The 54,145-nt window shown below is 65.0% G+C and carries 58 protein-coding genes and 1 tRNA gene (1 of these 59 cut by a window edge); 24 read left to right on the forward strand and 35 right to left on the reverse strand.

Features of this window, described 5'->3' with window-relative positions; all coding sequences use genetic code 11:
- Window positions 1-163: 163 nt before the first annotated feature.
- From EKH81_RS13250 to EKH81_RS13270, 5 genes are all read right to left on the reverse strand, one after another.
- Window positions 164-245, reverse strand: a tRNA-Ser gene (locus EKH81_RS13250).
- 27 nt (window positions 246-272) lie between these two features.
- Window positions 273-467: a DUF7981 family protein gene (locus EKH81_RS13255; RefSeq protein WP_238392186.1), complete on the reverse strand. Its 195-nt coding sequence runs from the start codon at window positions 465-467 to the stop codon at window positions 273-275.
- A gap of 13 nt (window positions 468-480) precedes the next feature.
- Window positions 481-861 carry a Rid family detoxifying hydrolase gene (locus EKH81_RS13260; RefSeq protein WP_132058923.1) on the reverse strand — a complete coding sequence of 127 codons (381 nt, stop codon included), beginning with the start codon at window positions 859-861 and terminating at the stop codon, window positions 481-483.
- 59 nt (window positions 862-920) lie between these two features.
- Window positions 921-2,132 carry a threonine ammonia-lyase gene (gene ilvA, locus EKH81_RS13265; RefSeq protein ID WP_132058924.1) on the reverse strand — a complete coding sequence of 404 codons (1,212 nt, stop codon included), beginning with the start codon at window positions 2,130-2,132 and terminating at the stop codon, window positions 921-923.
- A gap of 245 nt (window positions 2,133-2,377) precedes the next feature.
- A complete protein-coding gene (locus tag EKH81_RS13270; RefSeq protein ID WP_132058925.1) occupies window positions 2,378-2,803 on the reverse strand; it encodes a gamma-glutamylcyclotransferase family protein in 426 nt (141 codons plus the stop codon).
- A 202-nt stretch (window positions 2,804-3,005) separates the two neighbouring features.
- Between EKH81_RS13270 and EKH81_RS13275 the strand changes: the two genes are divergently transcribed.
- Window positions 3,006-4,316, forward strand: a complete 1,311-nt coding sequence (locus EKH81_RS13275; RefSeq protein WP_132059179.1) for an MATE family efflux transporter — start codon at window positions 3,006-3,008, stop codon at window positions 4,314-4,316.
- 465 nt (window positions 4,317-4,781) lie between these two features.
- Here EKH81_RS13275 and citZ read toward each other — a convergent pair whose 3' ends face one another.
- On the reverse strand, window positions 4,782-5,918 hold the full coding sequence (citZ, locus tag EKH81_RS13280; RefSeq protein WP_132058926.1) for a citrate synthase: 1,137 nt from the start codon (window positions 5,916-5,918) through the stop codon (window positions 4,782-4,784).
- Between the two features lie 110 nt (window positions 5,919-6,028).
- On the opposite strand from citZ, the gene EKH81_RS13285 reads away from it, so the two are divergent.
- Window positions 6,029-7,297, forward strand: a complete 1,269-nt coding sequence (locus tag EKH81_RS13285; RefSeq protein WP_132058927.1) for a potassium channel family protein — start codon at window positions 6,029-6,031, stop codon at window positions 7,295-7,297.
- A 31-nt stretch (window positions 7,298-7,328) separates the two neighbouring features.
- On the opposite strand, the gene EKH81_RS13290 is transcribed toward EKH81_RS13285, so the two are convergent.
- A complete protein-coding gene (locus tag EKH81_RS13290; RefSeq protein WP_132058928.1) occupies window positions 7,329-7,589 on the reverse strand; it encodes a DUF7536 family protein in 261 nt (86 codons plus the stop codon).
- Between the two features lie 306 nt (window positions 7,590-7,895).
- Window positions 7,896-9,182 (reverse strand): MFS transporter, encoded by a 1,287-nt coding sequence (locus tag EKH81_RS13295; protein WP_132058929.1) that lies wholly within the window; start codon window positions 9,180-9,182, stop codon window positions 7,896-7,898.
- Window positions 9,183-9,293: 111 nt separating this feature from the next.
- Between EKH81_RS13295 and EKH81_RS13300 the strand changes: the two genes are divergently transcribed.
- Genes EKH81_RS13300 through EKH81_RS13310 form a run of 3 tightly spaced genes read left to right on the forward strand, consistent with a single transcriptional unit; the run spans window position 9,294 to window position 11,893 of the window.
- A complete protein-coding gene (locus EKH81_RS13300; RefSeq protein WP_132058930.1) occupies window positions 9,294-10,250 on the forward strand; it encodes a succinylglutamate desuccinylase/aspartoacylase family protein in 957 nt (318 codons plus the stop codon).
- A gap of 3 nt (window positions 10,251-10,253) precedes the next feature.
- A complete protein-coding gene (locus tag EKH81_RS13305) occupies window positions 10,254-11,366 on the forward strand; it encodes a pyridoxal-phosphate dependent enzyme (protein ID WP_132058931.1) in 1,113 nt (370 codons plus the stop codon).
- Entirely contained in the window at window positions 11,363-11,893 is a 531-nt protein-coding gene (locus EKH81_RS13310) for an NUDIX domain-containing protein (RefSeq protein ID WP_132058932.1), read from the forward strand. Before EKH81_RS13305 ends, EKH81_RS13310 begins: the two co-directional genes overlap by 4 nt.
- Before the next feature lie 19 nt (window positions 11,894-11,912).
- Here EKH81_RS13310 and EKH81_RS13315 read toward each other — a convergent pair whose 3' ends face one another.
- Together EKH81_RS13315 and EKH81_RS13320 are read right to left on the reverse strand one after the other, a co-directional pair.
- Window positions 11,913-13,337 carry an amidohydrolase family protein gene (locus tag EKH81_RS13315; RefSeq protein ID WP_132058933.1) on the reverse strand — a complete coding sequence of 475 codons (1,425 nt, stop codon included), beginning with the start codon at window positions 13,335-13,337 and terminating at the stop codon, window positions 11,913-11,915.
- A gap of 80 nt (window positions 13,338-13,417) precedes the next feature.
- Window positions 13,418-14,821, reverse strand: coding sequence for a TiaS agmantine-binding domain-containing protein (locus tag EKH81_RS13320; protein ID WP_238392187.1), 1,404 nt, complete (start codon window positions 14,819-14,821; stop codon window positions 13,418-13,420).
- Window positions 14,822-14,969: 148 nt separating this feature from the next.
- Between EKH81_RS13320 and EKH81_RS13325 the strand changes: the two genes are divergently transcribed.
- Window positions 14,970-15,929 (forward strand): transcriptional regulator, encoded by a 960-nt coding sequence (locus EKH81_RS13325; protein ID WP_132058934.1) that lies wholly within the window; start codon window positions 14,970-14,972, stop codon window positions 15,927-15,929.
- A 21-nt stretch (window positions 15,930-15,950) separates the two neighbouring features.
- Here EKH81_RS13325 and EKH81_RS13330 read toward each other — a convergent pair whose 3' ends face one another.
- The 7 genes from EKH81_RS13330 to pyrE all read right to left on the reverse strand — a co-directional run bounded on the left by EKH81_RS13330 (window position 15,951) and on the right by pyrE (window position 22,393).
- Window positions 15,951-16,700 carry a formate/nitrite transporter family protein gene (locus tag EKH81_RS13330; RefSeq protein ID WP_394352043.1) on the reverse strand — a complete coding sequence of 250 codons (750 nt, stop codon included), beginning with the start codon at window positions 16,698-16,700 and terminating at the stop codon, window positions 15,951-15,953.
- A gap of 226 nt (window positions 16,701-16,926) precedes the next feature.
- Window positions 16,927-17,184, reverse strand: coding sequence for a glutathione S-transferase N-terminal domain-containing protein (locus EKH81_RS13335; RefSeq protein WP_132058935.1), 258 nt, complete (start codon window positions 17,182-17,184; stop codon window positions 16,927-16,929).
- Window positions 17,185-17,582: 398 nt separating this feature from the next.
- Entirely contained in the window at window positions 17,583-18,992 is a 1,410-nt protein-coding gene (locus EKH81_RS13340) for an arylsulfotransferase family protein (RefSeq protein WP_132058936.1), read from the reverse strand.
- 36 nt (window positions 18,993-19,028) lie between these two features.
- Complete coding sequence (locus EKH81_RS13345) at window positions 19,029-19,322, reverse strand: hypothetical protein (protein ID WP_132058937.1); 294 nt, start codon at window positions 19,320-19,322, stop codon at window positions 19,029-19,031.
- 67 nt (window positions 19,323-19,389) lie between these two features.
- Window positions 19,390-20,871, reverse strand: a complete 1,482-nt coding sequence (locus EKH81_RS13350; protein ID WP_132058938.1) for an NCS2 family permease — start codon at window positions 20,869-20,871, stop codon at window positions 19,390-19,392.
- 151 nt (window positions 20,872-21,022) lie between these two features.
- Window positions 21,023-21,739 carry a phosphoribosyltransferase family protein gene (locus EKH81_RS13355; RefSeq protein ID WP_132058939.1) on the reverse strand — a complete coding sequence of 239 codons (717 nt, stop codon included), beginning with the start codon at window positions 21,737-21,739 and terminating at the stop codon, window positions 21,023-21,025.
- Between the two features lie 132 nt (window positions 21,740-21,871).
- Window positions 21,872-22,393, reverse strand: a complete 522-nt coding sequence (gene pyrE / locus EKH81_RS13360) for an orotate phosphoribosyltransferase (RefSeq protein WP_132058940.1) — start codon at window positions 22,391-22,393, stop codon at window positions 21,872-21,874.
- Window positions 22,394-22,542: 149 nt separating this feature from the next.
- Between pyrE and EKH81_RS13365 the strand changes: the two genes are divergently transcribed.
- A complete protein-coding gene (locus tag EKH81_RS13365; protein ID WP_132058941.1) occupies window positions 22,543-22,746 on the forward strand; it encodes a DUF7472 family protein in 204 nt (67 codons plus the stop codon).
- Between the two features lie 73 nt (window positions 22,747-22,819).
- On the forward strand, window positions 22,820-23,275 hold the full coding sequence (locus tag EKH81_RS13370) for a universal stress protein (RefSeq protein WP_132058942.1): 456 nt from the start codon (window positions 22,820-22,822) through the stop codon (window positions 23,273-23,275).
- A 146-nt stretch (window positions 23,276-23,421) separates the two neighbouring features.
- Here EKH81_RS13370 and EKH81_RS13375 read toward each other — a convergent pair whose 3' ends face one another.
- The 3 genes from EKH81_RS13375 to EKH81_RS13385 are packed head-to-tail and all read right to left on the reverse strand — an operon-like array spanning window position 23,422 to window position 24,827.
- Window positions 23,422-23,913: a hypothetical protein gene (locus tag EKH81_RS13375; RefSeq protein WP_132058943.1), complete on the reverse strand. Its 492-nt coding sequence runs from the start codon at window positions 23,911-23,913 to the stop codon at window positions 23,422-23,424.
- A gap of 24 nt (window positions 23,914-23,937) precedes the next feature.
- Window positions 23,938-24,462, reverse strand: coding sequence for a GNAT family N-acetyltransferase (locus EKH81_RS13380; RefSeq protein WP_132058944.1), 525 nt, complete (start codon window positions 24,460-24,462; stop codon window positions 23,938-23,940).
- Window positions 24,459-24,827, reverse strand: coding sequence for a universal stress protein (locus tag EKH81_RS13385; RefSeq protein WP_132058945.1), 369 nt, complete (start codon window positions 24,825-24,827; stop codon window positions 24,459-24,461). The genes EKH81_RS13380 and EKH81_RS13385 overlap by 4 nt, the downstream gene beginning before the upstream one ends.
- Before the next feature lie 105 nt (window positions 24,828-24,932).
- Here EKH81_RS13385 and EKH81_RS13390 point away from each other — a divergent pair, with 105 nt between their 5' ends.
- Together EKH81_RS13390 and EKH81_RS13395 are read left to right on the forward strand one after the other, a co-directional pair.
- The gene (locus EKH81_RS13390) at window positions 24,933-25,778 is read left to right on the forward strand and encodes a DUF5806 family protein (RefSeq protein WP_132058946.1); all 846 of its coding nucleotides are present in this window, start codon (window positions 24,933-24,935) and stop codon (window positions 25,776-25,778) included.
- A gap of 56 nt (window positions 25,779-25,834) precedes the next feature.
- Complete coding sequence (locus EKH81_RS13395) at window positions 25,835-26,251, forward strand: DUF5807 family protein (protein ID WP_132058947.1); 417 nt, start codon at window positions 25,835-25,837, stop codon at window positions 26,249-26,251.
- A 23-nt stretch (window positions 26,252-26,274) separates the two neighbouring features.
- Here EKH81_RS13395 and EKH81_RS19610 read toward each other — a convergent pair whose 3' ends face one another.
- Both EKH81_RS19610 and EKH81_RS13405 read right to left on the reverse strand, forming a co-directional pair.
- Window positions 26,275-26,556, reverse strand: a complete 282-nt coding sequence (locus tag EKH81_RS19610; RefSeq protein ID WP_238392188.1) for a hypothetical protein — start codon at window positions 26,554-26,556, stop codon at window positions 26,275-26,277.
- A gap of 303 nt (window positions 26,557-26,859) precedes the next feature.
- The gene (locus EKH81_RS13405; RefSeq protein WP_132058949.1) at window positions 26,860-27,597 is read right to left on the reverse strand and encodes a hypothetical protein; all 738 of its coding nucleotides are present in this window, start codon (window positions 27,595-27,597) and stop codon (window positions 26,860-26,862) included.
- A 118-nt stretch (window positions 27,598-27,715) separates the two neighbouring features.
- On the opposite strand from EKH81_RS13405, the gene EKH81_RS13410 reads away from it, so the two are divergent.
- Complete coding sequence (locus EKH81_RS13410) at window positions 27,716-28,663, forward strand: carbohydrate kinase family protein (RefSeq protein ID WP_132058950.1); 948 nt, start codon at window positions 27,716-27,718, stop codon at window positions 28,661-28,663.
- 14 nt (window positions 28,664-28,677) lie between these two features.
- Here the strand turns inward: EKH81_RS13410 and EKH81_RS13415 are convergent, their stop codons facing one another.
- The 4 genes from EKH81_RS13415 to EKH81_RS13430 all read right to left on the reverse strand — a co-directional run bounded on the left by EKH81_RS13415 (window position 28,678) and on the right by EKH81_RS13430 (window position 32,371).
- Entirely contained in the window at window positions 28,678-29,493 is an 816-nt protein-coding gene (locus tag EKH81_RS13415; RefSeq protein WP_132058951.1) for a BtpA/SgcQ family protein, read from the reverse strand.
- Window positions 29,490-30,599: a DHH family phosphoesterase gene (locus EKH81_RS13420; protein WP_132058952.1), complete on the reverse strand. Its 1,110-nt coding sequence runs from the start codon at window positions 30,597-30,599 to the stop codon at window positions 29,490-29,492. Before EKH81_RS13420 ends, EKH81_RS13415 begins: the two co-directional genes overlap by 4 nt.
- A 116-nt stretch (window positions 30,600-30,715) precedes the next feature.
- Window positions 30,716-31,144: a universal stress protein gene (locus tag EKH81_RS13425; RefSeq protein ID WP_132058953.1), complete on the reverse strand. Its 429-nt coding sequence runs from the start codon at window positions 31,142-31,144 to the stop codon at window positions 30,716-30,718.
- A gap of 141 nt (window positions 31,145-31,285) precedes the next feature.
- Window positions 31,286-32,371: a DNA primase large subunit PriL gene (locus tag EKH81_RS13430; protein WP_132058954.1), complete on the reverse strand. Its 1,086-nt coding sequence runs from the start codon at window positions 32,369-32,371 to the stop codon at window positions 31,286-31,288.
- Between the two features lie 122 nt (window positions 32,372-32,493).
- Between EKH81_RS13430 and EKH81_RS13435 the strand changes: the two genes are divergently transcribed.
- Window positions 32,494-32,826 carry a nuclear transport factor 2 family protein gene (locus EKH81_RS13435; RefSeq protein ID WP_132058955.1) on the forward strand — a complete coding sequence of 111 codons (333 nt, stop codon included), beginning with the start codon at window positions 32,494-32,496 and terminating at the stop codon, window positions 32,824-32,826.
- Here EKH81_RS13435 and serS read toward each other — a convergent pair.
- The gene (gene serS, locus EKH81_RS13440) at window positions 32,823-34,181 is read right to left on the reverse strand and encodes a serine--tRNA ligase (protein WP_132058956.1); all 1,359 of its coding nucleotides are present in this window, start codon (window positions 34,179-34,181) and stop codon (window positions 32,823-32,825) included. The two genes, EKH81_RS13435 and serS, sit on opposite strands and share 4 nt — an antisense overlap.
- Window positions 34,182-34,352: 171 nt before the next feature.
- Between serS and EKH81_RS13445 the strand changes: the two genes are divergently transcribed.
- Entirely contained in the window at window positions 34,353-34,547 is a 195-nt protein-coding gene (locus tag EKH81_RS13445) for a UPF0175 family protein (protein WP_132058957.1), read from the forward strand.
- A gap of 99 nt (window positions 34,548-34,646) precedes the next feature.
- Entirely contained in the window at window positions 34,647-35,444 is a 798-nt protein-coding gene (gene truA / locus EKH81_RS13450) for a tRNA pseudouridine(38-40) synthase TruA (protein WP_132058958.1), read from the forward strand.
- Window positions 35,445-35,484: 40 nt separating this feature from the next.
- On the opposite strand, the gene EKH81_RS13455 is transcribed toward truA, so the two are convergent.
- The 4 genes from EKH81_RS13455 to EKH81_RS13470 all read right to left on the reverse strand — a co-directional run bounded on the left by EKH81_RS13455 (window position 35,485) and on the right by EKH81_RS13470 (window position 39,989).
- Window positions 35,485-36,861, reverse strand: coding sequence for a M28 family metallopeptidase (locus EKH81_RS13455; protein ID WP_132058959.1), 1,377 nt, complete (start codon window positions 36,859-36,861; stop codon window positions 35,485-35,487).
- A 55-nt stretch (window positions 36,862-36,916) separates the two neighbouring features.
- A complete protein-coding gene (locus EKH81_RS13460) occupies window positions 36,917-38,311 on the reverse strand; it encodes a PAS domain S-box protein (protein WP_162224628.1) in 1,395 nt (464 codons plus the stop codon).
- Window positions 38,312-38,666: 355 nt separating this feature from the next.
- Window positions 38,667-39,251 (reverse strand): response regulator, encoded by a 585-nt coding sequence (locus EKH81_RS13465; protein WP_238392189.1) that lies wholly within the window; start codon window positions 39,249-39,251, stop codon window positions 38,667-38,669.
- 96 nt (window positions 39,252-39,347) lie between these two features.
- Entirely contained in the window at window positions 39,348-39,989 is a 642-nt protein-coding gene (locus EKH81_RS13470; RefSeq protein WP_238392194.1) for a helix-turn-helix domain-containing protein, read from the reverse strand.
- Window positions 39,990-40,346: 357 nt separating this feature from the next.
- Here EKH81_RS13470 and EKH81_RS13475 point away from each other — a divergent pair, with 357 nt between their 5' ends.
- The 5 genes from EKH81_RS13475 (at window position 40,347) to sufU (ending at window position 45,001) form a co-directional block, all read left to right on the forward strand.
- Entirely contained in the window at window positions 40,347-41,852 is a 1,506-nt protein-coding gene (locus EKH81_RS13475; RefSeq protein ID WP_132058962.1) for a globin-coupled sensor protein, read from the forward strand.
- A 213-nt stretch (window positions 41,853-42,065) separates the two neighbouring features.
- Window positions 42,066-43,313, forward strand: a complete 1,248-nt coding sequence (locus EKH81_RS13480) for an aminotransferase class V-fold PLP-dependent enzyme (protein WP_132058963.1) — start codon at window positions 42,066-42,068, stop codon at window positions 43,311-43,313.
- Window positions 43,314-43,381: 68 nt separating this feature from the next.
- Window positions 43,382-44,011, forward strand: coding sequence for an HD domain-containing protein (locus tag EKH81_RS13485; RefSeq protein WP_132058964.1), 630 nt, complete (start codon window positions 43,382-43,384; stop codon window positions 44,009-44,011).
- A 63-nt stretch (window positions 44,012-44,074) separates the two neighbouring features.
- Entirely contained in the window at window positions 44,075-44,521 is a 447-nt protein-coding gene (locus tag EKH81_RS13490; protein WP_132058965.1) for a hypothetical protein, read from the forward strand.
- A gap of 60 nt (window positions 44,522-44,581) precedes the next feature.
- On the forward strand, window positions 44,582-45,001 hold the full coding sequence (gene sufU / locus EKH81_RS13495) for a Fe-S cluster assembly sulfur transfer protein SufU (protein WP_132058966.1): 420 nt from the start codon (window positions 44,582-44,584) through the stop codon (window positions 44,999-45,001).
- 17 nt (window positions 45,002-45,018) lie between these two features.
- Here sufU and EKH81_RS13500 read toward each other — a convergent pair whose 3' ends face one another.
- The 4 genes from EKH81_RS13500 to htpX all read right to left on the reverse strand — a co-directional run bounded on the left by EKH81_RS13500 (window position 45,019) and on the right by htpX (window position 49,190).
- A complete protein-coding gene (locus tag EKH81_RS13500) occupies window positions 45,019-46,011 on the reverse strand; it encodes an AI-2E family transporter (RefSeq protein ID WP_132058967.1) in 993 nt (330 codons plus the stop codon).
- A 147-nt stretch (window positions 46,012-46,158) separates the two neighbouring features.
- Entirely contained in the window at window positions 46,159-47,190 is a 1,032-nt protein-coding gene (gene radA, locus EKH81_RS13505; protein WP_132058968.1) for a DNA repair and recombination protein RadA, read from the reverse strand.
- 174 nt (window positions 47,191-47,364) lie between these two features.
- Window positions 47,365-47,970: a PspA-associated protein PspAB gene (gene pspAB / locus EKH81_RS13510; RefSeq protein ID WP_132058969.1), complete on the reverse strand. Its 606-nt coding sequence runs from the start codon at window positions 47,968-47,970 to the stop codon at window positions 47,365-47,367.
- Window positions 47,971-48,314: 344 nt separating this feature from the next.
- Window positions 48,315-49,190 carry a zinc metalloprotease HtpX gene (gene htpX / locus EKH81_RS13515; RefSeq protein WP_132058970.1) on the reverse strand — a complete coding sequence of 292 codons (876 nt, stop codon included), beginning with the start codon at window positions 49,188-49,190 and terminating at the stop codon, window positions 48,315-48,317.
- A 125-nt stretch (window positions 49,191-49,315) separates the two neighbouring features.
- Between htpX and EKH81_RS13520 the strand changes: the two genes are divergently transcribed.
- The 5 genes from EKH81_RS13520 to EKH81_RS13540 all read left to right on the forward strand — a co-directional run.
- The gene (locus EKH81_RS13520; RefSeq protein WP_132058971.1) at window positions 49,316-50,068 is read left to right on the forward strand and encodes a CPBP family intramembrane glutamic endopeptidase; all 753 of its coding nucleotides are present in this window, start codon (window positions 49,316-49,318) and stop codon (window positions 50,066-50,068) included.
- 90 nt (window positions 50,069-50,158) lie between these two features.
- Window positions 50,159-51,481, forward strand: a complete 1,323-nt coding sequence (locus EKH81_RS13525; protein WP_132058972.1) for an aminotransferase family protein — start codon at window positions 50,159-50,161, stop codon at window positions 51,479-51,481.
- Between the two features lie 102 nt (window positions 51,482-51,583).
- On the forward strand, window positions 51,584-52,270 hold the full coding sequence (locus EKH81_RS13530) for a hypothetical protein (protein WP_132058973.1): 687 nt from the start codon (window positions 51,584-51,586) through the stop codon (window positions 52,268-52,270).
- A gap of 159 nt (window positions 52,271-52,429) precedes the next feature.
- The gene (locus tag EKH81_RS13535) at window positions 52,430-53,581 is read left to right on the forward strand and encodes a 60S ribosomal export protein NMD3 (protein ID WP_132058974.1); all 1,152 of its coding nucleotides are present in this window, start codon (window positions 52,430-52,432) and stop codon (window positions 53,579-53,581) included.
- Window positions 53,578-54,145 carry the 5' portion of a class I SAM-dependent methyltransferase gene (locus tag EKH81_RS13540; RefSeq protein WP_132058975.1) on the forward strand. Its footprint extends 446 nt past the window's final position, so the window shows 568 of its 1,014 coding nt (coding positions 1-568); its start codon is at window positions 53,578-53,580; its stop codon lies beyond the right edge, outside the window. The genes EKH81_RS13535 and EKH81_RS13540 overlap by 4 nt, the downstream gene beginning before the upstream one ends.

A 54,145-nucleotide genomic window follows, 5' to 3' on the forward strand; every position in this document is an offset into this window, starting at 1 on the left:
GGCGGGGGGGGGGGGGGGGGGGGGGGGGGGGGGGCGCCCCGCCCCCCCCCCCGGCCGTTCCGGGCGTGCGACTGACAGGGCTTCAAATCCAGTCCGACAGGCCTCTCCGACCGCAGTTTGTTCGCGCCGCTACGCAGCGCTCACAGTATTGCGGTCGGAGAAACGCCGGGACAGGGATTTGAACCCTGAACCCCGTAAGGGGACACGCTTTCCAGGCGTGCGCTTTGCCATTCGGCCATCCCGGCCCGCGCGAAGATAGTCGCGTCCGGCGTTTAAGTCCTTCCCTTCGACTCGAACAGCACGGAATCACCGACGTACGACAGGCCGGTCGCACCGACGGCGACCCCGACGGCGACCCCGGCCTTGACTCCGAGGTCGTACCGGTAGCCCGTCCAGAGTTCGTACCCCTGCAGGAGGACCAGAAACGCGAGGACGCCGATGACGCCCCACAGAACGCTGGCCTTCACTCGCGGTCGCACGTCACTCGCTGGAGGCGATGGCCTCGATTTCGACGCCGATGCCCTTCGGGAGGTTGCCGACCTCGAACGCGCTTCGGGCGGGCGGATTGTCCTGGAAGTACTCCTTGTAGGCGTCGTTCATCTCGTCGAAGTCGTCGATGTCGCCCATGAACACGGTGACCTTCAGCACGTCCTGCATCGTCAGGCCCTCCTCTTCGAGGATTGCCTTGATGTTTTCGAGGCTCTGGCGGGTCTGGACCGCGATGGGTTCGTCGTCGAGCAGGTCGCCGTCCGGGGTCAGCGGAATCTGACCCGCGGTGAAGACGAGGTCGCCGTTCGTCGTGCCCTGACTGTACGCCCCGACCGCGGAAGGGGCGTCCTGCGTGCTGATAATTCGCTTCATACCACGTTGCTTCGCGCCCTGTCACTTAAACCTACGCGAGTACCGCCGTCGCTCTCGCGCTACGCCAGCACGTCCACGTCGAACCCCTCCTCGCGGAGCGCCGCCAGCAACGACTCGACGTGGTCGAGGCCGCGAGTCTCGATGTCCAACTCCACTTCGGCGGCGTTCATCGCGATGTCCTTCGAGGTGCGGTCGTGCTGGATGGCGTAGATGTTCGCGCGCTGGTCGGAGAGGACCGTGAGCAGGTCGTCGAGCGCGCCGGGTCGGTCCTTGAGGACGGTCCGAATCTTGACGTACCGCCCGGTCTCGACCAGTCCCCGCATCACGACCGTCGTGAGGGTGTTCATGTCGATGTTGCCGCCCGACAGCACCGGGACGATGACTTCGCCCTCGTCGTACTCGATGGCTCCCGACAGCAGGGCGGCGAGCGACACCCCGGCCGCGCCCTCCACGAGCGTCTTCGCGCGTTCGAGCAGGTGCGTGACCGCAATCGCAATCTCGGAGTCCGAGACCGTGACCACCTCGTCCACGCGCTCCTCGATGACTTCGAACGTCTGCTCGCCGACGCTCCGGGTCGCGATGCCGTCCGCGATGGTGTCCACCCGGTCGAGGGTGTGAACCGAGCCTTTCTGCAGCGAGGTGGCGACGCTGGAGGCTCCTTCGGCCTGCACGCCGACGATTCGTGCGTCGGGCTTCTGCTCCTTGATTGCGGTCGCGACGCCCGAAATCAGGCCGCCGCCGCCGATGGGGACGATGACGGTGTCGAGTTCGGGCAGGTCTTCGAGGATTTCGAGGCCGATGGTGCCCTGACCGGCCATCACCATCTCGTCGTCGAAGGCGTGGACGTAGGTTCGGCCCTCCTCGGCCTCGATTTCGTGGGCCTTCCTCGACGCCTCGTCGTAGTCCTCGCCGTGGAGGACCACGGTCGCGCCGTAGCTACGGGTCGCCTGCACCTTCGAGATGGGGGCGTTCTCGGGCATCACGATTTTCGAATCGACGCCGCTTCGGGTAGCCGCCAGCGCGACTCCTTGGGCGTGGTTGCCCGCGCTGGCGGTCACGACTCCGGCGGCGCGTTCGTCTTCAGAGAGCGTCTCGATGCGGTTGGTCGCGCCCCGAATCTTGAACGACCCGGTGCGCTGGAACGTTTCGAGTTTGAGGTGGACCTCCGCGCCCGTCATGTCCGAGAAGGTGTGAGAGTAGTCGAGCGGCGTGCGCCGCGAGGTCTCGGACACCCGGACTCGGGCGTCGAGAACGTCCGCGAGTTCGAGCATACGAGACCTACGTCCTCACGCGTCTTTAACACTTTATAACAGTTCGGAGCGACCGATAGCCCTGCCGCTCTCAGTTGTGAGTACCAAAGGGGGGAATGTGGAACGTAGGCGCGAAGCGTGTGACGCGCAATTGGAGTATGTCACGCATGGGACTTAAATCCTCGGTGGGCGGAGCGAAAGTGAAATCGCACGACTGCGGCGGGAAAGGCCTCGCGTCAGACGGGCGGCACACACCGTGTCTGACGCTACCGTGATACGTCACCTCTCGGGTCGCACGTCCGAACGGTCACCCCGCGCTCCCGGACGACTCGCCGAACTCGCTCGGCGAACGACCCCGTTCCCGGCCACTCCGCGTCGGCACCGAGCGAGTCGGGGTCGCCGACGTACACCTCGACCTCGTCCGCGTTTTCGGCCCGGACTTTCGCGTCCTCGCGCGGCACCGAAACCCGGACGTACAGTCCCGAATCCACGCCCTCGTAGGCGTCGAGCGCCGCCACGTCGGGCGTGCGAAGGATGCGTCCCGAGACCGACCCGCCGGGCGCGAGCGTCGGGTACTCGCCTTCGATGCGGTGGAGACCGTCGAGAATCGCGTCGTCGCCGAACTCGAACTCCGAGACGATTCGGGCGACCTGTGCGGGGTCGGTCAGCGTGCCGTAGACGAACGCGTCCATCGAGCGTCTTCTGCTCGCTCAGTCACTTCGTTCCTTCGCTCGTGAGTCTCCTCTCGGCTTCCGTCGCTCGGAAACGAGCAATCCCGTCGGATTTCCGTACACTCAAACCGCTTTGGCCCCTCGAACGAACCGAATGGCCGACGGACTCCGCGCTCGCCTGTTCGCCATCTGGCGGCGCGTCCTCTCGCTTTCGTGGCCCGTGATGGCCGAGCAGGTCCTCCGGACGATGATGCGGACCACCGACATCATCGTGACCGGCCTGTTCTCGCCCGCCGCGGTCGCGGCCATCGGTCTCGCGGACCTCTACGCTCGGCTTCCGCTCCGAATCGGTCTCGGTCTCGGCGGCGGCGCAATCGCGCTGTCGAGTCAGGATACGGGGAGCGACGCCACCGCCAACCGCGACGAGGCTATCACGCAGGCCATCGTCATCGGCGCGCTCTCGGGGATTCCGTTCATTCTGTTCGGCTTCTTCCTCGGCGAGACCGCGATTTCGATTCTCGGTGCGCCCGCCGAAGTCGCTCGAATGGGCGGCACCTACCTCGCGGTCATCTTCGCCACCGCGCCCGCGCGCCATGTCGCGCTCGTGGGCGCGCGGTCGTTGCAAGGGACGGGCGACACCCGAACGCCGATGTACATCAACGTCGTCTCGAACCTGCTCAACATCGGCGGGACGGTCGCGCTCGGTCTCGGAGTCGGTCCGTTTCCGCGCCTCCACATCGTCGGCGTCGGCATCGCCACCGCGTTCGGGAATCTGTTTACCGCGGTCGCGCTCCTCGCGGCCATCTACGGCGGATGGACGAAGGCGTCGTTCGCCCGCCCGAAGGACACTATCATCGCGCGCCAACTCCTCACCGTGAGCGCGCCCCGAATCGCCGAGGGTCTGGCCGCCACGATAGCGGAGTTTCCCTTCAACTCCATCCTCCTCGCGTTCGGCACCGACGTGAACGCCGCCTACCAAATCGGACGCCGGATGTACCAACAGGTCACGGGGCCGCTCTCGCGCGGGTACAGCGTGGCCTCCAGCGTGGTCGTCGGGCAGGCGCTCGGGTCGGGCGACCCTGACCGCGCCCGGTTCGAAGGCTGGGCGACCGGCGCGCTCGCGGTCATCACGGTCGGCGGGGTCGGCCTCGCCCTCTTTTTCGGTGCGGACTGGTTCGTCGGCTTCTTCACCGACGACTCGGCGACCCTCGACTACGCCGCCGACTTCGCGCGAGTGTACGGTCTCTCCGCGCCGTTCCTCGCGCTGTTCGTCGTCCTCTCGGGCGCGCTTCAGGGCGGGAGCGACACCCGAACCCCGTTCGTCGCCCGGACCACGGGGATGTTCGGCTTTCTCGTCGGCTTCTCGTGGCTCGTCGGGGTCCACCTCGGCTACGGCGTGCCGGGCGTCTACGCCGGCATCTTCTGCTACTACGTCTGGGCGCTGTTGGTGGTCGGCGCCGGATTCCGGTGGGGCGGATGGGCGGACCGGGCCGCGAAGATGATGGAAGAGCGCGGGAGCGTCGAGGAGGCGTAAAACCACTCACTGATTCCGGTCTCTCTGGAGTACCGGGGTCGCTTTCCCTTCACATGAATCGCGTCAGGATTCGGATGGCGTACCAACTCGCTCGTGCGAGATTGAGAACGACTTCCGAAGCCTTCGTGAGCCATGTGGGTACTCGCTTTGGAACTCTCTTCTTCATTCGGACCGCCGAGGTCATCAGTTGGTGTAGTGGGACAACCCCGGCAGTAAGTAGTCAATATCGACTACAGATAAAATTTCGCAAATTCAGACCGGTTCTGACCGTCTCGACTCCCGACAGAACCAAGGATTTATCAGAGTAGGCGATATAGTCGCATCTGTAGTTGGTGTAGTGGGGCACTGGCTCCCCAAAAGCCAGCGGAACTCTCTTCCGAAGTGACGAATATTACCCACGAGACTACCAGTGGCCGGTCTATCGAAACTGCTGGGAAGAACTGAGGCTGGAAAATCGTCGCGATTCTACCGCTCGCCAATCGGCACGAACTCCTGATTCTTCGGACCGATGTACTTCGCACGGGGCCGAATCAGCCGATTGTCGTCGTACTGCTCCAAGACGTGGCCGACCCATCCGCCGGACCGACTCATCGCGAAGATGGGGGTGTAGAGGTCGATGGGGATGCCCATCTGGTAGTACGTCGAGGCCGAGTAGAAGTCCACGTTGGGCGCGAGGCCCTTCTCCGACTTGACGTACTCCTCGATGGCGACCGACATCTCGTACCACTTCGTGTCGCCCGCGGCCTCGCCGAGTTCCTCGCTCTTCGCCCCGAGAATCTTCGCACGGGGGTCCTTGACGTTGTAGACTCGGTGGCCGAATCCGGCGACTCGACGGCCCTCGTCGAGGGCGGTCTCGACCCACTCGGTCGGCTCCATGTCGCTGTCGTCTATCTCCTTGAGCATCCGCATCACGTTGGCGTTCGCGCCGCCGTGGAGCGACCCGGCGAGCGTGCCGACGGCGCTCGTGACCGCGCTGTAGATGTCCGAGAGCGTCGAGGACGTGACCATCGAGGAGAACGTCGATGCGTTCAGGCCGTGGTCGGCGTGGAGCACCAGCGCCATGTCGAACGTCTCGGCCAGCACGTCGTCGGGTTCCTCGTCGTTGAGCATATAGAGGAAGTTCTCGGCGTGGGTGAGGTCCTCGCGGGGTTCGACCGGGTCGTTGCCGTTCCGGATGCGCTTGAACGCCGCCACCGCCGTCGGCATCTTCGCGGTGATGCGTCGTCCCTTCCGGAGATTTGCCTCGCGGTCGGTGGGGTCTGCGTCGGCGTCGGGGTCGCTGGCCGACAGCATCGAGGTGGCGGTTCGGACCGCCGCCATCGGCTCCTCGTCGGCCTCCGCGAGTCGGCGCACGGTCGCGAGCGTCGCGTCGTCGAGGTCGCGCTCGCTCGACATCGCGTCGGCGAACGTCGCGAGTTCGTCCTCGTCGGGGAGATTGCCGTGCCAGAGCAGGTACAGCACCTCCTCGTAACTCGCGTCTCTGGCGAGGTCCTCGATGTCGTACCCTCGATAGACCAGTCGCCCTTCGTCGCCGTCGATGTAGCTCAGACCCGACTCAGCGACGACGACGCCCTCTAACCCTTTCTTGACCTCGTCTGACATACTCTAATCCTTCTCGGTATGTCGGGAAAAGGATTATCTTTCGTTTCTATTTTCTAACGTCCCGCTCGCCGCCGCGAACGTTTTTATCGAATCGCGTACAACGTCAGGACATGGACCCGACGGGGGGCGACGTCGAGTACGAACCGGTCAGCGTCAAGGCGGTGTTGGCCGAGATGAAAGACACCGCGGAACTGCTCATCGACCTCTCGTTCTCGGCGGTCCTCCACGGGAGCGACGACGTGGCCCGCGAGGTGCTCGACCTCGAAGCCCGGATGGACGTGCTTCAGCTTCAGGCCCGGATGAGCCTCCTGATGGCGGCCCGAAGCCCCGAGGACGCCGAACAGCTCGCTCCCGTCCTCGGCGTGGTGGGCGCGGCCGAGAAGATTAGCGACGCCGCTGGCGACATCGCGAAGGTGATTCTGGAGGACATCGGCCTCCCCGACGCCATGCGGGCGGCGCTCCCCGAAGCGGTCGAGACGCTTGTCCGTGCGGAACTCGCGGCCGACTCCCCGCTCGCGGGCCGGACGCTGGCCGACCTGAATCTGGAGACCGACACCGGTGTCCGGGTCATCGCTATCCGCCGCGGGAGCGACTGGATTACGAACCCCGACCGCGACACGCGCCTCGAAGCGGGCGACACGACGCTCCTGCGCGGCGTCGAGGAGGGCGTCGCCGACGTGTACGAGCGCGCGACCGGCCACGCCTACGAACCGCCCGACCCGGTCGAACCAGATATCGAGGACCTCGAACGCGCCGTTGACTCCATCGTGCTGATGAAGAACATGAGCGAACTCGGCGTCGATTTGGCGTACGGGAGCGTCCTCTTCGACAGCGAGGACGTGGCCGAGGAGGTGGTCGAACTCGAAGCCGAGGTGGACGCGCTCCAGTCGCGATTCGAGGCGTGGACGCTCCGGGCGGCGGCCCGGGTCGAGGACCCCGTCTCGCTCCGCGGACTGGTCCACCTCGCGAACGCCACCGAGGTCATCAGCGACGCCGCGGTCGAAATCAGCGAGGGCGTCCTCCGCGGTCTCGGCACTCACCCCGTGGTCGAACAGGCAGTCAGGGAGAGCGACGAGGTCATCGTCCGCCGAACCGTCGTGCCCGGAAGCGAGTTCGACGGCGTGACCCTCGGCGACCGGCAAGTCAAAACCGAGACCGGAATGCGAGTCATCGCGGTCCGGCGGCCGGAAGATGGTGAGCGGAGCGAGCGCGAGTCCCGCCGGACGGGGTCCGACGGCGAGTGGATTATCCAACCCGGCCCGACCACGGAACTCCGGGGCGGCGACGTGTTCCTCGCGAAGGGAACCCGGTCCGGGGCGAAGCGACTCGCCGAACTCACGGGTGGCGATTCGGACGGGTGGGACGACTCGGACGAATGACTTCCCGACCGGAGACTCGACTCTCGGGAACTCAGTCGAGTTCCTGGGCGAGTCGGTACGCCGAAAACAGGGTCAGCACGGTCGTCGCCAGCGCACCGAGCGCGGTGGCGAGGACGAACGCCAGCCCCAGATAGTAGGGTATCGGTCGGTTCGCGCCCGGCAGGAACACGAAGAACGCCAGCACGCCCGCGGTAACGAGCAGGGCGAACGCGAAGCCGACGATTGCGTTCCGGCGGACGTTCAGCGCCGCGACGAAGTTCGCCCGCGGGCGCTCGGGGACGCTTTCGGACACGTCCGGAGGTTCGGAGCGGCGGATAAAAGGCGCGTCGGTTCGGCGCATCCGTGAGGTCGAGTGTCGGAAGTGTTGTTCGGTGTATCGCGCGAATGCTACCGAATTGGACAGGTGGCTAGCTACTCCTTGAGCCAATGAGGACCGCACCGCACCTCGGACCTCCCCAGCCTCCTGCGTTACTCACTCCGCTTCGCTCCGTTGCGTTACTCGTCCCTCGCGCGCGTTGCTCGCGCGCGCCGAATCGAAAAGTGTGAGACGGCAGACGCACGACGAGACGGCAGACGCACGTCGGCCTGTCAAACGGTCTTAGGCGTAGGCGTCCAAATCCTCGCCGAACGCGAGGAAGTAGCCCGTGCCAACCACGCCTACCACGGTCGCGAGTCCGAACGCGACCTCGGGCGCGAAGCCGTAAATCCACCCGCCGATGGCGGCGCTCGGGATGGTCACGGCGTTCCGGACGAGGTAGTACGACCCCACGACGCGGCCCCCGGCGTCCTTCTCGGCGGGACCGACGATGAGCGCCTTGTGGGCCGGAAGTCCAGCGAATCTGAGACCCGAGAACGCGAACAGCAGGCCGACCACGAGGGAGTTCGCGGGCGCGGCGATGAGCAGGACGGGGAAGACGGCGTACACAGCGAACCCGAGCGCGACCACGGGCTTGAGTCCGACGCGTCGGGCGAGCTTCGAGATGGGAATCATCACCAGCAGGGCGACCGCCATCTCGACCGCGAGCAGGACGCCGAACAGGGCTTCGGGACCGAGGTAGCCGACGACCGGTAGGGTGGCGTCCACCGCGAGGAAGTCGGTGACGACGATGACGAAGAAGACGTACACCATCCCGTTCGCGAATCGGACGAGCGTGTCGCCCACCAGCAGGGGCCGGAGGGGGTCGGGCATCCCCCGCAAGTCGGCGAGAATCTGGGCGACGCCCTCGAACGACTTGCCGAACGAGTCCTCGCTGGCGTCGTAGAGGACGTGCTGGACGACGGTCGCCAGCAGGCCGAACCCGGCCGCGACCGCCAGCACGTACCGGAACCCGAGTTCGAACTGGTAGGCCGCGATGAGACCCGCAGCGAGGAGCGGTCCGAGCAGGAACGCGGTCCGGCGGAACGTCTCGGTGCTGGCGAACCCGGTTGCGAGTTCGTCGGGCGGAACGCTCTGTTTCACGATGGCGAACGTCGCGCCGAGACCGAACGACTTCCACGCCTGGGCCAAGAACAGGCCGACGAAAATCCAGACCCACACCGGCAGTCCGGGAACGTCGAGGACGGGCGCGAGAACCCACAGCACGAAGCCGAGCGTCGAGGTCAGACCGAACGCGGTCAGCGCGGTTCGGGAGCCGACTCGGTCCGAAATCGCGCCGCCGGGATAGGGGTAGACCGCGCTGATGAGGTTCCCGACGCTCCCGTACAGACCGATAACGACGCTCGACGCACCGAGAAAGCTCAGATACTGGGGCATGTACCGCCCGGTCATCTGGAAGCCGAGGCTGAACGCGAACATCGCCACCGAGAGGACCAGCACGTCGCGTTCGAGCGCGAGAAACTGCCTGAACGCCGCCAGGGGGTCGGCTCGGTCTCGCCCGGTCGCCATGTGAGAGGGATTGGAGGGTACCGACAAAACTCTCGGGGATGCTCGCGTTTCACCTCGATTTCTACCCCGAGACCGAACCGCTAAAGGGGGTGTAGACGTCCATTATGCGCAATGAAGACGCTCGGAACGGCGAGTGCGGGTCCCGGCGAGTTCGACACGGGACGGTTGCAGGTGGGCGAGACCCGAGACGGGAGCGAGTTCGGTCTCCCGGTCGGGGTCCTGAACGGCGCGGACGACGGGCCGACGCTGTACGTCCAGGCGGTCAGCGACGGCGACGAACTCAACGGTCTCGGGGTCGTCCAGCGCGCGATTCCCCAGATTTCCCCGTCCGAACTCTCGGGGACGATTCTGGTGGTCGGCATCGTGAACTACCACGCGTTTCAGGTGGCCGAGCACCGCAACCCCATCGACGACACGAAGATGAATCGGACGTACCCCGGCGACGAGTCGGGCACGTCGAGCGAGCGCATCGCGGCCGCGACGTTCGAGGCGGCCTCGCGCGCCGACTACATCCTCGACCTCCATCAGGGCTCGACGAGCAAAATGCTGAACGAAGTCCGGGTCCGGTGTGGCCGCCGTCACCGACTCCACGACGAGTGTCTCGAACTCGCGAAGGTGTTCGACTGCGGTCACGTCCTCGACCAGAAGGGACCCGACGGCCAACTCGCCCGCGCGGGACCCGACGAGGGCATCCCGACCATCGACCCCGAACTCGGTGGCGCAATCGGCTGGGACGAGGAGAGCATCGAGTACGGCGTTCGGGGCGTGTTCAACGTCCTGCGCCACTACGGCTTCCTCGACGGCGAGGTAAATCCCGACTCGCAGACTCGCGCGACCGGCTTCGACCGCTACGGCTCGCCCGTGGGCGGACTCGCGGACTTCCGGAAAGACCTCGGCGACAGCGTCGAACCCGGCGACGTGTTGTTCGAAGTCACCGACCCGTTCGGCCAACTCAAGGCCGAAGTGACCGCCGACGACCCGGGTGTCTTCTGGCGGTCGCGCAGGCTCCCGCAGGTGGCGACCGGCGAGTACGTCTGCTCGGTCGGGACGGGCGTGGACGAGTACTGACCGATGCCCACCGACCTCACCTGCCCGGACTGCGGGGCGACCTACCGCGCCGCACCCGACGAACCGTGGCGGTGTGACTGCGGCCACCCGCTCGAATTCGCGACCCGGCCCCTGCCCGACCGTCCCGTCCCCGACTTCTCCGAACTCGACACCCGTCGGGGACTCTGGGCGTTCGAGGAGTTTCTGCCAATTAGCCCCGAAGTCACGCTCGGCGAGGGGTTCACGCCGCTTCAGGACGCCCCCGGGTGGGCGGACGGCGAAGGCGGCGTCCAGTTCAAATTGGAGTACGTCTTCCCCTCAGGGAGTTTCAAAGACCGGGGCGCGACCGCCACGCTCTCGCGGGCCGCCGAGTTGGGCGTCGGGAAAGTCGTTGAGGATTCGTCGGGCAACGCGGGCGCGGCCATCGCCCAGTATGCCGCCCGCGCCGGAATCGACGCCGACATCTACGTCCCGACGTCGGTCAAGAAGTCGAAACTCGCTGCCATCGAGCGCGTCGGCGCGAACCCCGTCCGAGTCGAAGGGACGCGCCAGGACGTGACCGACGCCTGCATCGAAGCCGTCGAGGCCGACGACCGGGACAGCTGGTACGCCAGCCACGCGTGGAACCCCGCCTTCTTCGCGGGCACCGCGACGTTCGCATTCGAGGTCGCGGCCCAGCGCGACTGGGCGGTCCCCGACGCCGTGGTTACTCCCTTGGGTCACGGCACCCTCTTTTTGGGTGCCTACCGGGGCTTTCGCGCGCTGAACGAGGCCGGGTGGACCGACCGGATGCCCCGCCTCCTCGGCGTGCAGGCCGCCGGGTACGCGCCGATTGCTGACGAACTGCACGGCGAGGGAGACGCCGGGCAAAACGACGTGGCCGACGGCATCCAGATTCTCGACCCCACTCGGAAGGACCAGATTCTGTCGGCCATCGACGCGACCGACGGCGACGCCATCGCGCTCGATGCCGACTCCGCGACGGAGGCGCTCGACCGCCTCCATCGCGGCGGTTTCTACGTCGAACCGACCTCCGCGGTCGCGCCCGCCGCGCTCGCGGAGTTCCGCGAGCGCGGCGTTCTCGACTCGGACGACGACGTGGTGGTTCCGCTCACAGGGAGTGGTCTCAAGTCGTGACGACCCGTTCAGCCGACTTCTGTCCGTACTGCGGAACCGAACTCGCACACCGGAAAATCGACGGACGTGACCGTCAGTACTGCGAGTCCTGCGAGCGCGTCGTCTGGCGCAACCCCGTACCGACCGCGGGGGTCGCAGTCGTCTCCGATGCGGGCGTCCTCCTGACTCGGCGCGCAATCGAACCCGGCGTCGGCGACTGGGCGGTCCCCGGCGGCCATCTCGAACTCGACGAGTCGCCCGCGGCGGCCGCGGTCCGGGAGCTCCGCGAGGAGACCGGCGTCCGCGTCGCTCCCGAGGATGTCACACTGCTCGATACGTTCGCTGCCGACGGCGCCGGCGGCAAGCGAATCGTCTCGGTCGGCTTCGCAGTTCGACGCGAGGACACGACCGGCGACCCGGAACCGCGGTCGGAGGTGTCCGAAGTCAGGTGGTTCACGCCCGAGTCGTTCGCCGAGACCGACGCCGCGTTTCTGCCGCCCCACCGCGAGCGATTCGAGCGTGCGTGGAAATGGTTCGGCCGGGAGTGACCCCGGGCGCGTCCCTCGCTCAGAGCCACCCCTCGTCGGCGCGTGCGACTAACTCCGAGTCGGCCGCGCGCCAGTCGTCCTCGGCGTCCGCGAAGATGCGAGTCGCGCGCTCTTTCGCGTCGGCGACCACGGCCTCGGGGTCGGCGTCCACGAACTCGCCGTCGCGGAGAATCGGCTCTCCGGCGACGAACACGTCCCGGACCTCTCTGCCCGTCGTGGAGTGGACCAGATTCGGAACCGCGGTGTGGAACGGTCGCGAGACGGTCGGCGCGACCCCGAGCGACTCCAAATCGACGGTCACGATGTCGGCTTTCGTCCCCTCTTCCAGCGTGCCGACCTCGTCGGCGATGCCGAGCGCCTTCGCGCCCTCGACGGTCGCCAGACGCAGGGCCTGCCACGCCGGAATCGCTGTCGGGTCGCCGAGTTCGACCTTCGAGAGGAGGCTCGCGGTTCGAACTTCGCGGAGCAGATTGTGGTGGCCCGGTCCCGGTGCTTGGTCGGTGCCGACGCCTGCGACCCCGCCCCGGTCGGTGAAGTCGGCGACCGGCGGCACCTCGCCGTCTATCATCCCGATGGAACTCGGGCAGGCGACCATCCGCGCTCCGACTTCCACGAGTCGGTCGCGCTCCTCGGAGGTCGTGCCGTGGCAGTGGACCGCCACGAGAAAGTCGTCGAGCGCGCCGAGTTCGTCGAGGACCGAGACCGTCGTCTCGTCGTCGCCGTATCGTTCCTCGATTTGGAGTCGCTCGCGCTCGCCCTGCGCGACGTGGACGTGGACGTCGCGCCCGTGTTCGCGCGCTCGCGAGCAGATTTCGGTGAGCAGGTCGGGCGACACCATGTCGAGCGCCTGCGGGCCGTACGCCGGATGAACGAGCGAGTCGTCGCCCCACTGCTCGAACAGGCTCTCGGCGCGGTCGAGCGCGGCCTCGCCCTGCTCACGGTCGAAGGGGTAGCGGTCGCGCGGTCCGAGGTCCGAACGGTCGTCGGGCACCTCGTTGATGGTCTCGATTGCGGCGACCCGAACCCCGAGTGGTCGGTACACCTCCTCGACTAGCCGACCGACCTCGCCCGCGTACTCACCCATCGTGGTGACGCCGCCACGGACCGCTTCGAGCACGCCGAGTCGCGCTCCCGCGATTTCGTCCTCGGGAGTCATGTGGTTCGCCAGCGGTCCGAGCGCGCGGTTCATCCACTCGATTTCGGGCACGTCCTGCGCGCCGCCCCGGAGGAGGGTGTGGCGGGTGTGAGCGTGGGCGTTCACGAGGCCGGGCAACGTGGCGGTTCCGGAGCCGTCGATGACGGTGTCGGCGCTCTCCTCGACTTCCGAGGCGGGGCCGACGTACGCGATTTCGTCGCCGGAGATACCGATTGCGCCGTCTTCGACGATGCCGAGCGCGTCGTCTCGGAAGGTAAGGAGTGTGGTGTTGCGAATGAGGGTGTCCATGCCGGACGCTCGTGGACGCGGTGCTTAGCTTTCGGGGTGGCGGAAAGCGCGGGAGACGGCAGTAATTGGAAACCCCGAACTCACTTCTCCGGATGAACCGGCGCGTCGAACCCGCCCCGAATCAGCGGCTTGGCGATGTGTCGGCGGGCCTCCGGCGGCACCTCGTACCACCCGATTTCGAGGTCGCGGGCGACCTCGCGCTCGACCTTCCCCGGCGCGGTCGTCTTGCAGTCTCGGCATCGGTAGCCCTGTCCGGCCCCGGCGCTCTTCATCGACCGGCCGCAGTCCGGGCAGTTGGGGGTGACGAACTCCGTCCGGTTCAGGTCGCGGACCGCGAACTTTTCGAGTTTCAGGGTTCCCTGCGCGACTTCACCGCAAGCGGTGATTCGGTCGCCGGGTCGGAGGCTTCGCACCCGGTCGCGGAATCGCTTGGTGGGTTCGAACGCGGCGCACGGAAGTTCGGCGTTCGAGTCCGAATCGCCGTCCTCGCTTTCGAGGTCGAAGAAGACGTGGCCCCCTCGTCGCGTCTCGGGTGCGGTCGCGACCGCGCCCGAGACGCGGTAGCTCTTGCCGTCTTCGACTTCCCGGAGGTCGCCGTCCCGGAGGTGGGCGTCGGTGCCCTGATTCGTCACGAACGTTGCCCGGCGCTCGACCGACTCGCTCTCGATGGCGTCGGCGACCTCCCGAACCGTCTCGGGGTCGTCGCCCCGGATGCCGTGGAGGATAGGTCCCGGCGTGTGGGGTACGCAGACCAGTTCGCCCGTCTCGCGGTCCACGGTGTCCCACGCGACCGGGTAGGCGTCGTTCGCGGCCGCGAAGACGGATTCGGCGTCCACCTCGCGCGGAGTCCCCCACCGGTCGCGCTCGCGGTAGGAGATGCACTCGTAAGTCCACTCGCCGTCCCGTCCGCCGAATCCCGCCCACGCGCCGATGGCGGCGAGCGCCCCGATTTTCCCGCGCCCGACCTTCCATCCGGCGTGGCGGTAGCCCGCGGATTCGATTCGCTCCTCGGCGTCCTCGACGGTGAGGTGCTCCCGGACGGCGTTTCGGGCGAAGTCGGCGACTTCCTCGGGCACGACCTCGGGGTCGCCCGGCGCGACGACGACCCCCGGATTCGTCCGGGGGTCGTCGGTCTCCGCGGTCTCGGCGACCGCCTCGCGCGCGATTTCGAACGCCGTCTCGGGGTCGGCATCGGTGTGAATCGCGAGCGCGGCGTTGCCCCGCGTCTTGTACTCGACCGCGGGATTGAGTCTCACGAGGAGCAGTCGCTCGACGCTCGGCGTCCGGTCGGCGACCGGACGCCGAGCGCGACCAGTCGTGTCGCGACTGCCCGAGTCCTGACTGCCCGAGTTGCGACTACTCGAGTTGTGACCCTCCGAGTCGCGGCCCGAATCGCCGAGCGTCTCGGCGATTCGGGCCGCGAGGTAGGTCGTACACATCCCTCGCTCGCGCGAATCGGTGTCGTCCACGCCGATGACTGTCACTGTCGGCGTTTGGCGCGTGTCGGACTAACGACTTTCGGACCCGGTGGCACTTCCCATATGAACGTATCGCCGTTCCAACAGCCAATCGCAAGCAGTAGCCGGTACCGTCTGCACAACGCATATATAGGGGAATCACTTACATGCGGATATGTCCCGGTCTGCACTGGTCGGGAACGTGACCGCGATGCTCGAGGATGCCGGATTCTCCGTGAGCGACCGGTGTGCGATTCGACCCAAGAGCTTCGACGTGGCGGCGCGCCGCGGTCGAGACCTGCTGTTACTGAAAGTCCTCGCGAACGTGGACGCGTTCGACGCCGCGACGGGTGTGGAGATGCGGCGTCTCGGCGCGTATCTCGACGCCACGCCGTTAGTCGTTGGACTCCGGACCCGCGACGAGGACCTCGAACCCGGCGTCGTCTACTTCCGACACGGGGTTCCGGTGTTCAGTCCCGACACCGCGATGGAACTGTTCGTGGAAGGCATGGCTCCGCTCGTCTACGCCGCGCCGGGCGGTCTCTACGTCAACATCGACGGCGACGTGCTCCGCGACGAGCGCGAGGAGCGCGGGTGGAGCCTCGGCCAACTCGCGTCGGAACTCGGCGTCTCGCGGCGCACCGTCTCGAAGTACGAGGACGGCATGAACGCGAGCGTCGAGGTCGCGCTCGAACTCGAAGAGATGTTCGAGGACGACCTCACCAGTCCGGTCGAGGTCCTCGACGGGGCCGAGGAGGTCCGGGAGGGCGAACCCACGCCCGAGGACCCCGAACCCGAGAGCGACGACGAGCGCATCGTGACGGTGCTGACCCGCGCTGGCTTCGAAGTCCACCCCACGCTCCGCGCGCCGTTCAAGACGGTCAGCGAGGACGAGGGCGACCACGAGAACGTCCTGACCGGCCACTCGGCGTTCACCAAGACCGCCGAGAAGCGCGCCCGAATCATGAGTTCCATCGGGGAAGTCACCCACACCCGGTCGGTCTACTTCGTGGACGAGGCCAAGCGCGAGAACGTGGACGGCACGGGCTTGGTCGAGCGCGACGAACTGGAGCGAATCGACGACCCCGACGAACTGCGGGATTTGATTCGCGAGCGCGCTGAGGGTCCGGCGTAATCCGTCTTTTCTACCGCTTCATCACCCGCCGCCGCGAGTGACGTGGCCGTACTTCAGCAGGCCGACGAACACGGCCCCGCCGACCGCATTTCCGACCGTCGCCAGCGAGAGGAACGTCGCGTAGTCGGCCAGCGACACCGTCGGCGAGACGAACACGCCGAACAGCACCTCGACGTTGCCCGCGATAGAGTGTGGGAGGTGGAGGATGCCGATAGACGCCGTGACGAGCCAGATGATGAGCAGTCGGCTCACCGTCTCCTGTGCCGCGGTGATGAGCCACGCCAGCAGGCCCATCAGCCACCCCGCGAGGATTCCGGCCGCGAACAGCCACATGGGTTCGTGGTCCACCAGTTTCTGCGCGATGGTCCCGAACGCTTCGGGGTCGGCGACTCCGAGGTTCGGGAACAGCGTGACCACGAAGAAGGTGAACGCCGCGCCGCCGACGATATTCCCGGCGAAGACGAGACTCCAGAGGCGGCCGAGTTCGCGAAGCGACGCCTGCCCGTCGAGCACCGGCATCACCGCGAGCGTCGTGTGCTCGGTGAACAGTTCCGACCGGCCGACGATGACGAAGATGAAGCCGACGGAGTAGACGCTCGCAAGCAGAATTTCCGTGCCGATGTCGCCGTAGCCGCCCTCCGAGAGCGTGAGCACCACCGCCATCAAGAGCGGTCCGAAGCCGATGTCGAGACCGGCCGAGAACCCCGAGAGCGCCAATCCAGACCACTCGCGGCGTATCTCGTGGAGACCGCTGTCTATCAGCGATTTCAGAACGTCGGGTGTCGGGGTCTGCTCGGCCCGACTCGCGTTCTGTCCTTCGGGTTCTGCTCCCTCGGTGTCGCCCACACTACTGCCTCCGTGGGTTCGTGTCGCACCGCGTGCTCGTCGTCGATTCGACAGCGCGGTCGTAGAACTGTCTCATACCGTATGATGTCGGCACGGTTACGTAGGTTTTGCTGTGCGGTAGGGCGTCGTTTTCTGCGGATGTGCTCGGCGACTACGCCGCCCCGTCGCCGTACGTCTTCTCCAGATACGCCACGATGTCGTCGCTCTCGGGCATGCCTTCGACGCCGTTGTCTTCGTCCACCAGCACCGGCACGCCGGCTTGGCCGCTGACGGCCTTGACCTCGTCGCGCGCTGCGCGCGACGAGGGGACCTTGTGGGATTCGTAGTCGAGGCCGAGTTCTTCGAGTTTGGTCACCACTTTCGCGCAGTACGGACAGCCGTCGAGTTCGTACAGTTCGAGGTTCGCCATGTCCATTCGTTGGGGTGTCGGACCTAAGAGCGTGCTGGTCGCGGTAGCGCGTGACGCGACCACCCGAGTTCGCGTTTCGGTGTCGTTCGTCGCGGGGTCGTTTCGGCGTCGTTCGTCGCGGGGTCGTTTCGGTGTCGGTCGTCGTTGACGATGATTCCGACGGCGAGAAGCTATTCACTTCTATTATTCTGTTGAAAGCGTTACCATCGCCGATTAGGACCTCGGCGGCGAGAAGCTAGCTACTCCCGTCACCTAGAAGACCGCACCTCGTTCCTCCCCAGCCTCCTCGTTTGCTCCCTTCGGTCGCTCACTCGTCCCTCGCACGAGAATCGCGGCCACAGGCCGCGATTCCGCGCGCCGAGGATGAACGTCAGACCGTCCGAAATCCGCTTCTCCGGTCACTTCGTTCTCCGCCGGTCGTTCCACTCCCTTGCTCTCCCGACCATCGCCGAAATCCCGCCTCGAATCCGGCGGCGGTGATACACCGTCTCGCCGAGTCCCCACGCGAGAGCCACGACGACCCCGCCAATCGCGCCGAGGAACTCCCACCCGGTCATCCACACCGGGCGAATCCACGGGGTGACGTGCGCCCACGTCCGGGCGAACGAGGTCGCCTGTTCTTCGAGCATCGTCCCCTCGAACGTCTCGACGACCCAGAACGAGACGCCCTCGCCGTCTTGGACCGACAGACTGCTTCCGGTCAGGTCGTAGTCGCCGGTCTCGCCTATGTCGCTCGCGGTCGGGCCGCCGGGTTCGTCGCCGAGGTGCATCCGCTCGACGTCGTAGGGTGCCCACGGCGCGCGGAACTCCCAGACGACTTCGCCCTCGGGCGTGGTCTCGAACACGCGTTGGTTCATCGTGTCCACGACGAGCGTGTTGCCGTTCGGGAGGCGGTCGGCGTCTCGGGGCCAACTCAGGCCCTCGGTGCCGAGGTTCCACGTCCGGTTCCACTCGCCGTCTCGGTTTTCGTACTCCACGATGCGGTCGTTCTCGCTGTCGGCCACGAGAATCGTGGGGTCGCCGTCCTCGCTTTCGAGGTACATCGGATTGTGCTGTTCGTAGAGGGTGTCGTGGTCGCCGTCCTCGCCGAGTTTCATGTCGATTTCGTCGGTCGAGCGATTCACCACGATGACTTGGTCGAAGTTCCGGGGCGACACCAGATACTCGCCGTCGCTGATTTTGTCGATGTCGTTGACGTGAGTCCAGTCGTTCGATGGGCCGCCCACGTCCTCGGGGTAGTGGTCGTCGAAGCGCCACTCCCACTCGATTTCGCCGGTCGTCATGTTGTGGACGAAGATGCGGTCCTCCTTGCCGTCCTCGCGCATGTTGGCGACCAGCAGTTCGTCGCCGTTGATGAGGTCCACGTCGTGGGTGTCGTGGATGTCGAGCCGTTCGGTCCAGACCCGCTCTTGGGTCTCGGGGTCGAGTTCGTACACCAACGTCTCGCCCTGGGCGGTCGCGGTCACGAGCAGGTGGCCGTTGTCGAGGGGGTCCACGTCGTAGAACCACGTCGCGTCGAAGCCCGAGCCGTTGTGGACCCACTCGATTTCCCCCTGCGGTCCCACGGCGACGAGGCGCGCGGGCTTGTTCTCGTTCGCCATGCCCTGAAAGTGGAAGCCCTGAATCGAGATAATCGTCGTGCCGTTCGCGGGTTCGTCCACCGACGCGCGGAGATTTCCGGGGTTCTCGTCGGTGAGGAGGTACGTCGCGCCGGAGATGACGGCGGGCGCGAGGAGCGCGAGTGCGAGGAGCGCGACTCCGCCGCGAATCAGCCACCGCCGCGAGAGAGAGGGCGCGGAGACGTTCATGTTATCCGTCACGACGCCGCCGGGGTTAAAGCTACGTCAGACGGGGAGGCGGTCGGCGAACGATTCGGCCTCCTCGCCCTCGACGCCGTATCCGGTCACGCGCCGCCCGTTTCGGGTGAACGACGCGTACTCGGGCGACATCACGCCGATGACCTTCTCGACGGGGATGGAGACGTAGTCGTACTCGTCGGTCGCCACCTGATTGAACCCGACCACCCAGTCCCAGTCCTCGATGACGAACGCGGCGTCGACCTGAGTCGCCTCCTCGTCGGCGTAGTATATCTTCGCAATCGGGTCCGAATCGGTCGGGTAGCTCTCGTGTTCGTCCATTGTCGAACATATCAACGACGGGTGACGTAATAGCTGTTTCCGTAGCGAGAGAGCGTCTCGCAGGGACTCAGACGCTCCCCGCGAGGACGCCGCCCGTCCGGACGAAGAAGTAGAGCACGAACGCGGCGGCGAGCACCCAGTGACCGAGCCGGGTGTCGTCGAGTTCGCCCGCGGCGGCCTTCACGATGGGGTACGAGACGATGCCCGCCGCGATGCCGTACGCGATGGAGAACGTGAACGGCATCACGAAGATGGTGAGCGCGGCCGGGATGGCGTAGGTGAGGTCGTCCCACGCGATTTCGGCGACGTTCGCGAGCATGATGATGCCCACGACCACGAGGACGAGGTGGGAGGCGTAGGTCGGAACCGCGACCGCGAGCGGGACGACAGCGAGCGATGCGAGAAAGAGAAGCGCGACCACGAGCGCGGTCATGCCGGTCCGACCGCCCTCCTCGACGCCCGTCGCGGACTCGATGTACGTCGTCACGGTCGAGGTGCCGAGCATGCCGCCGACGGTGGTGCCGACCGCGTCGGCCATCAGGGGCTTCTCTATCTCGGGGAGGTTGCCGTCCTCGTCGAGGAAGCCCGCGGCCTGCGAGACGCCCGTGAGCGTCCCCGCGGTGTCGAAGAAGTCCACGAAGAAGAACGTGAACACGACGAGCGCGAACGAGAACGCCTCGATGTTCTGCAGTCCGGAGACGAACGCGCCAGCCAGCGGCGCGATGTTGTAGCTCGCGGCGTCGTAGGTGATGGGCGCGTTGGGCGCGAGCGCAACGTCGAGGAGATTGACACCCATCTCTTCGAGCGCCGGGGAGTCGGCGGGATACCCCGCGTAGCCGAGCGCGGACGCGGCGTAGCCCATGATGGACGTGATGATGATGCCCGCGACGATGGACCCGCGGACGCCCCGAGCGTAGAGCGCGAGCGTCACGAACAGTCCGACAACCGAGACGATTGCGACCGGGTCCGAAGCGAACACGGGGCTGAAGGTGACGAACGTCGCGCCGTCGCCAGCGACGACCCGCATCTCTTCCAAGCCGATGATTGCGAGAAAGAGACCGATACCAGCGCCGACCGCGAGCTTCACCGGTTCGGGAAAGAGCCTGATGATGTACTTGCGCGCGCCGACCGCGGTCAGCGCGATGAAGACGATTCCCTCGACGACGACCGCCGCGAGCGCGACCTGCCAGTCGATGCCGAGACCGAGGACCACGGTGAACGCGAAGAAGGCGTTGAGTCCGAGGCCCGGCGCTTGCGCGAACGGTCGCTTCGCGTACAGCGCCATCACGAGGGTCGCGGTCGCGGCCGCGATGATGGTCACGACCGCGAGCATCTGGAAGGTTCGGTTCGGGCCGATGCCCTCGGGCTGAATCGCGGCCGAGAGGATGGTCGGGTTCACCACGACGATGTAGCTCATCGTCAGGAACGTGGTTATCCCCGCCAGAATCTCGGTCCGCATGTCGGTGCCGTGCTCCTCGAAATCGAAGTACTCCGCGAGCGCGCCTGACCCGCTCGCCGAGCCGTCAGCGGTAGCGTCCTTGGCTCCCATGATTCACGAGTGAGCGTATTCGCGAAACGATACTTAAGGGTTCCCATAGAAAACACGCAAATATGCACAATCTTGCTATAAAAGCGCCGAAAAAGTGGGTCTCGAACGACAGTTAAACGCACAGACGTGGGTAGGTCCGTGTTGACCTGCGTCACTCCTCGAACGTCGTGAGCGCGCCGACCGGGGCGTCGGTTCGCCCCTTCGCGCGCTCCAGACCCTCCTCGCCCGCGGCGATGAGCGTGAACACGCCGCCGACACGCGCACCGGCGCGCTCGGCGATGTCCAACAGGAGTTCTTGAGTCTCGCCCGACCGAATCAGGTCGTCCACGACCAGTACGGTCTCGCCCGAACCGATGGCCGAGGCCGGTAGGTAGTACGTGAGTTCGATGCCGGAGGCGAGTCGCTGGCGCGACTCGATGAACTCCTCGACCGCGGTCTCCTTCGACTTCTTGGCGTACGCGATTCGGGCGTCGAAGTACTCGGCCATCGCCGCGCCGAGGGTGATGCCGTCTGTCGCCGCGGTCAACACCACGTCGGGGCGGTCGAAACCGAACGTCTCGGCCGCCACGGGCGCGACGAGGTCGAGAAACGACTGGTCGAACACGACCGCCGAGTTGTCGACGTACCCCTCACCGTCCACCTGAATCCGGGCTTCGAGTTCGGCGGCGAGTTCGTCGCGGCCCACGCCGCCGACGATTTCCTCGGCCCGGTCGACGCTCGGCAGGACGTGACCGTTGACGTAGCGGTTCAAATCGCCCGCGGGAAGCCCGGTGACCTCGGCGAGTTCGTCGTAGGTTCGGGTCTCTTTCAGCATTCGGAGGACGGCGACCGCCTGTAGTTGGAGAGTCGCCTTCTCGGCGCGGTTCATATCCGCGCACAATCATTCCACGAACTTGAATACCTCGAAAGCGGTTCGGCGAGAGATAGCGCAGGAGTGTGCAACCGTCCAACCCTCTCGTTCGCGAACGCACGTCCTCGCAGAAGCACGTCCTCGCGGACGCTACTCGGCGTCGAGGAGTTCCGACGCGGTCAGCAGCGATTCGAGTTTCACGTCGTACTCCGCGAGGTTCTCGGCCGCGCCCTCCTCGCGGTCCACGACGACCAGCACTCGCTCGACCGTCGCGCCCGCCTCGCGCAGGGCTTCGACCGCGTCGGCCGCGCTCTGGCCGGTGGTGGCGATGTCTTCGAGGACGACGACCTCTTCGCCCTCGTCGAGTCTCCCCTCGACCAAGTTCGCCGTGCCGTACTCCTTCTTCTGCTTGCGGACGATGACGTAGGGATTTCCGGTCTCGACGCTCGTGACCGCGACGAGCGGAACCGCGCCGAGCGCGACGCCCGCGAGTTTCGTGTCGCCGACTCGCTCGGCGAACGCCTCGGCGACGAGTTCGAGACACCGGGCGTCGGTCTCGAACAGGTACTTGTCCACGTAGTAGTCGCTGGTGCCGCCGTGAGAGAGTTCGAACTCGCCGTACTTGACTGCATCCGCGTCTTCGAGCGCCGCGATGAGTTCGTCGTTCGCCATTGTCGGAAGACGGGGCGGCGACCGTCATAAACCGTGTCCTTTGGGTCACGCGGCGCTCGATTTCGCCGACGGTTCGGGCCGTATCGCGGTCAGCGTCGCCGACGGGTCCTTTCGAAGCCCTTTTGGAGGTACCCCCGGAAGCCATCCCCATGAACGTAGAGCGGGAGACGATACGCGATATCGCCGTCTCCGTGGGCGCGGTCGGGCTGTTCGTCGCGGCGCTGGCGTGGGTCGGTCTGACCTACGGTGGCAACGGTCTCACGGAGACCGGCGCGATAGCGGTCGTCGCCGCAATCGTCCTCTTCGTATTCCTGATGACCGGCATCGGCGTCTGGATGGCACACCAGCAGTAGGCGTTCGCGCAGCGGTTCGGCGACTCGTGTTCCGAAGGGAGGATTTTTGCCGGGCGGTCTCACACGTACTCACATGACCGACCAGCCGCTCGCAGTGGACACCGTTCTCGTCCCCGTCGATGGAAGCGACGAGTCGGTCGAGGCCGTCGAGTACGCCGCCGCGGTCGCGGAGAAGTACGACGCCTCGGCCCACGCGATGTACGTCTTCGGCGAGGACATCGTCCGGGGCATCGAAACAGGTGCGGTCGCCGAAGACGACGTGCTCTCGGAGACCGAGGCGTTCATGGAGACCGTTCAGGCCATCGCCGACGAGTACGACGTGGACCTCTCGACCTCGAACGCCTACGGCTTCTCGACCACGCGCAAGACCCAACACCCCGGAAGCGCGATTCTCGACACCGCTGAAGACCTCGACGCCGACTTCATCGTGGTCCCGCGCGAACCCCTCAGCGGCGAACCCGGCGAGGTGCTGGAGAAGGCCGCCGAGTACGTGTTGCTATACGCGAGCCAGCCCGTGCTTTCGGTATAGGGTCGCTACTCGTCTTCGTTGTCGTCGTATCTCCGTCGCCGAATGAGCCACTTCGTAAGCCACGCTGGGCCTTTGTGACTTCGCTGGCCCTTCTCTGCCGGAGTCGTTGGACCGTCTGTCATTGAACGAGAGTTCGTCGCTTTCGATTATAAAAGTACGGAGAGACCAGTAAACACTATCCCGACGACCAGCAGTATCTGCGTTGTTAGAAGCAGATGGCCGTTTAATCGCACCTGCTTGGTGTTCTCGGAGACCCATACGCCAAAGCAATACAGTAAGTCCTGTTTCCATTGTCTCTCGTCGAAGTCCCCATCAGTTAGCTGTTCGATATACTCTTTATTTGGGCCTAAGTAAAGGTCCGATTCGCTGTACGTGAACGTCCCGGCGGTGAGTGACCCAACGAGTGCCAGACCGCCCAACACCGCAAGTACGGGATCGAAAAGTCCCGAGTCGATTTTCCACGCTGAAACGAGTATTCCGGCCAACACGACCGTAATCCGAACCGTTTGGACCGCTTTGGTGTCTACGTCCGAAATCGTCTCTGCTGCGCTTCTAATACTGCTCGCGCCTCCTCGTACGTCACTGCTCGGCGTTCGTGTTCGTCGTGTAGTGCCATCCGGCCCGAGTTCCTTCGGCATCCGATTTAAAAACCAGGTCCGAACTCAGAGCCGCAGCGCCATCTCCTTCTCGAAGCTCTCGGCACCGTACGTCTCGAAGCCGACCGACTCGTAGAGACCCACCGCGGCGTGGTTCCACCGCTCGACCGTAAGCCACACCTTCCCGACGCCGTTCGCGCGGCCGTGCCCGAGCAAGGCGCGGATGAGCCGCGACCCGATTCCGGCGCGCTGGTAGTCCTGATGCACGAAGATGGCGAGCTCGTGGTCGTCGTTACCGCCCGGAACGAGGGTGGCGTGGCCGACCGCCCGGTCGCCGTGCCACGCCACGACGTTCAGTCCCTCGAACAGGGTTTCGAGCCAGTCGCGGACGCGCTCCTCGGTAGCTGGCGGGATTCCCTGCGCGCGGTCCGCCGGGTCGAAATCGACGTACATCTCCACGACTTCTTCGAATTCGTCCTCGTCGTAGGGGCGAATCTCGATGTCGCGGCCCTCCCTATCGGCGAACGAGACCGGCGGCTCGGGGAACGACCCCGCCGTGCCGTCGGGGTACTCGCTGTCGTCCGGACTCATCGTACCAGGGTCACGGTGACGGGGGAGTTCAGCAGGACGAACTCCGCGATGTGGCCGAGCTGAATCTTCCCCATCGGGCTTCGCTGGCCGCCGCCGAGGACGACTTGGTCGTACCCGTCGCTCTCGGCGAGGTCCACGAGTTCGGGACCGGGGTCGCCCGAGACGTGTCGGACCTCGGCGTCGAACCCGGCGTCCGCGAGCGTGTCGCGGACGCGGGTCTCGATGTTGGACGGTTCGCGGTCGCTCTCGGGATTTTCGAGGATAGCGACGGTGAGTTCGTCGCCCGCCGCCTTCGCGCGCGAGACGGTGCGTTCGAGCGCGCGAATCGAGTCGTCGCTTCCGCCGATGCCGAGCAGGACGTTCATATTCGACCCAACCGCCCCATCCGTAAAAACAGTTGTGCGGTCCGAACGCCGTGGGAACCCCCGACAGACGACACGCTTTTCCACCTGCCCCCGTAACCCCGACGCATGCCGAACGACCCGTCGCGTCCGCCGGAAAACGAACGACAGGACGCCGAACAGGCGGTCGGCGAGTCGCGAGGCGACTCGCCGACCGCGGAGCCAGCGGTTTCCGAACGCGAGTCTGCGCGAGACGACTCCGACGACGAACCGACCGCGGACGACGCCGACGCCGCCTCGGCGTCCGAGGCGGCGTCGGCGACCGAGGATGTTTCGGGCGACGAGGAAAGCGATGACGCCGAGGAAGCGTCCGATACCGAGGACGCGCCCGACGTCGAGGAGTCGTCTTCCGAAGATGCCGACGAAACACCCCCCGAAAACACCGTCCCGTCAGACGTCCGCAAGTACGAGCGATTCAAGAAGATGGACGGCGCGGAGTACGACCGGGTCAACGAGTTCCTGCGCGAGCGGACGTACATCACCGCCCGCGAGTGGGCCATCGCCCGACTCTGTGCGGACTTCCGGACCGAGACCGGGGTCGAGATGACGAAAATCGGCGAGAATCTGCCCGAGTTGGTGCCGTTCATGACCGACACCTACACCCCGCAGGCGGTCAATCAGGCCCGGTCGTCGTTCGAGGACAAGGTCCGGCAGGCCGGAGCCACCTTCCTCTACGGCGCGATGTCGGGCTTTTTCACCGCCGAGGAACTCGACGACACGATGTACGAGGTGACCGAGGTGGCGAAGTTCCTGCTCGAAGTCGAGGGCGTCGATTTGTCGGTCGAGGAGGAACTCGAAGCCGAGGACCGGATTTCGAGCGTGATGCGCGAGGTCCAGTCGGCGAGCGAACAGCTCCGCCACGACGAACTCGAATGTCCGCACTGCGGCCACGAGATGGAGTCGGCCGACGACTGACCGCACGACCGAAACGATAGCACGGCGTTTTTCCCGACTCGCTTCCTACCCGGAGTATGCACAAGCGCGAGCAGTTCCTCGCGGGCGACCGACCCGACGACGTGGCGCTCTACCTCGCGGACTCGTTCGTCGAGGGCGACGGTCTCGCCAAACACGGCGAGGACACCGACCGCGGCGTCGTGCTGGTGGTCGAGGGCGAACAGGGCCGGAGCGTGTTCCAGACCGCGACCGGGATGGACGCGATGGGGTTCGCGAAGCGAGCGATGGGCACCGACGGCGATATCGACCGCGACCTCGCGGGCGGCACGTGTCCCGACTGTGACGGCGACCCCGAATTCATCTTCGCGTTCGCCGAGGCCGAAAACGAGGAGGTCGGCGGTCTGTACGCTGAAGGCGACGTGATTCATGCCTACGCCTACTGCGATTGCGGGACGGCGTACGCCGACAAGTGGGTCGCTGACGGAACGAACTGAGAGCACCTCCGAGAAGCTCGTCGTCAGTAGAGCATTTTCTCGTCCGCCGAGAGGGACAGCCCCGAGTCCCGTATCGTCCCGTTCTGACTGTAGTACCAACCGGCTGTTCGAAAGACGAACCACGCGGTTATTCCGCCAATCGAAAGTAGCGAATGCACGCTTCCGACCCGACGGTCGACGACCGGGAAAAGCACGGCGATGCCGATAGGGAGGAGCGTCGGACCGAACAGGACGGTCGACAGTTCGGCCAGAGCGACGACTGCCAGTAACTGTGCGGTCACTGCCACGACCGTCGACACGAGCATAAGCCCGAGTAGCCGGACCTGCGCGCGGTCGGATAGCTCTTCGATGTCGAGTCGACTCTCGTCGGACGTATTGATTCGCTTCGCGGAGACGAACAGGACCAGGACCGTCGTGGATATCACTAGATATCCGACGCCATCGGGAAAGAGAACCGAAGACAACACTACCGCTGGCAGCGCGAACAGGACGCCGAGTAGCGCGTTCGTGCGAACGGCACGAACGAAACGGACTACGACGCTCTTCATTCTCCGCGACCTCCGACTGTCATATTACAGTTCAACTGGCTTGTATCTGTGGGCATACTGTTAAAGTTGCGTATTTTGTCGACCTTGCCGGTACTTTTGGGAAGTCACCGCGTCTAAATAGAACTCTGTAATTGCGTAACTAATCCAGTCATCCTCTAACTCCTTTCTGATTGTGGCGAACACCAGTCCGATGACAGCCGTAACGGCGAACGCGAGAAATATAGCCGTCGTACTCCGGAAATCCGCTAGTTGCAGGTTCACCATCTCCAAGGACGCGGCTGTCAGGTAATCGAACTCGAACGAGACGAAAAGCGTCACGAACCAGATGATGAGCAACCCTGTCCCGACCCACACCCCACGTGCGAGGAGATACAGAGCCTGCATGCGAAGTGCACGAGTACGTCCGGAGTATTCGAGATACGCAAGTAACAGCTTGAATAGGCGCGAGTAGTCGTCGAACTCGGCGGACAGCCCGAACGTGTCGTGGCACAGGACCACAAAGTACTCGTCGAACTCGGTACAGTCGAATCTAGATTCGGAACGACGGTGAACGATATCCTGGACGAGCAGGGAGAAGCCGTGGTCGCCGTCGGCCCAACCGCCGATAGCCTGCAATATTTGCCCCACGACGAGCGAAAGAAAGAGGAACAACGTGACTGCAATCGCAGCGTTCGCTCCCTCGCCGACGAACTGCTGGAGTTTAAACGGGAACGAAAGTCCGATCAGAAACACGACTCCGGGAACGATATTCGCGAAGACGTCGTAGATATTGAACGAACCGAGCCGCTTCCTATTCACGTGGAATTACTTCCGCGTTATAGTATTAGTAATTTACGCGCTGGAAGAGAACCCGCACGCAATCACAGCAGTCTTACTCCCCGTGACCGACAGTGACTTATATGAGTGAGGAACGCGGATGACCGACTTCGACGCGGTCGCGGTCGGAAGCGCGGTCGTGGACCGTATCTACGCGCTCACGAACCTCCCCGAACCCGACGGCGGCGCGTTCGTCCGCGAGGAATCCACCGCAATCGGCGGGGTCGCCGCGAACGTCGCGGCGGGCCTCTCGGAGTTGGGCCGCGAGACGGGCGTCGTCTCGCGCGTCGGTGACGACGAGGCTGGCGACCGCGTCCTCGCGGACCTCCGCGAGCGCGCCATCGACGCCAGCAGGGTCACTCGGGGCGACGAGCAGACCTCCTACTCGATGATTCTGCGCGACCCCGACGGCGAGCGAATGATTATCGCGGGCGGCCAGAGCGTTCCGAAGCTTCGACTCGACGCCCGGGACCTCGATTACGTCCGGGGGGCAGACGTGATTTTCACGAGCGCCTACGCGCCGGACGCCGTCGTCTCCGACCTCGTGGACGCCGTCGAAAGTCCCGACGCCGACTCCGACCCCTTCCCGCCGTTCGCGTTCGACCTCTCGGGACCGCTCTCGGAACTCGACGGCCGCGCGACTCGCCCCGAAACCATCGACGCGCTCCTGCCGATTTGCGACCTGTTCGTCGCCAACGAGGTGTCGGCCCGGTCGTACCTCGGAGTCGGACCGCGCGAAGCCGTCGAAGAACTCCGCGCTCGGGGCGTCCGCCGGGCCGCGGTCACCTGCGGGACCGACGGCGCGCTCCTGCTCGACGGCGACGACGTATTCGAAATTTCGGCGTTCGACGTGGACGCCGCCGACACGACCGGCGCAGGCGACGCATTCACCGCGGGCCTGCTCCACGCGTGGCTTCTCGAGGGTCGGCCGGTGGCGGAGTCCGGGCGATTCGCGGCGGCCGCGGCCGCGCTCAACTGCACTGCGGAGGGCGCGCGCGGCGGACTGGCGACCCGAAAAGAAGTGCAAAACCTGCTCGATTCGGAGTAGCGAACGACTCCCGATTAACGAGCCTCGTCCGCGGCCGCCACCAATTCTTCGACCCGCACCTCGTCCACCGGAGCGGTCGTCTCGCCGCCTTCCTTGAGCGCGGTGCCGACGATGACTCCGTCCGCGATGTCGAGCAGGTCGGCGACGTTCTCGGTGGTCGTGCCGCTCCCCACCAAGACCGGGGCGTCGATGTTCGCGCCGTCGCGGGCCTCGACGACCGCTTCGAGGTGGTCGGTCGCGACCGCATGGCCCGTGCCCGCGCCGCTAACGACGACGCCGTCCGCGAGTCCGCGCTCGATTGGTTCGGCGACGGCTTCCGCGTCGAGGGGGCGCTCCGCGAGGGCTGCGGAGTGTTTCACGTCGAGGTCCGCGAGAATCGCCACGTCCGAATCGAGGCGCTCGCGCAGTCGTACCGTCTCGTGGGCCTGCCCCTCGACGATTCCTTGGTCGGTCACGCGCGCGCCGACGTGGACGTTCACCCGGACGAGCGCGGCGTCCGCGGCGGCCGCGACCGAGAGCGCGGCCGCCGCGTCGTTCCGAAGGACGTTGATTCCGATGGGGAGGTCCACTGCCTCGCGGAGTTCCGTGGCAACGCGGGTCATCGACGCGACGACGTGTTTGGGTACGTCGTCGGGGTAGAACGGCGCGTCTCCGAAGTTCTCGACCATCAGGGCGTCCACGCCGCCGGATTCGAGTCGGCGGGCGTCCCGCAGGGCGGCCTCTCGGACTGCTCGGAAGTCGCCGTCGAATTTCGGTGCGGCGGGGAGCGGACCGAGGTGGACCATCCCGACGACGGGGTTGTCGGCGCCGATGGCGTCGAGCGTCGTCATTCGTTGCCGTCCTCTTCGGATTCGTCTGCCTCCGCCTCCTCGTCCCACTCCAGATTCCAGAACGCCTCCACGATTACTTGCTTGGTCACCGCGCCGCGAGTCGTCCAGTGGTGGGCGTAGTCGAGCATGTCGTCGTAGATGGCGGGCTTGCACCCCGCGGCCTTCGGGTGGCCGCCGCCCCCGACCTGCCCGGCGACCTCGTGGCATCGCTCGAACTCGTCGGTGCCCCGAATCGAGGCGCTCCCCGAGGGCTTGACGATGACCGCGGCGTCGGTCCCCTGCTGGCGGAGCGCCTCGGCGACCTCGTTCTGCGAACACCGGCCGTAGGTCACGCCGACCGTCCACGGTCCGACCTCCTCGATGTCGGCGCGGGCGACCGCCTTCTCGATGAGCGCGTCCTTCTCGACGCGCATCTCGGCGAGGAACTCCTCGATGTCCTCGGGCAGATTCGCGCCGTGTTCGGCGACGACTTCGATGTACTCCTCGGGGTCGGCCCAGTAGGAGAAGTCCGCGAGGTCGTCGCTCCGGGGGTCCTCGCGAAGCCAGAGGTCGTGGTCGCGGGTGACGACCGCGAGTTCCGAAAGGTAGTTCGGGAAGTCGTAGTCCAGTGCGCGAACCGCCACGTCGGCCGTACACTCCTCGTCGCTGTCGCCGACCACGAGGCTCACGCCCGCGCCTCGGACCGCCTCGGCCACGGTGTCGTCCCACTGGTGGTGGTCGAACCACCGAACCTCGTTCGCCCGCTCGACCACGGTCGGGAGCGTCTCGCCGACCTCGTCGTAGGTGTCGGGACAGAGGTCACAAATGAACACTCGCGCGCCGGGTTCGGTGTAGTCGGCGACCCGTTCGAGCGCGTCTTCGAGGTCGTGTGGTCCCGCCGGAATGAGGGCGGCGTCGCCGTACACTTCTCGGACGAGCGCGGTGCAGGCCAGTCCGTCGGCGTCGGGGTCGGCCACGACCGCCACGTCCGCGCCGGTCAGTTCGGCCTCCGCCTCGGCTTCCTCTTTGGCCTCCTCGATGGAGTCGGGGACGAAGAATCCCTCGCCAGGGAGGATGGACTTGCGTTCGAGCGAGAGATTGTCGTCGTCGATGACCCAGTCTTTCATACGTCCTCTTCCGGGCGGGGCAGGAAAGAAGCCCCGGTTGTGGTCTGGCGGTCTCCGACCGGCCAGCGGCCGGTCGGAGACCGCGAAACTCGGAGCCTCGCCCGGCCAGTCGGAACTCAGTCGTCGGCCAACTGCCGCACCGTCAGCACGGGCACGGGACACGACCGGACGACGCGCTCGGCGACGCTCCCGATGAGAAACCGATTCTCGCCGTGGCGGCCGCGGGTTCCGGTCGCCACGAGGTCGGCGTCCTGTTCGCGGGCGTACTCGGTGATTTCGACCGCGGGGTGGCCCTCCCGAACCGCGGTCGTGAGTTCGCGGTCGGCGTGGTCGCGCACGGCGTCGAGCGCGTCCTCGGACTGGGACTCCAGCGCCGCACGAAGCTCCTCGCGGAGTTTCTCGGGCGAGGACTCGACCTCGCCAGCGTCCACGACGTACAGCGCGTGAACCGCGGCGTCGAACCGTTCGGCGAGGTCGAGCGCGACCTCTACGGCCCGCGTCACGCTCTCGGAGCCGTCGGTAGCGATGACGACGGTGTCTATCATGTCCGCCTCTACCGCCGGGCACCTCTTAAAGTTCGGTGAGTCGGCTGTCGGCGCGAGGTCGAGCGGCCGGTACGAACATTGGCGGTCGGCGCGCGCAGAACTACGCGCGCCGACCGTGTGCCAGTCGTCGAAAAACTCCGGCTACGACTCTGCTTCCCGGTTCTCGCGCCAGTCCTCGATTTCTCCCGCGTCCGCGAGCGCGTCCTCGTAGTAGGTCAGCGGATGCGAAACCGTCTCACACCGGTCGTCCGTGTTCACGCAGTCGCCGTAGGCGGCCATCGTCTCGCACGACGGCGGGGCGTACTGCGCGCCCGCCTCGTCGCCGACGCGGGCCGCGCGGTACCGGATTTCGGACGCTTCGACCGGGTCGTCGGTGCCGAGGAGGGCCAGCATCTCGTCGGTCTCGGCTCCGGCGCTCGCCAGAAACGAGACGAGTGCGAACTTCGAGTGGGCCGGAAGGTCCTCGCCCGCCCGCGCTCGTTCGAGCAGCGCGGCCATGCAGGGCGGGAACTCGCCGGGCGCGAGCACGTCGATGCTCCGCGAGATGTCGATTTCCGAGAAGGTGTCCTCCAACTCCGCCACCTCGTCGGTCAGCGCGGTCCGAATCTCGTCGGGGACCTGCGTCGGAAGCCCCTCGGCGACTCGCATCCGGACCGCCTCCCGGAGGAGGCGGTGGAGTTCGGAGTCCTCCACTTCGACGTACCCCTCGGCCAACTGTCGCGTGGCGAGGTTCCACGAGTCGCCGTCGAGTCCCGACGACAGTCGGAGGTACGGCCCGACCGCGACCCGGTAGCCGTCGCCGGTCTCCTCGACGCCTCGCGCGAGGTCGAACTCCGCGAGGAGGGCGTCGAGCGAGATGGCGTTGTTCGGGGTGCTCTTGAGACCGTCGTCGGGGTTCTCGAAGTCGGCGGTGAATCGGTCGTAGGCGGTGTCGGCCTCCGCGCTGGCGTACTTCTCGACCGCGCCCGGCGCGTCCAACAACGAGACCAGCACCCGCGCGACCGGATACGAGAGGAGTTCCGCGCTCGTGGCCCACCGCCGCGAATCCGCCGGACGCGCGACCGTGCCGTCGAGGAGCGCCCGGCGAACACGCTCGACCCCGCGCTCGACCGCGGGATGGCGGTCGTCGCCCTCGCTCACCACGATGGCTCCGAGACCGAGGTCCGCATCCCGAACGGTCTCGCGGGCCGCCGCGAGGAACGGGTATCGGGCGTGAAGCGGGTCCATACGACCCCAATCTTGGCGGACCCCGATAAACGCGGCGAATGCGGACGGTCCGACTTCGACGAGGATCCGGGAACGACGAAAACGGGCGGGGTTTGATACGCGCTCGGTCCGTCCAATCACGTATGACCGAGGCGACCGCGCTGGCCTACTACGACGCCATCGACGCCGACGACTACGACGCGCTGGCGTCGTTGCTCGCGCCCGGCGTCGTCCACGACCGCCCGGACCGAACCATCGAGGGCCGCGAGACGCTGGTGGGGTTCATGCGCGACGGACGGCCGAACAAGAGGACCTCCCACGAAGTGACGACTGTGTTCGCGGAGGGAGAAGACGGCGAGCGCGTCGCAGTCGAAGGCCGCCTGTTCGATTCAGGGGGCGAGAAGATGTTCGGATTCGTGGACGCTTTCGCGTTCGAAGACGGGAAAATCGCGGAGATTCGAACGTACACCGATTAGTCCTTCTCGCCCGCGCCGAGCGCGCTCTCGCCGACTGGCTCGTGGCCCTCGATGACCTCCTTGCCGCCCATGTAGGGCCGGAGGGGTTCGGGAATCGTCACCGTGCCGTCGTCGTTCTGGTAGTATTCGAGGATGGCGACCATCACGCGGGGGAGCGCGAGGCCCGACCCGTTGAGCGTGTGGATGTACTCGGCCGACTCGTGGCGCTCGGGCCGGTACCGGAGTCCGGCGCGCCGGGCCTGAAAGTCCTCGAAGTTCGACACCGACGACACTTCGAGCCACCGGCCGCCCTCCTCGGGGCCGTCGTCCATCTCGTCGCCGGGTGCCCACACCTCGATGTCGTACTTTTTGGCCTGTGTGAATCCGAGGTCGGCGGTACACATCTCCAAGATTCTGTAGGGCAGGTCGAGTCGGCGCAGGACCTCCTCGGCCTCGTCCACGAGTCGGTCGAACGCCTCGTAGCTCGTGTCGGGTTCCACGAAGTTCACCATCTCGACCTTGTTGAACTGGTGGACCCGGACGATGCCCCGCGTCTCGGTGCCGTGTTCGCCCGCCTCGCGCCGGAAGTTCGGGGTGTAGGCCTGATGCTTGATGGGGAGGTCTTCTTTGAGGAGGATGTCGTCGCGGTACATGTTCGTGACCGGCACCTCCGCGGTGGGGCAGAGCCAGAGGTCCTCGCCCTCCAGTTTGTAGGCGTCCTCCGCGAACTTCGGGAGTTGGCCCGTCCCGGTCATCGACTCGCTGTTGACCGGAATCGGCGGGAACAGGTCCACGTACCCCTGCTCGCGGTGGAGTTCGAGCATGAACTGAAGCAGGGCGTACTCCAACTGCGCGCCCTCGCCCTTGAGGAAGTAGAAGCCGCTTCCCGTCGTTTTGGCGGCGCGCGCCTCGTCGATGATGTCCAACTCCTCGCCGAGTTCGTAGTGGGGCGTCACCTCCTCGGGAAGTTCGCGCAGGTCGTCGAAGCCTTCGCGTCTGCGCTCTCTGTTGTCGTCCTCGCTGTCGCCCACCGGCACGTCCTCGTGGGGTATCTGGGGGAGTTCGAGCAGGAGGTCGTCCAGTTTCGCCTCTAATTCGGCGGCGCGGTCCTCGACACTTTCGAGTTCGGCCTTGAGTTCCTGCGAGGTTTCGATGGCCTCGTCGGCCTCCTCGTGTTCTCCGGCCTGCTTGAGTTCGCCGATTTTGCTACTCACTTGGTTTCGCTCGTGGCGGAGGTCGTCGCCGCGAGCCTTGAGTTCGCGCCACTCCTCGTCGTAGTCGAGTATCGCGTCGAAGTCCACGTCCTCGACGCCCTTCTGTTCGAGCGCCGCCCGAACTTCGTCGGGGTGGTCCCGGATGTAGTTCCTGTCGAGCATTCCTACTCTCCACAATCCGCTCCCGGCAAAAAACCGTATCGTTCGTGGGATAGGGGTTGACACGGTGTGACGAAGGTCAATGGTAGGGTCGTTGGCGCAAGCCTCTACGCGGGTGGTCCATCACAACATCTCAGCCAAGCATTCTTACACTCGTCGTTCAAATACGCACACATGAGCGACAGCGGTCGTTCGGAGGTCGAAATCGCAATCCAACTGTACCGAGAGAGGTTAGTCTCGCTCGGCCGAGCCGCCGAAATAGCCGACGTATCGGTTTGGTGCTTCCTCGACATTCTGAATGAGTTCGGAGTCGAAATGAACTACGACGAAAGTGACCTCGAAATCGACCTTGCAGCAGTAGAAAGCTGACCCCTGAGAACGAGTCTTCGATATCTCGCGGTACTCCACCGAAGCGTATGCAAGCGGCCGACCGCCGATTTAAATATCCTCACCCCTGACTTCGACCCGATGCGCGCCTTCCGGGTCGCCTACGACGGTCGCCCGTTTTACGGCTTCCAGCGCCAGCCGGACGTACCCACCGTCGAGGACCGACTGTTCGACGCGCTCGCGGCCCTCGGAGTCGCGGACGGAACGCCCGAAGGGTACGCCGCGGCGGGCCGAACCGACGCCGGGGTCTCGGCGGTCGCTCAGACCGTCGCGTTCGAGTGTCCCGACTGGCTCACCCCCGCCGCGTTCAATTCCGAACTCCCGGCGTCGATTCGAGCGTGGGCGAGCGCGGACGCCCCGAAGGGCTTTCACGCGACTCACCACGCCGAATCGCGCGAGTACGTCTACCACTGCTACGCGCCCGATGCCGACCTCGACAGGGCAAAATCCGCGCTCTCGCGACTCTCGGGCGAGAACGACTTCCACAATCTCACGGCCGACGACGGGGGAACCGTGCGAGACTTGCAGGCCGACGTTCGCCGGGAGGACGAGTATCTGGTGTTCACGCTCCGGGCCGGGGGGTTCGTCCGCGAGATGGTCCGCCGAGTGGTGTCGCTCGTGCAGGCGGTGGCGACCGGCGATGCGGGTTTGGCGAAAATCGAGCGCGTGCTGGGACCGGAGCCAATCGACGGTCCCGAGGGCGTTCCACCAGCGCCAGCCTACCCGCTCGTGCTGACCGACGCCGCGTACCCGATGTTGGAGTTCTCGGCGGATTCGGAGGCCGCGGCGAGGTCGCGAAACGTGTTCGACGACCTGCGCGTCGAGCGCGCGACGGGGGCGCGAGTCGCCCGCGAGGTTGTGACTCGAATCGGCGAATGAGGAGCCGAATCGTGGAACGGAAACTGTTTACTTGGCGTCGCTACTCCCAGCCCTCGGGCCAGATTTCCGCGGCCTTCATTCCCTCCTCGTAATCGCCGTCTCGAAGGTCTCCGGCGACCGCCTCGACGCTCCGGCGCGGAATCTCGTCGGTCGCCGCGACTTCCTGAATCAGCAGGGCCGCGAGCATGGCGTGTTCCCGGAGATTCCTGTCGTCCACCTTGTCGCGGGTGTCGGCGTGGGTGTGTCCCCATCCTCTGCCGCGCTCGCCGCTCACGCTGTGGAGTTGGAGCGCGGGCACCTCGCGCTTGAGAAACGGCCAGTGGTCGCTGAAGGGGTGGACGTGGTCGGTAGTGTCGATGGGCTGATTCGCATCCTCGGACACCGCCGAAACCACGTCAGCCATCGTCTCCGAGCCGTGGATGTACGCCAGCATGTCGCGGAATCGGCCCGCGCCGTCGATGTTCACGACCGCCCGAACGTCGTCGAGGTCGAGGCGCTCGGCCATCGTCTCGGCTCCGAGCAGGCCGACCTCCTCACAGCCGACGCCCGCGACCCGGACCTTCGTGTCGAGGTCCATCTCCGCGAGCAGGTGCGCGGCGGTGACGACGGTGGTGATGCCACAGCCGTTGTCGAGCGCGCCCTCCGCGATGTCGTGGGCGTCGTGGTGGCCGACGACCACGATTTCCTCGTCGGTGTCCGGCCCGAGAACGGCGTGGGCGTTGTGGCTCGTCCCGCGCTCGGTGGCGGCGTCCACTCGGAGGGTCGCGGTCGCGCCGCGGTCGGCGTAGTCGGTCAGCCACGCGCCGGTCTCCTTGCTCACGCCGACGCCCGGAATCGCGGCCTCGGCGTCGAACTTGAGCGACCCGGTCGGCGGAAGCTGGCCGGACTTGTGATTTCGGAAGACGAACGCCTTCGCGCCGCCCGCCGCCGCGTGGCCGAACTTCTCCATCCGGTGGATGAACCGCGACCCCTTCGGGGTGGTGGTCGAGGCGACCACGATTTTGCCCTGCAAGTCGAGTTCGTCGAGTTCCTCGGGCGTGCCGTGGCCCGCGTCCACGAGTTCGCCCCGGACCTCACCCGGCGGCGAGTAGGGGAGCGCGATGGTCTCGAACGAGCGCTCGACCGGGTCGGTGACTGCGAGGTCGGCACTTCCTCGGGTCCACCGCCACATCTCGAACGAATCGATTTCGACCTCGCGTGCGCCAGCGTGCTCGAACCCCTCGGCCACGAGGTCGGCGGCCCGTCGCTCGCCCGGGTGGCCGCCCATCCGACTCTCGATTTCGGTGAGTCGGGTGATGAACTCCCACGGGTAGTCGTCGGTCCACGCCCCGCCGAGGACGGCGTCGATGTCGTCTGCGTTCCTCTCGTTCGCGTCCCCATTGTCCGCGTCCCCGTCGCCCGTATCGGTCTCGCTCATGGCCGGATGTAACCGTGACGAGCCAAAAAGGTGCGTCCTTGAGCAAAAGGTCGAATCAGTCTCGTAGCTCGACACCAGTCACCTCGAATCGTGCTCCTCCCGTTGTACTCTCGGTGACTGCTACTTCCCAGTCGTGTGCATCGATAATCTGTTTCACAATGGCGAGACCAAAGCCTGTCCCGTCTGCTGAAGTCGTGTATCCCGACTCGAAGATTCTGTCGCGTCGGTCGGTCGGAATTCCCGGTCCATCGTCGGCGACGTAGAAACCGTCGTCGAGCGCCCCGACTCGAATCGAGACGCCTGTTCCGCCGTGTTCCACGGCGTTCGAAAGCAGATTTTCGAACAGTTCGTACAGTCGAGTTTCGTCGGCCATCAGCTGTATATCGGACTCGACCAAGAGCACACCGCCCGGAGCGTCTACGACCTCCCACGCTGTCTCGGCACACGTCTCAAGCGACACCGGTTCGGACTCGAGCACCGTACGGCCCTGTTTGGCGAGCTCCAGCACTTCCTCAACGAGCCGTTCCATCCGATTGGCCGCCTGCTCAGCGTCCTCCAAAAACTTTCCTTCGCCGGTGTTTCGAGCGAGTTCGATTTTGCCCTGCACCACGTTGAGCGGGTTCCGAAGGTCGTGGGCAACCGTGTGAGCGAACGATTCGAGCGTACGGTTCTGCCGACGAAGTTCGCGTTCGTGGACCTTCCGTTGGTAAATATCGCGGAAGATTCCCTGAAACAACTGTTTACCGTCGACCTCTATCAACTGGGCGTTTATCTCGACGGGCGTGGTTTCACCGTCGGCGTTCACTACCTCTATCTCCGTCCCGTCGGGTAACTCCCGGATGACCGCAGACTCCGACTCGACGTGGTCGGCGAACAGTTGTCGATAGCGCTCGTACTCGTCGTCTGGATGGAGAATCGACTGACACGACCCGACGAGTTCCGATTGGGACCGTCCCGTCAGTTCGGCCGCGGCCCGATTAACTTCGACTATCTCGCCCGTTTCGGCATCGGCGACGACGATAGCGTCGGGTGCAGCGTCTATGAGCGAACGATACTTTTTTTGCGACCGTTCGAGCTGCCGCTCTCGTTCGACTCGCTCGGAGATATCGCGGTTAATCGCGACGAACCGCACTACGTTTCCAGCCTCGTCTTCGATAGGTGCGATGGTCTGCTCGATGGGGTAGACTTCCCCCGACTTGTGGCGGTTTTGAAGTTGGCCCTCCCATACCTCTCCGTCGAGGATAGTCTGCCACAGGTCGACGTAGAACTCCGCATCGTGGACGCCTGATTTCAGCAAACTGGGCCGCTTTCCGACCGCTTCCTCCTCGTCGTAGCCCGTTATCTCCTCGAATGCGGGATTAACGTACTCGATAGTGCCGTCCCGCCCGGTTAACATGATGGCGTGTCCAGCGTGTTCGACGGCCTCTCGGAACCCCACGAGGTCGCTCATACCGCGACACCGTCTCACCTCTCGACATATCTGGTCAGCGAGCAGTCCCGATTTCCCCCACTCGGCGAGTACGATGGGTGTTCCCGGGTGGCTCTCCCGAACCGCGCTCGGAAACGAGTGTCCATCACCCGTCAGCGCGGTTGCAGAGACGACCACACAGTCGATGTCTGGCTCTTCCTCTAGGCGGTCAAGTGCCTCGTTTGGCGAAGCCGTGCTCTCGATTCGTAGTTCGGGGTGGTCGCGGAGCGCGGCCGTCGCGTCACCACGACCTTGGTCGGTGGTAACGACGAGTACGTTGAGGTCGATTGAGGAATCGTCGCTCGTCGGACCTCCGACTTCGAGATATGGTGCGCTTTCAGTCATTGTCACTCTCACGGAGCATCCGAAACGCGGCGTCGTACTTACCACCGGTGAACTCTCGTAGCGACTCATCCGTCCGCTCGCGGAGTTCGGTCAACCGTCTGGTGAGAGAAGCGAACTTCGGAGACTCGGCTAACTCAGCCTCGCCTTGGGTGTCTATCAACGTCGCTCGCTTGACCGCGAGTGTGTAGAGTTCGCGAAGTTGGTCTCCGTAGGTCGCTCGCTGTTCGAGCGATTGGACGAGCGAGAGAAGTTCTTCGCTGCCAATCGGTTTGACTTCGTAGGCATCGAACGACATGTCCATATCGTCGATGTCGGGTTCGACGGCAGTTAACATCCCGACCTCGACATCGACGTCACGTGCTTGAATCTCTTCGAGTAGTTCGTCGCCGGTGGTATCCGGCATCTTGCGGTCGAGTAGCACTATGTCGGCCCCACTCAGTTTTTCGCGCGCTTCTTCTGCGCAGGTTGCCTGTCGAACGTCGTACTCGGATTCGAGCCACGCTGCGAATGTTGTCACGAGTGCGGGTTCGTCGTCCACGATGAGCACTGTGGACTGTTCGGAGTCGTCCGAATCCATCTTTTGTCACAGTTTGGTAAGCTACCGGCCGTACGTGCTTTATCCAAACATGTTAAAATCAACGTGTCGCCAAACAGTTCGCTCTTTTAAATAGAATCACTCGACGTCGAACGTCTGCCGGAGGAGTTTTTGAACTGCGGTTCGCGTGTGACTGGAGAACGTGGACGCCGAAACACCGAGTTCGTCGGCAAGATCCTCTGTGTCCGCTCCGTCGGCCCCGAAATACTCGCCTTCCACGGCGACCCTGAGGGCCTCTCGCTGACGAGCGGTCAGTGACTGGAGATCGATACGGACGCTCGACTCGACTTCGAGGTCGGCGTCACCCAGAGCGAGGTGTTTGAGTTCGACGGTGTATCCCGCCCTTCGGAAACGGTCCACGACCGTTTTGAGCTCGTCTTGGTTCCGAAACGCGAATTTGAGGTGTAGTTCCTCTTTCCGCCAGAAGCACTCGTACGGTAGCGTCGGGAGGAATGAGAACGTCGAAAGCAAGCACTCCGTCACGTCACATTCTCTGCACGCCGAACGGCCGATCGAGGAGTCGTCTTCGTCGGTGGAGATGTCCTCCTCTTTACCGAACCCGGTCACCCGGTAGTACGTGTAGTCGTCCGTCCGAAGGGTCGGTACGAGATGGGGCCAATCGTCGAGTTCGTTCGTGTGGCGAGCTTCGACGAGTATCTGACTGTCAGCTTGGTCGTTGCTAGCGGGAACGAACCCGGCGATAAAACTGGCCTTCGCCATGTCCACGATTGGACAGCGACCGACGGGCTGGATTCCGATTCGGGCACTGATACCGGAGGTCACAGGTATTGAGAGGGGTAAGCGTCGTTTGAATGTTTTGTTATTTTTCCCGTTTTTGGAGGCTTTCTTCCAATTCCACAACTTATACTTTTTCTATCTGAAACCAATATTCTGGTCGTAGTAATACTCCACGAGCATACACGATTCATATTAAAGTGCAAATAATTCGGGCTAACTGTTATATCTCCTGTCTCTCACCGTCCACCCATACTGGTCGGGATTGACTGAGGAGCTCAACGATTCCGGTACTCACCTCGGCCAGCGCCACACGATTCACTCTCCAACATGACAAACGATATGGATTCCGCGAAAAAGACAGGTGCGCAGAAATCGTTGGCCGCGCGCGTTGACGGAGAGGAAACGAGCGCGGCCATCGGTCTCGACGGCGAGGAAATCGAGTGGCGGAAAGACTACGCGGGCTTCGACGACGACGACGTCCGGCGACTCGAACGACTCGGACCGTTGTTCGAGCGCGTCGCGGACGACCTGGTGGCCGACTTCTACGACCACCTCCAACAGTACGACGAGACGCTCACCATCCTCGACCGTTCGACTCGGAGCATCGAACAGTTGAAGCAGACCCAATCACAGTACCTCATCGACCTCGGAAGCGGCGAGTACGGGCGAGACTACTTCCACCGACGCGCCCGCATCGGTAAGATTCACGACCTGCTCGACCTCGGGCCCAAGATCCACCTCGGTGCGTACGTCGTCTATTACGAGGGACTCGTTCGGGCCATCGCCGACGATGCGAAAGCCGACCTCGACCAAGACGCGTCGTCAGTACTCGACGAGACGGTCGAAGACATCCTCTCGGTGCTCCGAATCACGAACGTCGACCAGCAGGTCGCAATGGATGCGTACATCGATTCGTACAGTGATCGATTGTCGTCCGAACTCGAAACTCGAAAGCGAGTCTCTGAGGACATAACCGCTTCGGTCGAAGAGCTCGGCGACTCGGCCGACGAAATCGCGACCAGTTCGAGTCAGATAAGCGACCTCGCCGACGGTCAGTCGGCCAGCATGAACGAGGTCGCGAGCGAAGTCGCTGACCTCAGCGCGACCGTCGAGGAGATCGCATCGAGTGCGGAGGAGGTCGCTTCGACCAGTCGGGAGACCGAAGAACTCGCGGACGAGGGCCAGCGCGCCGCCAACGACGCTATCGACGCGATGGAGGACATCGACCGCGCTCAGACCAACGTGAACACGGACGTGACTGATCTCCAGCAGACGGTCGCGGAAATCGACGCGGTCGTCGACGTGATAAACGACATCGCCGACCAGACGAATCTCCTCGCGCTCAACGCCAACATCGAGGCCGCCCGCGCAGGCGACGCCGGAAGCGGGTTCGCGGTCGTCGCCAACGAGGTGAAATCGCTGGCTGAGGAGTCGAAGGCGCAGGCCGAGAACATCGAGTCGATGATCAGTGATATCGAGGAGAGCACCGAGAACACGGTCGAGAGCCTGAAGACGACCGAAGACCGGGTCGAAGCCGGTCTCGAAAACGTCGAGACGGCAGTCGAGACGCTGACCGACATCGTGGAAGGCGTCAGAGAGACCGTCCACGGCATCGACGAGGTAGCCGGGGCGACCGACGAGCAGGCCGCGAGCACCGAGGAGATCGCCGCGATGGTCGATCAAGCGGCGGAGAAAGCCGAAGACATCTCGGGCGAAATCGAAGCCGTGGCGGCGGCGACGGAGGAACAAAGTGAGAAGATTCGCAAGATAGAGGACTCTTGCGAACAACTGAGTGATACCGACGACGAGAGCGAGTTCGAATTTCGGCCGTCCAACCCCAACTGAGAAAAACGTGCGATTCGGCCTCCGGTGGTCGTCGCGCCACGCCTTGTCGAGAACGATATCGGTGTCGCTCGTGGCCGGACGTAACCCCCGCGAGCCAAAGAGGTGCGTACTCCTGCGAAGAATCCGATTGAAGTGCGGAGCGAAACCGATTCCGGTTACGAACCCCCGCCCGGACCGAAGGAATGTTCATCCTCGAACCCCTAAATATCCACAATGGGACTTCAGAAATCGGACGCGTTCGACGTGGAGCGCATACGGGAGGACTTCCCCATCCTCGAACGCGAAGTCAACGACGGCCAGCAGGTGGTGTATCTCGACAACGGCGCGACGACCCAGAAGCCGAATCAGGTCATCGACGCCATGTCCGAGTACTACCGGACGTACAACGCGAACGTCCATCGCGGCATCCACCAACTCAGCCAAGAGGCCTCCATCGCCTACGAGGAGGCCCACGACACGGTCGCCGACTTCATCGGTGCGGACGGCCGCGAGGAGGTTGTGTTCACCAAGAACACCACCGAAGCCGAGAATCTGGTCGCCTACGCGTGGGGACTCAACGAACTCGGGCCGGGCGACGAGGTCGTGCTCACGGAGATGGAACACCACGCCTCGCTCGTGACGTGGCAACAAATCGGCAGGAAGACCGGTGCGGACGTGAAATTCATCCCCGTGACCGACAACGGCTACCTCGACATGGCGGCCGCGAGAGACCTCGTGACCGACGACACGGAGATGGTGAGCGCGGTCCACGTCTCGAACACGCTCGGCACGATAAACCCGGCCGAAGAACTCGCGGACCTCGCCCACGACCACGACGCCTACGTCTTCCTCGACGGCGCGCAGGCGGTTCCCACGCGCCCGGTGGACGTGAAGGACCTCGACGCCGACTTCTACGCCTTCTCGGGCCACAAGATGGTCGGTCCGACCGGAATCGGGTGTCTCTACGGCAAAAAAGAGATTCTGGAGGAGATGGAACCGTACCTCTACGGCGGCGACATGATTCGGAAGGTCACGTTCGAGGAGACGACGTGGAACGACCTGCCGTGGAAGTTCGAGGCCGGGACGCCCAACATCGCCGAAGCCATCGGTCTCGCCGTGGCTGTCGAGTACCTCGAAGACATCGGGATGAGCAACGTCCAGCGCCACGAGGAGCGACTCGCGGGCTACGCCCTCGAACGGATGGCGGAACTCGACGACATCGAGGTGTACGGCCCGACCGACGCGCGCGACCGCGGCGGCCTCGTCTCGTTCAACCTCGACGGCGTCCACGCCCACGACCTCGCCTCTATCATGAACGACCACGGGGTCGCCATCCGGGCGGGCGACCACTGCACCCAACCGCTCCACGACAAACTCGGCATCGCGGCGTCGGCGCGCGCATCGTTCTACATCTACAACACGACGGACGAAATCGACGCTCTGCTGGAGGCGGTTGACGACGCGCGGCAGTTGTTCGCCTGACTACCGCGAGCGACCTGTTCGCCTGACGTTTCGATTCTTTTTCACGCTCGGCCTGCGTTCGCCGACCCATGAGAGACGCAGTCCGCCGACGCGCCCGCGAATACTTCGATAGTGAATCGCCCGCGCACGACTGGCACCACGTCGAGCGGGTCGGCGAACTCGCCGAGACGCTCGCCGAGGCGTACGAGGTGGACGAGGACGTGCTGTTCGCCGCGGTCTGGCTCCACGACATCGGTCGGGCGAGAGAGGACCGCGGCGAAATCGAAGACCACGCCGAGTGGGGCGCGAGCGAGGCGGGCGACATCCTCGCGGACGGTCTCGGCGCTCGCGCCGAGACCGTCCGCGCCGTCCAGCACTGCATCCGGGCGCACCGCTACTCGAACGACGTGGAACCGGAGAGTCGGGAGGCCGAACTCCTCTCGGACGCCGACAATCTCGACGCGCTCGGTGCGGTCGGCATCGCGCGGTGTTTCGCGTACGGCGGCGAACTCGGCCAAGTGCTGTACGACTCCGACTTGTCGCTCGAGGACGACGACACTGCCGCGGGAGCGACCCAGTTCAATCACTTCCACAAGAAGATTCTCTCGCTCCCCGACCGGATGTACACCGAGGCGGGCCGCGAACTCGCGGCGGAGCGCCGCGAGTTCGTCGTCGAATTTCTCGACCGATTCGAGCGCGAGGTCGCGGGCGAGGTCTGACCTCGCCGAATCTCCGAGACGCGAACCGTCCGTATTTTGTCGGGTGAGTTCCTCGCTCCGAACATGGTAGACTGGACACTCGCGGCGGTGATGGGTTCGCACACGCTGATGGCGGTCCTCTGGGCGGGCGGCTATCTGGTTACGTCGATGCTCGTCGTGCCCGCGGCAAAGCGTCACGACGCGCCCGGGTTCGCGCTCGACGTGCTCGACTCGCTGAAGTGGTTCGCGCTCGGGGGCATCGTAGTAATGGGCGCGTCGGGCGGCGCGGCGCTCCTGTTTCTCTACAACAACGAACTCCCCGGCGGGTCGCGCGGCACGGCCCTGATAGCGATGATGACTCTCTACGGCGTCTTCTCGCTCACGAGCGTCTGGGCGTGGTGGGAGACCAAATCCGCCCGCGAAGACCGCGTTTCGGCGCTCCCGACTCGGCTCAAGATGGCGTTCCGGACGAACGCGCTGGTCGCCACGCTCCTCGTACTGAACGCCTCGGTCATCGGCTACGTGGTCTGAACCGCCGTAATCCCGCCTGCGCAACCCTTTTACGCGATACTCACCTACACTGCTCTAACAATGGGCATGGGCTCGGACATGTATCGTCAGCAGATTCTCGACCACTACAAGAACCCGCGGAATCACGGGGAACTGGACGAAAAGACCTACTCACACGCTGGCGAGAATCCGATGTGCGGCGACGAAATCGCCATCGACGTGAAACTCGACGACGACGAAGAGACCATCGAACGCGTCGCGTTTCGGGGCGACGGCTGTGCCATCAGTCAGGCCAGCGCGAGCATGCTGTCTCAGAAACTGCCGGGCATGTCGGTCGCGGAGATGCGCGAGATGGACCGCGACGACATCATCGATATGCTCGGCGTGGATATCAGCCCGATGCGGGTGAAGTGCGCGGTCCTCGCCGAGAAGGTCGTGCAGGACGGCGTGGAGATTTACGAGGGCGAGAAGAACCTCGACAAGACCTCGACCGAGGAGTAGGCGGCCGCTTTTCCGATTCACGCCGAGAGGCCGTAGTAGTCGGAGAACACCTCGACAGTCGCCTTGAACAGCGCGAGGATTATCGGACCGACGAACAGGCCGACGGGACCGAGGAAGTACGCCGCGCCGAACACACCTAGTAGAATCACGGCCGAGTGGAGCGACGACCCCTTCTCGATGACCATCGCCCGCAGGTAGTCGTCCACGATTGCGACGATGCTGAGTCCGTAGACGACGACCAGCACGCCAGCGAGTGGTCGGCCTTCCAGCGCCAGATACACTGCCGCCCCGCCGAGCACCGGCGCGACGCCGACGATGGGAATCAGCGCCAGCACCACCATCACGCCGGTCCAGAACGTGGCGTTCGGGACGCCGGTCGCGAAGAGACCGAGTCCCGCGACGAACCCCTGCACGAACGCGACGAAGATGTGTCCCTTCAGCACGGCCCACGTCGCGTCCTCGGCCTCCGCGTAGAGTTCGTCCTGCACCTCGCGCGGGAGCGGCGTGACGCGCTTGGTCCACCGAACGAGGTCTTCGCCGTCCTTGAGCAGGTAGTAGAGGAGGAACACGAGCAACAGGAGTCCCAAGAACGCGTGGACTCCGGCCTCGGCGATTTGCGACGTTCGCTCGCCGATGCCCGCCGTGATTCCCGAGAACAGCCTCTCGACAATCGGTCCAATCCGGATTCCGAGCGAGTTCTCCACGCTGGTCTGGACCGACTGGAGTCCCCGGAGGTCGTCCACCGAGGTCGGAAGGCTCTCGATTTCTACGAGACCAACCGTCACGAGGAGCGCAACCGGGCCGAGGACCGCCACGGCCGCGAGCGTGACGAGTCCGGCGGCCGCTACTCGCTCGTCGACGACCGGTTCCAGTCGCCGCTGGAGGGGGGTGAACACGAACGCCAGCAACACCGCTCCGAGAACGTACCCGAGAAACGGTCGGACGACGAGCGCGGAGAGAATCGCCAGCGCTCCGACAACCACGATTGCGAACCCGGTCCGCGCCTTCATGCGCCACGAATACGGCCCTCGTCCGTAAAGGCAGAAGGGCCGGAATCGGGTGGCTACACGTTCTATATCGTGATTCGGGGGACGAGGGTCCGTACCGTCGGCGAACCGAGGCGCATAGCGCCTCGGTTCGCCGAACTGTCGAGGTCGTTATTCGGGCTTCAGTCCGCCGTCTTGGACGCGCATCACGGCCTCGCCGTCGGCGAGGTTCGGCGCGTCTACGAGTCGGACGATGCGCTTGTCGCCCTTCGATTTCCGGAGGTAGATGCGGAACGTCGATTTGTGACCGAGGATGTTACCGCCGATTGGCTGGGTCGGGTCGCCGAAGAACGAGTCGGGGTTCGACGCGACCTGATTCGTGACCACGATGGCGGTGTTGTGGAGGTTCCCGACCTTGTCGAGGTCGTGGAGGTGCTTGTTGAGCTTCTGCTGGCGCTCGGCGAGTTCGCCACGACCGACGTACTCCGCGCGGAAGTGGGCGGTGAGCGAGTCCACGCAGAGCAGGCGGATGGGGTACTCGTCCTCTTGGGTCTCGCTCGCGAGCTCTTGGGCCTTCTCCGCGAGGAGCATCTGGTGGTTGGAGTTGAACGCCTTCGCGACGTGGATGTGGTCGAGGACGCTCTCGACGAGTTCGTCCATCGCTTCGTCGTCGTCGGGCGTGCCCTCTATCTCGCGGTCGTCCATGAGCGCCTGGAGCGCGTCGTCTTCGAGACCCCGAACCATGTCGTCGATTCGCTCGGGCCGGAAGGTGTCCTCGCTGTCGATGAACATCGCGGCTCCGCCGAGACCGCCCTGCTCTTTCGGAAGCTGGACGTTAACCGCGAGCTGGTGGGTGACCTGCGATTTCCCGGCTCCGAACTCGCCGTACACTTCGGTGATGGACTGGGTTTCGACGCCGCCGCCGAGCAGGTCGTCCACCTCGTCGATTTTCCAGCTGAGCTTTCCAATTTTCTCGCGTCGTTCGAGGACCGCCGCACCGGTCTCGAATCCGCCCACGTCGGCGGCCTTGCGGGCCGCCTGAACGATGTCCGCCGCGGTCGATTCGCCCACGTCGGCGGTGTTCGAGAGCTCGGCGGGACTCGCTACTGCGAGACTGGGATAGGAGTCGAATCCTGCGTCGTGAAGCTTTTCGGCCGTCGCCGGACCCACGCCCGGTAGTTCTTCGAGGTCTTCGTCTGGCATCGTAATTCTGGCTTGTGCGCCTCGTCATATAAACCCCCGTTAACAGTAGAGTGAAAGTGAAAATGCAAGCAGGCGGAGCGAGTCAGACGTGCGTCTGACGCGGTTTAAAAAGGGATGACGAGACGGGGCCGGGTCGGCCTCCCGTCGGTCCGACCGCGGTTCGGGCGCGTCAGTTCACTCCCACGGATGCTGGCCGGGCGCGTCGGGCCAGAGGGGGTACCAGTACTCCTTGTCGCTCTCGACTTCGAGTTCGCGGTCGAGGTTGCTCTCCAGTTTGAACTCCGCGCCCGAGTCGCGGTCGCTCGTGCCCTGCGGAACGAAGGGGTAGTACGACCCGCGCCGGAACGAGTACACCCAGTAGGCGTGGGTCCCGTCGCGGTCGAATCCGAATATCGCGGCGAGTAACCGAGAGCCGTAGCCGTGTTCGATGAGCGTGTCGGCCGCGAAGTGGAGGCTCGTCACGAGGTCCTCGAAGTCGTCGTCGCGCAGGACGACCCACGAGTAGCCGTAGTCGTCGGTGTGGCCCTCGGCCTCGGTGCCGGTCTCCTCCGCGCCGAACTCCAGAATATCGTGTACCTCGTCGAGCGCGTCCTGAAAGTCTGTGTTGTCCACTTCCGAGAAACACAGCGCGGCCTCGCCGACCGCTTCGTAGCCCATCTCGGCCTCCATCGTGATGTAGGCCGTGCTCATCCCGAACAGGTCCTCGGGGTCCGCCTTCCGGGTCGCGTCGGCCTCGGCGCGGATGCCCAGCACCTCTCGAAGTCCGTCGAACAGTCCCATGCGCGTGTGTACGCAGTCGTCGGTAAAAAGGAAGGTGTCCTATGAACGGATGGAATTATTATTGAGTTACTCTGAACCGCGAGGAGGAAGTCGATGAAGGTGGCTCAGAAAGCCCCCGCTCGCTCGCGGTCGCTGACCGACATATCCACGCCTCTCAGCACCGCCCGGCGCGGATAGTGGTCGGTCAGACGACCACGGCCTACGGCCGCGAGCGAGCGGCCCCTTTCAGTCCACCCAGACGCGGTAGAACCGTGCCCGCGGGCGTCAGCGAGGCGCTCAACCGACAGCGCGGCGGCTACGCCTACGTTGAGGTGCCGTGACGGCCGAAAAGCGAGTTCGTCGTCTCAGGCCGACTCCATCTGGCGTTCGAGGTCGCGGAGCGCGTCGATGCGCTTCTCGGTGTCCGGGTGGGTGCTGAACAGTTTGCTGATGAGACCGCTCTTGATGGGGATGATGAAGAAGGCGTTCATCTCCGACTCCGAGCGGAGGTCGTCTTTCGGCACCTTGTCCATCTCGCCCGAAATCTTCATCAGCGCCGACGCGAGCGCCGCGGGCTTGCCGGTGATGGTCGCCGCGCCGCGGTCGGCGGCGTACTCGCGGTACCGCGACAGCGCCCGGATGAGGAAGAAGCTGATGACCCAAACCACGAGCGACGCCACGATGGCGACCCAGACGGGCATCTGGTTCCGACTGTCGCCGCCACCGCCGAACCACCAGCCCCACCGGACCACGAGGAACGCGATGGTTGAGAGGAACGACGCGATGGTCATCACCATCATGTCGCGGTTCTTGACGTGGGCGAGTTCGTGGGCCATCACGCCCTCCAGTTCCTCCTGGTCGAGCGAGCGCATCAGGCCGGTCGTGACCGCGACCGCGGCGTTGTCCTGCGAGCGTCCCGTCGCGAACGCGTTCGGGACGCGACTGTCCACGACCGCGACCTTCGGTTTCGGCAGGTCGGCCTGCTGGGAGAGCCGTCCAATCATCCGGTGGAGTTCGGGGTACTCGTCCTCGCTGACCTCCTTCGCACCCATGCTCCACAGCGTGAGTTTGTCGCTAAAGAAGAACTGCCCGAGCGAGAACGCGCCCATTATCGCGACGAGGAACACCAACCTGACCCCGACTTGTGACAACACGCCGATGAACACGACGTACAGCGCGAACAGTAGGAACATCGTGAGGACCATCCGACCGCGGAGTCCCCAGTCTGCTTTCCATTCCATACCCGACCATAGGGGGTCACCCGTTTTAAACGTTCTTTGAACTGTCGCGCAGACTCCAACGTAAACGCGCGTCGCCGCCGCCCCCGCCAAACGTATTTATCCGCGGTCGTTGTCCGTTCTCTGCGATGGCCCAGTCCACGACGAGACCCCTCAAGCGCGTCGCCACCGCGACCGGTCTCTCGGTGCTCGGGGTCGCGTTCAGCGTCCTGCTCTCGATTCCCGTCTTCTTCGTCTCGCTCGACCTCCTGACCGAGTTCGTGGTCGCGCTCGTCCTCTCGGAGTTGGGGTTCGTGGCGGCCGCGCTCGTGTTCCTCCGGGCGACCGGACGGGGGTGGGACTACCTGAATCTCGGCTTCCTGAGCCGTCGGGAGGTCGGCTTCGTCGTCGCCGGAACGGTCGGTCTGTTCGTCTTCCGAATCGTCGCCATCCTCGCGGCCCAGGCGCTCGGCCTGCCGCTCGCGGGCAACTCCATCACCCAGCTCGCCGAAGAGGGCGTGCTGGCGACCCTCCTCGTACTGATTCCGCTGTCGATACTCGTAATCGGCCCGGCCGAGGAGTTGCTGTTCCGCGGGGTCGTCCAGCCGTACCTCTCGGAGTCGATTCCCGAGTGGGCCGCCATCGTGTTTGCGAGCGTCCTGTTCGCGCTCGTCCACGTCCCGACCTCGTTCGTCGCCACGCCGAATCCCGTCGCGGTGGGCGTTACCCTGACGATTCTGTTCGGACTGTCGATTCTGCTCGGATACCTCTACGTCTGGTCCGGAAATCTGCTCGTGCCGATTCTGGTCCACGGCTTCTACGACGCGCTCCTGTTCGCGCTGGCCTACCTCGTGCTTTCGAGCGACGACCTCTCGGCCGTCCTCGCCAGCGCCATGGGGTAGTTTCCGACATCGGACACGTTTTCGCTCGGAGAAACCGACGCTGGCTGTCTGTTCGGGTAAATTTATCTTGGAGGCCGCCAACACGCGTGTATGTCCGAACAGCAGACGGTCTCGGAAGGGTCGCTTCCACACTGGTACGACGGCGACGGTGACGGAAGCGTCCCGACGATTACGCGTGGGGAAGGAACGTACGTCTACGACGACGAGGGCACGGAGTATCTCGACTTCATCGCGCAACTCTACTGCGTCAACGCCGGGCACAGCAACGACGCCATCATCGACGCGATGAACGAGCAGGCAAAGCGGATTCCCTACGTCTCGTCGTCGAAACACAACGACACGCGCTCGAAGCTCGCCCGTCGAATCGCCGACGTCGCGCCCGACGGACTCTCGGACGTGTACTTCTCGATTTCCGGAAGCGAGGCGAACGAGTCGGCGATTCAGTTCGCGCGCGAGCATCAGGACGCCCACAAGGTGCTGACCCGATGGCAGTCGTACCACGGCGGCACCTACGGCGCTGGGTCGCTCACGGGCGACCCCGGAACGCGCGCGACCCTCGAACGCTACGCCGCGACCACCGGCACCGCGAAGTTCCTCCCGCCGCTTCCGGAGGTGTTCGGCACGGACTCGCCCGAGGAACTCGCGAAGGAGGCCGCCGACCACCTCGAATTCGTCATCCAGAACGAGGGCGCGGACTCCATCGCCGCAATCCTCACCGAACCAATCGCGGGCACCAGCGGTGCCTACACCGCGCCGCCGGGCTACTTCGAGCGCGTCCGCGAACTCTGTGACGAGTACGACATCCTCTTGATTTCTGACGAGGTCATCGCGGGGTTCGGCCGGTGCGGCGACTGGTTCGGCATCCAGACCGAGGACGTGACTCCCGACATGATAACGTTCGCCAAGGGCGTCACCAGTTCGTACTCGCCGCTGGCGGGCGTGGTCGTCTCCGACGAAATCGGCGACCAAATCCGCGACGACGGCACCGACCTCGGCCAGACGTTCGCGGGCCACCCGGTCGCGTGCGCGGCCGGACTCGCCGCGATGGACGAGTACGAGAACGGACTCATCGACAACTGCCGGGACCTCTCGGGCTTCCTCGAAGACGAACTCCGCAACGTCGCCGACTCCCACGATGCGGTCAGCGGGGTCCGCGGCCGGGGCTTCCTCTGGTCGGTCACGTTCGCCGACCCGGAGACCGGCGACCCGTTCGTCCACCCGTGGGCGGCGGATAACGACGAGGACAACCCCGTCTCGGACGTTCTCGAAACCGCCGCCGAGAAGGGCGTGCTGTTCGGGAGCGGGCGGCCCGCGTTCCAGATTATCGTCTCGCCGCCGCTCTGTGCGGACGAGGGCGAGATTCGGGAGGCGGTCGGCGTGCTTGACGACGCGATTGGCGGAGTGTTCGCGTAACGACTCGGACGACGCCACAACTGTCCGACGTTTTACAGAGCAGTAATATACTGGTACGTCTTAGATTCCTAAGGTGTCGAGGGGCGCCCTCGGCGGACGTATATGAACCGAAGCGAGGCACTCGTCGCGGTTTGCGTACTCGCCGTCCTCGTCGGTAGTTCGACTGCTTTCGCCGCGGCTACCGATTCACTGGGAGCACGGCACGGGTCCGAGCAGATTGCGCTGGCCGGTCAGACCGGGTCGGTGGACGTGACGGTACTGCCAGAGACGTACCGCATTTCGCGAGACCAGCCGATGACGTTCGTCGTTCACGTGGTCTCGGCGTCCTCGGACGCGATTTTCCTCGGCTTTACCGTTCGCTCGGACGCACCGGTCTCGTTCGAGTTCCACCATCCCGCCGTCCGCGCGATGCCGCGGTCGTGGATGTTTTCGGAGTTCGACTTCGTGGGCTACATCCCAGCTACTGAGGCGGGAACCGACGAATTCGTACCGGTGACGGTCTCGCCGGACGAAAAATTCCCTCACGGGGAATCGGTGGTCGAGGTCCGGGTCGGGTCGCGGGTCGATGCGAGCATGGCCCGCGCGGAACTGGCGTTCCAAACGCGGTGTCCGGTCTCGTGCCGGGTCGAACTGTTCGCCCAGTGGTTCGTCGAGAACCTCGACCTGCTCGTCGCGCTCGCCGGACTGCTCATCGCGTTCTTCGGTCGGAAGAAAATCTGGGCCGCGATTCGCGCATCGAAACGAAGTCTCGCTCGCGTCGGCGAGCGGACACCGAAACGCGACGAGTGATAGTGATTGCTGTGATTTCTGCCGGTAGGAAGTTACAGACCGACGGATTCACGCCTCGACACCTCGAAATTTCTGGCGGGTGCTGAAAATACTCACAGCACTCGCTATGAGTTCGCCCGCTTCTTCAGACTTAAAAGCGCGAGACCCCTACCTCACGCCATGACTACCGACGCCCGCGAGTTCTGCCCGAACTGCGGGGACCCCATCGAGAGCGACCCCGGCGAGCGCGAACCGCTCCCGGACTCTGCAGGGCTGCGCGGCAAGGAGCAGAAGCTCTGTGACTCGTGTTACTTCGAGCGATTCGACCTCGTTGACGCCCCCGACCGAATCGAGGTCCGGGTCTGCGCCCGGTGCGGCGCGGTGTATCGCGGGAATCGCTGGGTGGACATGGGCGCGGAGGACTACACCGACGTCGCCGTCGAGGAGGTCAGCGAGGCGCTCGGCGTCCACCTCGACGCGCGGGACGTGACGTGGCACGTCGAACCCGAGCAGGTGGACCAGAACACCATCCGGATGCACTGTCACTTCACGGGTATCGTACGCGGAACCGCGGTCGAGGAGTCGGTCGTGGTGCCGGTCAAAATCTCCCGGCAGACCTGCACCCGGTGCGGTCGCATCGCGGGCGACTACTACGCCAGCATCGTCCAGATTCGGGCCGCGGACCGCACGCCGACCGCCGAGGAGACCGAGCGCGCCGAGACCGTCGCTCGCGAAATCGTCGCTTCGATGGAGGCGACCGGCGACCGGGACGCCTTCGTGACCGACGTGAGCGAGACCGACGACGGGATGGACATCAAGGTCTCGACCTCGAACATCGGGAAGAAAATCGCGGCCAAGATGGTCGAGGAGTTCGGCGGGAGCTACTCGGATTCGGAGACGCTCGTCACCGAAGACGAGGACGGCAACGAGGTGTACCGGGTGACGTTCGCGGTCCGCCTGCCGCCGTACGCGCCGGGCGAGATTATCGACCTCGACGACGATGACGGCGGGCCGGTCCTCGTCAAGAGCGTCCGGGGGAACCTCAAGGGAACTAGACTCACCACGGGCGAGTACTACGAGGCCGGATTCGAGGAGGGAGACGCCCCAGAGGCCCGACGACTCGGGCGCATCGAGGACGCCGAGGAGACGACCCTCGTGACCGTCGAGGACGAACACGCGGTGCAGGTCCTCGACCCCGAGACGTATCGGGCCAAGACCGTCGCGCGCCCCGACTACATGGACCCCGACGCCGAGATGGTCCCGGTGTTCAAGAGTCGGGCGGGCCTCCACGTCGTGCCCGAGGACGGAGAGAGCGGCGGAACCGGAGAATGACCGACGAATCCCTCGCCGCGGTCGTCGCCAAGCCCGATAGCGAGACGGCCATCGCGTCCCTCCGGTCGGAGGGCGTCTACGACGAGACCCGAAAAGTCCGGGAACACGACGCCGAGACGGTCGAACTCCCCGTGACCGATCCGCCCGGCGAGACAGCCGTTCTCGACGTAATCGAGCAGGTGGCCCCCGAGCGACGCCTGTCGGACCTCGACGACCACCTCCGCGAGATGGGGTGGACCGACGCAGAAATCGAGCGCGCGCCGAAATCGTGGGCCGTCGTCGGAAGCGTCGTCCTCGCGACGTTCCCCGAAGACTGCCCTCGCAGGGAAGAAGTCGGTGACGCTCTGCTCGACCTCCACGGCGAGGCCGACACCGTCCTCGCTCGCGGGGGAATCTCGGGCGAACACCGCGAACCCTCGGTGTCGGTCGTCGCGGGCGCGGGCGACACCGAGACGGTCCACACCGAACACGGAACTCGGTACGCGCTCGACTTCGCGGAGGTCATGTTCTCGCCGGGCAATCAGGCCGAGCGCGTCCGGATGGGCGAGGCGGTCGAACCCGGTG

This window comes from Halorussus amylolyticus, from assembly GCF_004143485.2.
Lineage (GTDB): Archaea > Halobacteriota > Halobacteria > Halobacteriales > Haladaptataceae > Halorussus > Halorussus amylolyticus.

Excerpts from the sequence above, each read along its gene's own strand:
- EKH81_RS13460 (WP_162224628.1), bottom strand. The coding sequence starts at position 38,311 with ATGAGCGACCTCGTGGGGTTCCGAGAGGCCGTCGAACACGCTGGACAC.
- EKH81_RS13285 (WP_132058927.1), top strand. The coding sequence starts at position 6,029 with ATGGACCCGACGGGGGGCGACGTCGAGTACGAACCGGTCAGCGTCAAG.
- EKH81_RS13475 (WP_132058962.1), top strand. The coding sequence starts at position 40,347 with ATGGATTCCGCGAAAAAGACAGGTGCGCAGAAATCGTTGGCCGCGCGC.
- EKH81_RS13370 (WP_132058942.1), top strand. The coding sequence starts at position 22,820 with ATGACCGACCAGCCGCTCGCAGTGGACACCGTTCTCGTCCCCGTCGAT.
- EKH81_RS13520 (WP_132058971.1), top strand. The coding sequence starts at position 49,316 with ATGGCCCAGTCCACGACGAGACCCCTCAAGCGCGTCGCCACCGCGACC.
- EKH81_RS13295 (WP_132058929.1), bottom strand. The coding sequence starts at position 9,182 with ATGGCGACCGGGCGAGACCGAGCCGACCCCCTGGCGGCGTTCAGGCAG.
- EKH81_RS13425 (WP_132058953.1), bottom strand. The coding sequence starts at position 31,144 with ATGATAGACACCGTCGTCATCGCTACCGACGGCTCCGAGAGCGTGACG.
- truA (WP_132058958.1), top strand. The coding sequence starts at position 34,647 with ATGCGCGCCTTCCGGGTCGCCTACGACGGTCGCCCGTTTTACGGCTTC.
- EKH81_RS13300 (WP_132058930.1), top strand. The coding sequence starts at position 9,294 with ATGAAGACGCTCGGAACGGCGAGTGCGGGTCCCGGCGAGTTCGACACG.
- EKH81_RS13375 (WP_132058943.1), bottom strand. The coding sequence starts at position 23,913 with ATGCCGAAGGAACTCGGGCCGGATGGCACTACACGACGAACACGAACG.
- EKH81_RS19610 (WP_238392188.1), bottom strand. The coding sequence starts at position 26,556 with ATGCTCGTGTCGACGGTCGTGGCAGTGACCGCACAGTTACTGGCAGTC.
- EKH81_RS13355 (WP_132058939.1), bottom strand. The coding sequence starts at position 21,739 with ATGAACCGCGCCGAGAAGGCGACTCTCCAACTACAGGCGGTCGCCGTC.
- EKH81_RS13485 (WP_132058964.1), top strand. The coding sequence starts at position 43,382 with ATGAGAGACGCAGTCCGCCGACGCGCCCGCGAATACTTCGATAGTGAA.
- htpX (WP_132058970.1), bottom strand. The coding sequence starts at position 49,190 with ATGGAATGGAAAGCAGACTGGGGACTCCGCGGTCGGATGGTCCTCACG.
- EKH81_RS13305 (WP_132058931.1), top strand. The coding sequence starts at position 10,254 with ATGCCCACCGACCTCACCTGCCCGGACTGCGGGGCGACCTACCGCGCC.
- citZ (WP_132058926.1), bottom strand. The coding sequence starts at position 5,918 with ATGTCAGACGAGGTCAAGAAAGGGTTAGAGGGCGTCGTCGTCGCTGAG.
- EKH81_RS13430 (WP_132058954.1), bottom strand. The coding sequence starts at position 32,371 with ATGGACCCGCTTCACGCCCGATACCCGTTCCTCGCGGCGGCCCGCGAG.
- EKH81_RS13380 (WP_132058944.1), bottom strand. The coding sequence starts at position 24,462 with ATGAGTCCGGACGACAGCGAGTACCCCGACGGCACGGCGGGGTCGTTC.
- ilvA (WP_132058924.1), bottom strand. The coding sequence starts at position 2,132 with ATGCTCGAACTCGCGGACGTTCTCGACGCCCGAGTCCGGGTGTCCGAG.
- EKH81_RS13470 (WP_238392194.1), bottom strand. The coding sequence starts at position 39,989 with ATGGCGAAGGCCAGTTTTATCGCCGGGTTCGTTCCCGCTAGCAACGAC.
- EKH81_RS13530 (WP_132058973.1), top strand. The coding sequence starts at position 51,584 with ATGAACCGAAGCGAGGCACTCGTCGCGGTTTGCGTACTCGCCGTCCTC.
- pspAB (WP_132058969.1), bottom strand. The coding sequence starts at position 47,970 with ATGGGACTGTTCGACGGACTTCGAGAGGTGCTGGGCATCCGCGCCGAG.
- EKH81_RS13480 (WP_132058963.1), top strand. The coding sequence starts at position 42,066 with ATGGGACTTCAGAAATCGGACGCGTTCGACGTGGAGCGCATACGGGAG.
- EKH81_RS13415 (WP_132058951.1), bottom strand. The coding sequence starts at position 29,493 with ATGACGACGCTCGACGCCATCGGCGCCGACAACCCCGTCGTCGGGATG.
- EKH81_RS13260 (WP_132058923.1), bottom strand. The coding sequence starts at position 861 with ATGAAGCGAATTATCAGCACGCAGGACGCCCCTTCCGCGGTCGGGGCG.
- EKH81_RS13365 (WP_132058941.1), top strand. The coding sequence starts at position 22,543 with ATGAACGTAGAGCGGGAGACGATACGCGATATCGCCGTCTCCGTGGGC.
- sufU (WP_132058966.1), top strand. The coding sequence starts at position 44,582 with ATGGGCATGGGCTCGGACATGTATCGTCAGCAGATTCTCGACCACTAC.
- EKH81_RS13345 (WP_132058937.1), bottom strand. The coding sequence starts at position 19,322 with ATGGACGAACACGAGAGCTACCCGACCGATTCGGACCCGATTGCGAAG.
- EKH81_RS13350 (WP_132058938.1), bottom strand. The coding sequence starts at position 20,871 with ATGGGAGCCAAGGACGCTACCGCTGACGGCTCGGCGAGCGGGTCAGGC.
- EKH81_RS13445 (WP_132058957.1), top strand. The coding sequence starts at position 34,353 with ATGAGCGACAGCGGTCGTTCGGAGGTCGAAATCGCAATCCAACTGTAC.
- EKH81_RS13490 (WP_132058965.1), top strand. The coding sequence starts at position 44,075 with ATGGTAGACTGGACACTCGCGGCGGTGATGGGTTCGCACACGCTGATG.
- pyrE (WP_132058940.1), bottom strand. The coding sequence starts at position 22,393 with ATGGCGAACGACGAACTCATCGCGGCGCTCGAAGACGCGGATGCAGTC.
- EKH81_RS13535 (WP_132058974.1), top strand. The coding sequence starts at position 52,430 with ATGACTACCGACGCCCGCGAGTTCTGCCCGAACTGCGGGGACCCCATC.
- EKH81_RS13435 (WP_132058955.1), top strand. The coding sequence starts at position 32,494 with ATGACCGAGGCGACCGCGCTGGCCTACTACGACGCCATCGACGCCGAC.
- EKH81_RS13270 (WP_132058925.1), bottom strand. The coding sequence starts at position 2,803 with ATGGACGCGTTCGTCTACGGCACGCTGACCGACCCCGCACAGGTCGCC.
- EKH81_RS13465 (WP_238392189.1), bottom strand. The coding sequence starts at position 39,251 with ATGGATTCGGACGACTCCGAACAGTCCACAGTGCTCATCGTGGACGAC.
- EKH81_RS13340 (WP_132058936.1), bottom strand. The coding sequence starts at position 18,992 with ATGAACGTCTCCGCGCCCTCTCTCTCGCGGCGGTGGCTGATTCGCGGC.
- EKH81_RS13385 (WP_132058945.1), bottom strand. The coding sequence starts at position 24,827 with ATGAACGTCCTGCTCGGCATCGGCGGAAGCGACGACTCGATTCGCGCG.
- radA (WP_132058968.1), bottom strand. The coding sequence starts at position 47,190 with ATGCCAGACGAAGACCTCGAAGAACTACCGGGCGTGGGTCCGGCGACG.
- serS (WP_132058956.1), bottom strand. The coding sequence starts at position 34,181 with ATGCTCGACAGGAACTACATCCGGGACCACCCCGACGAAGTTCGGGCG.
- EKH81_RS13325 (WP_132058934.1), top strand. The coding sequence starts at position 14,970 with ATGTCCCGGTCTGCACTGGTCGGGAACGTGACCGCGATGCTCGAGGAT.
- EKH81_RS13335 (WP_132058935.1), bottom strand. The coding sequence starts at position 17,184 with ATGGCGAACCTCGAACTGTACGAACTCGACGGCTGTCCGTACTGCGCG.
- EKH81_RS13390 (WP_132058946.1), top strand. The coding sequence starts at position 24,933 with ATGCCGAACGACCCGTCGCGTCCGCCGGAAAACGAACGACAGGACGCC.
- EKH81_RS13315 (WP_132058933.1), bottom strand. The coding sequence starts at position 13,337 with ATGGACACCCTCATTCGCAACACCACACTCCTTACCTTCCGAGACGAC.
- EKH81_RS13410 (WP_132058950.1), top strand. The coding sequence starts at position 27,716 with ATGACCGACTTCGACGCGGTCGCGGTCGGAAGCGCGGTCGTGGACCGT.
- EKH81_RS13500 (WP_132058967.1), bottom strand. The coding sequence starts at position 46,011 with ATGAAGGCGCGGACCGGGTTCGCAATCGTGGTTGTCGGAGCGCTGGCG.
- EKH81_RS13455 (WP_132058959.1), bottom strand. The coding sequence starts at position 36,861 with ATGAGCGAGACCGATACGGGCGACGGGGACGCGGACAATGGGGACGCG.
- EKH81_RS13395 (WP_132058947.1), top strand. The coding sequence starts at position 25,835 with ATGCACAAGCGCGAGCAGTTCCTCGCGGGCGACCGACCCGACGACGTG.
- EKH81_RS13275 (WP_132059179.1), top strand. The coding sequence starts at position 3,006 with ATGGCCGAGCAGGTCCTCCGGACGATGATGCGGACCACCGACATCATC.
- EKH81_RS13420 (WP_132058952.1), bottom strand. The coding sequence starts at position 30,599 with ATGAAAGACTGGGTCATCGACGACGACAATCTCTCGCTCGAACGCAAG.
- EKH81_RS13525 (WP_132058972.1), top strand. The coding sequence starts at position 50,159 with ATGTCCGAACAGCAGACGGTCTCGGAAGGGTCGCTTCCACACTGGTAC.